This is a genomic window from Streptomyces sp. NPDC001536 (genome assembly GCF_042894505.1).
Lineage (GTDB): Bacteria > Actinomycetota > Actinomycetes > Streptomycetales > Streptomycetaceae > Streptomyces.
Window position 1 is genome coordinate 1 of the sequence record NZ_JBIAVQ010000016.1, and the last position, 56353, is coordinate 56353.

51 protein-coding genes and 1 pseudogene (1 of these 52 cut by a window edge) are annotated in these 56353 nt (G+C 70.1%); 15 read left to right on the forward strand and 37 right to left on the reverse strand.

The annotated features are described in order from the left end of the window. The 3 genes and pseudogenes from ACFY0U_RS35255 to ACFY0U_RS35265 form a co-directional block, all read right to left on the reverse strand. A pseudogene (locus tag ACFY0U_RS35255) lies at positions 1-167 on the reverse strand (serine hydroxymethyltransferase); the annotation flags it as partial. Between the two features lie 56 nt (positions 168-223). Then, positions 224-1402 (reverse strand): NAD(P)/FAD-dependent oxidoreductase, encoded by a 1179-nt coding sequence (locus ACFY0U_RS35260; RefSeq protein ID WP_388642715.1) that lies wholly within the window; start codon positions 1400-1402, stop codon positions 224-226. A gap of 83 nt (positions 1403-1485) precedes the next feature. Continuing rightward, complete coding sequence (locus tag ACFY0U_RS35265; protein WP_388642717.1) at positions 1486-2607, reverse strand: aromatic ring-hydroxylating dioxygenase subunit alpha; 1122 nt, start codon at positions 2605-2607, stop codon at positions 1486-1488. 238 nt (positions 2608-2845) lie between these two features. Between ACFY0U_RS35265 and purU (ACFY0U_RS35270) the strand changes: the two genes are divergently transcribed. Continuing rightward, positions 2846-3718, forward strand: coding sequence for a formyltetrahydrofolate deformylase (gene purU, locus ACFY0U_RS35270; RefSeq protein ID WP_388642718.1), 873 nt, complete (start codon positions 2846-2848; stop codon positions 3716-3718). A 120-nt stretch (positions 3719-3838) separates the two neighbouring features. Next, positions 3839-4636, forward strand: a complete 798-nt coding sequence (locus ACFY0U_RS35275) for an IclR family transcriptional regulator (RefSeq protein WP_388642720.1) — start codon at positions 3839-3841, stop codon at positions 4634-4636. 45 nt (positions 4637-4681) lie between these two features. Here ACFY0U_RS35275 and ACFY0U_RS35280 read toward each other — a convergent pair whose 3' ends face one another. From ACFY0U_RS35280 to ACFY0U_RS35320, 9 genes are all read right to left on the reverse strand, one after another. Next, positions 4682-5284: a sarcosine oxidase subunit gamma gene (locus tag ACFY0U_RS35280; protein WP_388642721.1), complete on the reverse strand. Its 603-nt coding sequence runs from the start codon at positions 5282-5284 to the stop codon at positions 4682-4684. Beyond that, a complete protein-coding gene (locus tag ACFY0U_RS35285; protein ID WP_388642722.1) occupies positions 5277-8555 on the reverse strand; it encodes a sarcosine oxidase subunit delta family protein in 3279 nt (1092 codons plus the stop codon). Before ACFY0U_RS35285 ends, ACFY0U_RS35280 begins: the two co-directional genes overlap by 8 nt. Positions 8556-8581: 26 nt before the next feature. Then, a complete protein-coding gene (locus tag ACFY0U_RS35290) occupies positions 8582-9814 on the reverse strand; it encodes a sarcosine oxidase subunit beta family protein (protein WP_388642724.1) in 1233 nt (410 codons plus the stop codon). 31 nt (positions 9815-9845) lie between these two features. After that, positions 9846-10706: a bifunctional methylenetetrahydrofolate dehydrogenase/methenyltetrahydrofolate cyclohydrolase gene (locus ACFY0U_RS35295; protein ID WP_388642726.1), complete on the reverse strand. Its 861-nt coding sequence runs from the start codon at positions 10704-10706 to the stop codon at positions 9846-9848. 21 nt (positions 10707-10727) lie between these two features. After that, complete coding sequence (locus ACFY0U_RS35300; RefSeq protein ID WP_388642727.1) at positions 10728-13166, reverse strand: FAD-dependent oxidoreductase; 2439 nt, start codon at positions 13164-13166, stop codon at positions 10728-10730. A gap of 224 nt (positions 13167-13390) precedes the next feature. Then, positions 13391-14350 carry a glycine betaine ABC transporter substrate-binding protein gene (locus tag ACFY0U_RS35305; RefSeq protein ID WP_388642728.1) on the reverse strand — a complete coding sequence of 320 codons (960 nt, stop codon included), beginning with the start codon at positions 14348-14350 and terminating at the stop codon, positions 13391-13393. 13 nt (positions 14351-14363) lie between these two features. Then, on the reverse strand, positions 14364-16364 hold the full coding sequence (locus tag ACFY0U_RS35310) for an ABC transporter permease (RefSeq protein ID WP_388642729.1): 2001 nt from the start codon (positions 16362-16364) through the stop codon (positions 14364-14366). Beyond that, positions 16361-17443, reverse strand: a complete 1083-nt coding sequence (locus ACFY0U_RS35315; RefSeq protein ID WP_388642730.1) for a glycine betaine/L-proline ABC transporter ATP-binding protein — start codon at positions 17441-17443, stop codon at positions 16361-16363. Before ACFY0U_RS35315 ends, ACFY0U_RS35310 begins: the two co-directional genes overlap by 4 nt. Positions 17444-17463: 20 nt before the next feature. Then, a complete protein-coding gene (locus ACFY0U_RS35320; RefSeq protein WP_388642732.1) occupies positions 17464-18933 on the reverse strand; it encodes an aldehyde dehydrogenase family protein in 1470 nt (489 codons plus the stop codon). A 218-nt stretch (positions 18934-19151) separates the two neighbouring features. Here ACFY0U_RS35320 and purU (ACFY0U_RS35325) point away from each other — a divergent pair, with 218 nt between their 5' ends. Continuing rightward, a complete protein-coding gene (gene purU / locus ACFY0U_RS35325; protein WP_388642733.1) occupies positions 19152-20024 on the forward strand; it encodes a formyltetrahydrofolate deformylase in 873 nt (290 codons plus the stop codon). Between the two features lie 61 nt (positions 20025-20085). Here the strand turns inward: purU (ACFY0U_RS35325) and ACFY0U_RS35330 are convergent, their stop codons facing one another. Both ACFY0U_RS35330 and betA read right to left on the reverse strand, forming a co-directional pair. Continuing rightward, entirely contained in the window at positions 20086-20922 is an 837-nt protein-coding gene (locus ACFY0U_RS35330; RefSeq protein WP_388642735.1) for a 5,10-methylenetetrahydrofolate reductase, read from the reverse strand. A 3-nt stretch (positions 20923-20925) separates the two neighbouring features. Further along, positions 20926-22605 carry a choline dehydrogenase gene (gene betA, locus ACFY0U_RS35335; RefSeq protein ID WP_388642737.1) on the reverse strand — a complete coding sequence of 560 codons (1680 nt, stop codon included), beginning with the start codon at positions 22603-22605 and terminating at the stop codon, positions 20926-20928. A 200-nt stretch (positions 22606-22805) separates the two neighbouring features. On the opposite strand from betA, the gene ACFY0U_RS35340 reads away from it, so the two are divergent. Continuing rightward, positions 22806-23552 (forward strand): IclR family transcriptional regulator, encoded by a 747-nt coding sequence (locus tag ACFY0U_RS35340; protein WP_388642739.1) that lies wholly within the window; start codon positions 22806-22808, stop codon positions 23550-23552. Position 23553: 1 nt separating this feature from the next. Here the strand turns inward: ACFY0U_RS35340 and ACFY0U_RS35345 are convergent, their stop codons facing one another. From ACFY0U_RS35345 to ACFY0U_RS35370, 6 genes are all read right to left on the reverse strand, one after another. Next, the gene (locus ACFY0U_RS35345; protein WP_388642741.1) at positions 23554-24684 is read right to left on the reverse strand and encodes an aromatic ring-hydroxylating dioxygenase subunit alpha; all 1131 of its coding nucleotides are present in this window, start codon (positions 24682-24684) and stop codon (positions 23554-23556) included. A 130-nt stretch (positions 24685-24814) separates the two neighbouring features. Further along, on the reverse strand, positions 24815-25978 hold the full coding sequence (locus ACFY0U_RS35350; RefSeq protein WP_388642742.1) for an NAD(P)/FAD-dependent oxidoreductase: 1164 nt from the start codon (positions 25976-25978) through the stop codon (positions 24815-24817). Further along, positions 25975-26337, reverse strand: a complete 363-nt coding sequence (locus tag ACFY0U_RS35355; protein WP_388642745.1) for a bifunctional 3-phenylpropionate/cinnamic acid dioxygenase ferredoxin subunit — start codon at positions 26335-26337, stop codon at positions 25975-25977. Before ACFY0U_RS35355 ends, ACFY0U_RS35350 begins: the two co-directional genes overlap by 4 nt. A 195-nt stretch (positions 26338-26532) precedes the next feature. After that, on the reverse strand, positions 26533-27162 hold the full coding sequence (locus ACFY0U_RS35360) for an MBL fold metallo-hydrolase (protein ID WP_388642746.1): 630 nt from the start codon (positions 27160-27162) through the stop codon (positions 26533-26535). Further along, the gene (locus tag ACFY0U_RS35365; protein ID WP_388642749.1) at positions 27162-28247 is read right to left on the reverse strand and encodes an S-(hydroxymethyl)mycothiol dehydrogenase; all 1086 of its coding nucleotides are present in this window, start codon (positions 28245-28247) and stop codon (positions 27162-27164) included. The genes ACFY0U_RS35360 and ACFY0U_RS35365 overlap by 1 nt, the downstream gene beginning before the upstream one ends. Positions 28248-28553: 306 nt before the next feature. Continuing rightward, a complete protein-coding gene (locus ACFY0U_RS35370) occupies positions 28554-28913 on the reverse strand; it encodes a CAP domain-containing protein (RefSeq protein ID WP_388642752.1) in 360 nt (119 codons plus the stop codon). A gap of 7 nt (positions 28914-28920) precedes the next feature. Here ACFY0U_RS35370 and ACFY0U_RS35375 point away from each other — a divergent pair, with 7 nt between their 5' ends. Then, a complete protein-coding gene (locus tag ACFY0U_RS35375; protein ID WP_388642755.1) occupies positions 28921-29340 on the forward strand; it encodes a hypothetical protein in 420 nt (139 codons plus the stop codon). A 444-nt stretch (positions 29341-29784) separates the two neighbouring features. Here ACFY0U_RS35375 and ACFY0U_RS35380 read toward each other — a convergent pair whose 3' ends face one another. Next, positions 29785-30222, reverse strand: a complete 438-nt coding sequence (locus ACFY0U_RS35380; protein ID WP_388642757.1) for a VOC family protein — start codon at positions 30220-30222, stop codon at positions 29785-29787. Between the two features lie 192 nt (positions 30223-30414). Here ACFY0U_RS35380 and ACFY0U_RS35385 point away from each other — a divergent pair, with 192 nt between their 5' ends. Next, positions 30415-30837 carry a hypothetical protein gene (locus ACFY0U_RS35385; RefSeq protein WP_388642759.1) on the forward strand — a complete coding sequence of 141 codons (423 nt, stop codon included), beginning with the start codon at positions 30415-30417 and terminating at the stop codon, positions 30835-30837. 55 nt (positions 30838-30892) lie between these two features. Here ACFY0U_RS35385 and ACFY0U_RS35390 read toward each other — a convergent pair whose 3' ends face one another. Further along, complete coding sequence (locus ACFY0U_RS35390) at positions 30893-31882, reverse strand: helix-turn-helix transcriptional regulator (RefSeq protein ID WP_388642761.1); 990 nt, start codon at positions 31880-31882, stop codon at positions 30893-30895. Positions 31883-31975: 93 nt separating this feature from the next. Here ACFY0U_RS35390 and ACFY0U_RS35395 point away from each other — a divergent pair, with 93 nt between their 5' ends. Beyond that, positions 31976-32398, forward strand: coding sequence for a VOC family protein (locus ACFY0U_RS35395; protein WP_388642763.1), 423 nt, complete (start codon positions 31976-31978; stop codon positions 32396-32398). 52 nt (positions 32399-32450) lie between these two features. Here the strand turns inward: ACFY0U_RS35395 and ACFY0U_RS35400 are convergent, their stop codons facing one another. The 8 genes from ACFY0U_RS35400 to ACFY0U_RS35435 all read right to left on the reverse strand — a co-directional run bounded on the left by ACFY0U_RS35400 (position 32451) and on the right by ACFY0U_RS35435 (position 41743). Continuing rightward, on the reverse strand, positions 32451-33314 hold the full coding sequence (locus ACFY0U_RS35400; RefSeq protein WP_388642765.1) for an endonuclease/exonuclease/phosphatase family protein: 864 nt from the start codon (positions 33312-33314) through the stop codon (positions 32451-32453). Positions 33315-33376: 62 nt separating this feature from the next. Then, on the reverse strand, positions 33377-33868 hold the full coding sequence (locus tag ACFY0U_RS35405; RefSeq protein WP_388642766.1) for a hypothetical protein: 492 nt from the start codon (positions 33866-33868) through the stop codon (positions 33377-33379). Positions 33869-33904: 36 nt separating this feature from the next. Next, positions 33905-34066, reverse strand: a complete 162-nt coding sequence (locus ACFY0U_RS35410) for a hypothetical protein (RefSeq protein ID WP_388642767.1) — start codon at positions 34064-34066, stop codon at positions 33905-33907. A gap of 149 nt (positions 34067-34215) precedes the next feature. Next, complete coding sequence (locus tag ACFY0U_RS35415) at positions 34216-35142, reverse strand: hypothetical protein (protein ID WP_388642768.1); 927 nt, start codon at positions 35140-35142, stop codon at positions 34216-34218. Between the two features lie 229 nt (positions 35143-35371). After that, complete coding sequence (locus ACFY0U_RS35420; protein ID WP_388642771.1) at positions 35372-36598, reverse strand: glycoside hydrolase family 88 protein; 1227 nt, start codon at positions 36596-36598, stop codon at positions 35372-35374. Positions 36599-36627: 29 nt separating this feature from the next. Next, positions 36628-38520, reverse strand: coding sequence for a glycoside hydrolase family 97 catalytic domain-containing protein (locus ACFY0U_RS35425; protein WP_388642774.1), 1893 nt, complete (start codon positions 38518-38520; stop codon positions 36628-36630). Positions 38521-38573: 53 nt separating this feature from the next. Continuing rightward, entirely contained in the window at positions 38574-40880 is a 2307-nt protein-coding gene (locus tag ACFY0U_RS35430; RefSeq protein ID WP_388642775.1) for a Tat pathway signal sequence domain protein, read from the reverse strand. 248 nt (positions 40881-41128) lie between these two features. Continuing rightward, complete coding sequence (locus ACFY0U_RS35435; RefSeq protein WP_388642777.1) at positions 41129-41743, reverse strand: dihydrofolate reductase family protein; 615 nt, start codon at positions 41741-41743, stop codon at positions 41129-41131. Between the two features lie 146 nt (positions 41744-41889). Here ACFY0U_RS35435 and ACFY0U_RS35440 point away from each other — a divergent pair, with 146 nt between their 5' ends. The 3 genes from ACFY0U_RS35440 to ACFY0U_RS35450 all read left to right on the forward strand — a co-directional run bounded on the left by ACFY0U_RS35440 (position 41890) and on the right by ACFY0U_RS35450 (position 43984). Next, positions 41890-42390, forward strand: a complete 501-nt coding sequence (locus ACFY0U_RS35440) for a GIY-YIG nuclease family protein (protein ID WP_388642779.1) — start codon at positions 41890-41892, stop codon at positions 42388-42390. A 72-nt stretch (positions 42391-42462) separates the two neighbouring features. Continuing rightward, a complete protein-coding gene (locus ACFY0U_RS35445; protein ID WP_388642782.1) occupies positions 42463-43065 on the forward strand; it encodes an isochorismatase family protein in 603 nt (200 codons plus the stop codon). 10 nt (positions 43066-43075) lie between these two features. Continuing rightward, on the forward strand, positions 43076-43984 hold the full coding sequence (locus ACFY0U_RS35450; protein ID WP_388642785.1) for a GlxA family transcriptional regulator: 909 nt from the start codon (positions 43076-43078) through the stop codon (positions 43982-43984). A gap of 29 nt (positions 43985-44013) precedes the next feature. Here ACFY0U_RS35450 and ACFY0U_RS35455 read toward each other — a convergent pair whose 3' ends face one another. Continuing rightward, positions 44014-45219 (reverse strand): erythromycin esterase family protein, encoded by a 1206-nt coding sequence (locus tag ACFY0U_RS35455; RefSeq protein ID WP_388642787.1) that lies wholly within the window; start codon positions 45217-45219, stop codon positions 44014-44016. A 58-nt stretch (positions 45220-45277) separates the two neighbouring features. Between ACFY0U_RS35455 and ACFY0U_RS35460 the strand changes: the two genes are divergently transcribed. Continuing rightward, a complete protein-coding gene (locus tag ACFY0U_RS35460) occupies positions 45278-46003 on the forward strand; it encodes a TioE family transcriptional regulator (protein WP_388642790.1) in 726 nt (241 codons plus the stop codon). Between the two features lie 121 nt (positions 46004-46124). On the opposite strand, the gene ACFY0U_RS35465 is transcribed toward ACFY0U_RS35460, so the two are convergent. Beyond that, a complete protein-coding gene (locus ACFY0U_RS35465; RefSeq protein WP_388642792.1) occupies positions 46125-46592 on the reverse strand; it encodes a winged helix-turn-helix transcriptional regulator in 468 nt (155 codons plus the stop codon). A gap of 91 nt (positions 46593-46683) precedes the next feature. Between ACFY0U_RS35465 and ACFY0U_RS35470 the strand changes: the two genes are divergently transcribed. Both ACFY0U_RS35470 and ACFY0U_RS35475 read left to right on the forward strand, forming a co-directional pair. Next, positions 46684-47184, forward strand: coding sequence for a PaaI family thioesterase (locus tag ACFY0U_RS35470; protein WP_388642794.1), 501 nt, complete (start codon positions 46684-46686; stop codon positions 47182-47184). A gap of 191 nt (positions 47185-47375) precedes the next feature. Then, positions 47376-48020 carry a class I SAM-dependent methyltransferase gene (locus tag ACFY0U_RS35475; protein WP_388642796.1) on the forward strand — a complete coding sequence of 215 codons (645 nt, stop codon included), beginning with the start codon at positions 47376-47378 and terminating at the stop codon, positions 48018-48020. Here ACFY0U_RS35475 and ACFY0U_RS35480 read toward each other — a convergent pair. Further along, the gene (locus ACFY0U_RS35480; protein ID WP_388642799.1) at positions 48017-48859 is read right to left on the reverse strand and encodes an alpha/beta fold hydrolase; all 843 of its coding nucleotides are present in this window, start codon (positions 48857-48859) and stop codon (positions 48017-48019) included. The two genes, ACFY0U_RS35475 and ACFY0U_RS35480, sit on opposite strands and share 4 nt — an antisense overlap. 115 nt (positions 48860-48974) lie before the next feature. Between ACFY0U_RS35480 and ACFY0U_RS35485 the strand changes: the two genes are divergently transcribed. Continuing rightward, a complete protein-coding gene (locus ACFY0U_RS35485; protein ID WP_388642801.1) occupies positions 48975-49742 on the forward strand; it encodes an aminoglycoside adenylyltransferase family protein in 768 nt (255 codons plus the stop codon). Between the two features lie 100 nt (positions 49743-49842). Here the strand turns inward: ACFY0U_RS35485 and ACFY0U_RS35490 are convergent, their stop codons facing one another. The 4 genes from ACFY0U_RS35490 to ACFY0U_RS35505 all read right to left on the reverse strand — a co-directional run bounded on the left by ACFY0U_RS35490 (position 49843) and on the right by ACFY0U_RS35505 (position 55165). Further along, the gene (locus tag ACFY0U_RS35490; RefSeq protein ID WP_388642803.1) at positions 49843-52005 is read right to left on the reverse strand and encodes a hypothetical protein; all 2163 of its coding nucleotides are present in this window, start codon (positions 52003-52005) and stop codon (positions 49843-49845) included. 96 nt (positions 52006-52101) lie between these two features. Further along, on the reverse strand, positions 52102-52803 hold the full coding sequence (locus ACFY0U_RS35495) for a hypothetical protein (RefSeq protein ID WP_388642805.1): 702 nt from the start codon (positions 52801-52803) through the stop codon (positions 52102-52104). A 29-nt stretch (positions 52804-52832) separates the two neighbouring features. Continuing rightward, positions 52833-54194 (reverse strand): hypothetical protein, encoded by a 1362-nt coding sequence (locus ACFY0U_RS35500; protein WP_388642808.1) that lies wholly within the window; start codon positions 54192-54194, stop codon positions 52833-52835. Positions 54195-54388: 194 nt separating this feature from the next. Next, a complete protein-coding gene (locus ACFY0U_RS35505; protein ID WP_388642811.1) occupies positions 54389-55165 on the reverse strand; it encodes a carbonic anhydrase in 777 nt (258 codons plus the stop codon). Between the two features lie 386 nt (positions 55166-55551). Between ACFY0U_RS35505 and ACFY0U_RS35510 the strand changes: the two genes are divergently transcribed. Continuing rightward, a protein-coding gene (locus ACFY0U_RS35510; protein WP_388642814.1) for a nitrate- and nitrite sensing domain-containing protein crosses the window boundary here: on the forward strand, positions 55552-56353 show its 5' portion. 1397 nt of this gene lie beyond the right edge of the window; 802 of the gene's 2199 nt are visible here — the first part of the coding sequence; it begins with the start codon at positions 55552-55554; its stop codon lies beyond the right edge, outside the window.

The following is a 56353-nucleotide window of genomic DNA, read 5'->3' on the forward strand; positions in this document are numbered from 1 at the left end:
GCGTACTTGTTGGTCAGGACCGAGCCCTGGGCCTCCATGACCGCGAGCGGCGCGAAGTTCTCGGAGGCGATCATCTCCAGGGTGGACTGCTGACGCTTCAGCTCGGCGTCGACCGCCACGGCGATCTCCGGGTCCACCTCGTGCAGGGGCTGGTTGAAGAGGGTCATCGACGGTCTCCATGGGTGTGGGCGCGTGGGTGGCACCTGCGGTGTCGGGGAAGTCGTCAGAGCGCGACCGCGGCGGCGGGGACGAGGGTGCGGCGGAGCCGGTTGAAGAACTTGGGTTGATTGAGGGAGAGCACCGCGACGGGGGTGCCCTCGCGTCGGTAGACGGCGGTGAAGGAGCGGCTGTCGATGTCGCCTTCGACAATGTCGGGCTGGGCGCCGGGGGCGACGTGTCCGGCGAGCTGGATGCGCACCTGGTACTGATCGGACCAGAAGTACGGCGCGGTGAGCGGCGCCGGGGCCGACTCTCCGCGCAGCAGGGTGCGCGCGGCGGTCCGCGCCTGTTCGGTGGCGTTGCTCCAGTGCTCGATCCGGGCGTGCCGCCCGGTGAACGGGCTGGGGCAGCGGGCGACATCGCCTACGGCGACCACGCCGGGGACACTGGTCGCACAGCCGGAGTCGCACACCACGCCGTCGTCCACCTGGACGCCGGAGCCGGCGAGCCAGTCGGTGGCGGGCCTGACGCCCACGCCGACCACCACGACGTCGGCGGGCAGAACTCGTCCGTCGGCCAGTCGTACGCCGGTCACCCGGTCCTCGCCGACGAGTCCCGCCACTCCCGTTCCGCGCAGCAGGCGGACCCCGTGGTCGGTGTGGAGCGAGGAGCACACCAGCCCCATCTCGCGCCCCAGTTGGCGTTCCAGCGGTACGTCGAGTGCCTCGACCACGGTGACGTCGAGCCCGAGTCCGCGGGCGGTGGAGGCCACCTCGGCGCCGATGAAGCCGGCGCCGATGACGACGAGCCGGGGCCGGCCCTCCAGCAACTCGGCGCGCAGGGCCTGGGCGTCGTCCAGGGTGCGCAGGGTGTGGACGCCGGCCATCCCCTCCGTACCGGGGAGCATCCGGGCGCCGGCGCCGGTCGCGACGACTACCCCGCCGGTGCGTACGTGCCCTCCGCCGGCCAGGGTGACGGTCCTGGCCACCGGGTCCAGCCGTACCGCGCGCTCGCCGAGCAGCCACTGCACGTCCAGTGCCTCGTACTCGTCCGCGTCACCGAGCGCGAGCGCGTCGACGTCGAGGCCTCCCTTGAGGAAGTCCTTCGACAGCGGCGGGCGGTCGTAGGGCGCGTGGCGCTCCTCCCCCACGACGACGATCTCGCCGTCGTACCCTTCCGCGCGCAGCGCACGGACCGTGCTCAGACCTGCCAGCGAGGCTCCGACGACGGTGATGCTCCTCATGCGGGCTCCAGACGGGGAGTTGTCTCATATAACACAACGGAACGCGTTATATGCAACATGGTTTCGGTGTGGCACGGGGGTTGTCAAGGGAGGAGGCGTTCCTGCACCCACGTGTGGAACTCGCCGATGTGGTGCTCGCTGGGGACCAGGACGCCGCCCTTGGCGTAGACCCGTGAGCTCATCCCGGGCTGGGTGCGTTCGCAGGCGTCGAAGTCCTGCTGGTTCACGCGGTGGAACAACTCCACCGAGCGCGCCACGTCCTTGCCGCTCTCGACGACGTGCGGGAGGTAGAGCCAGTCGCACTCGACGATCGTGCGGTCGTGCGCCATCGGGTACATCCGGTGGAAGATCACGTGGTCGGGGACGAGGTTGATGAACACCTGCGGCTTGACGGTGATCGCGTAGTAGCGGCGGTCCTGGTCGTCGGCGACGCCGGGTATGCGGTCCAGCCCCTCGGAGCCGTCGACGGTGAAGCCCTGGACGTCCTCGCCGAACTCGGCGCCGTGGCCGACGTAGTACTGCGCCGCATAGCCGTCCGCGAACTCCGGGAGCACCTCGGTGAGTTCGGGGTGGATGGTCGCGCAGTGGTAGCACTCCATGAAGTTCTCGATGACGAGCTTCCAGTTGGCCTTCACGTCGTAGGTGATACGGCGGCCCAGTCGGAGGTTGTCGATGTCGTAGCGCTCGATCGACTCCACGTCGCCCAGCCGCTCGACGACCGCGCCCATGATGTCCTCCTCGAAGGACGGCGGGGTGTCGGCCAGGCACACCCAGACATACCCGAGCCATTCCCGGACGTGGACGCCGACCAGGCCGTACTCGGTCCGGTCGATGTCCGGCATCGAGGTCAGGTTCGGTGCGGCGATCAGCTTGCCGTCGAGCCCGTAGGTCCAGGCGTGGTAGGGGCATTGGAAGGCCCGCTTGACCTCGCCGGACTCCTCCGTGCACAGCTTGGCGCCGCGGTGCCGGCAGATGTTCAGGAACGCCTTGACCGAGCCGTCGCGGGAGCGGGTGATCAGCACGCTCTCCCGTCCGACCTGGTAGGTGCGGAAGCTCCCGGGCCTGGCCAGCTCCGAGGCTCGGGCCGCACAGAACCACATGGCCTCGAAGATCCGCTCCTGTTCCAGCGCGAAGATCTCGGGGTCGGTGTAGTGCTCCCCCGACAGGGTGGCGATCAGGCTCGGGGGCAGGCTGGCGGTGGTCATCGAAGGTCACCTCGGGACGTGTCGGTCGCGCACCATCCAGGTTGCATATAACGCAACTGCGCTCACTATGAGAAACGAACTCCCAAACTGTCCCTTCGCCGCCATCCACTGTCAAGAGGGCGGCGGAACGGGCCTTCTCGCGGCACGCCACCCCTTGACCGGCAAGGCGCACGCGTTGGAGCATGTTGCGCATAGCTCTTCTTGTTGCGTAATGCGCAGCCATACGACGGAGGATGGCATGTCCCCTCGACCGCAGCCCGGCCGCGAGTTCGTCCTCACGCTGTCCTGTCCCGACCAGGCCGGACTCGTCCACGCCGTGACCGCGTTCCTCGTGCGTCACTCCGGCAACATCCTGGAGAGCCAGCAGTTCGACGACCGGCTACAGAACCGCTTCTTCATGCGGGTGCACTTCGATGTCGCGGATCCCGCGGTCTCGCTGGAGGGGCTGCGCACGGGGTTCGGTCCGGTCGGCCAGGCGTACGGGATCAGCTGGCGGCTGCAGGACGCCTCCACCCCGACGCGAACCCTGATCATGGTGTCGAAGTTCGGCCACTGCCTCAACGACCTGCTCTTCCGCAGGTCCACGGGCGCGCTCAACATCGAGATCCCGGCGATCGTCTCCAACCATCGCGAGTTCGAGCCGCTGGCGCAGACCTACGGCATCCCCTTCCACCACATTCCGGTGACGAAGGAGACCAAAGCGGAGGCCGAGGCGCGGCTCCTGGGCCTCGTCGACGAACTGGACGTCGACCTCGTGGTCCTCGCCCGCTATATGCAGATCCTCTCCGACGACCTGTGCAAGCAGCTCGACGGCCGGGCCATCAACATCCACCACTCGTTCCTGCCGAGCTTCAAGGGGGCACGCCCCTACGTCCAGGCGCACCAGCGCGGTGTGAAGCTCGTCGGGGCGACGGCGCACTACGTCACGCCAGACCTCGACGAGGGCCCCATCATCGAGCAGGACGTCGTCCGCGTGGACCACTCGCGCACCCCCGACGAGCTGGTCGCGATCGGCCGCGATGTCGAGGCCCAGGCGCTCTCCCGCGCGGTGAAGTGGCACAGCGAGAACCGTGTGCTGATCAACGGCCACTGCACGGTCGTCCTGCGCTGACGACGGCGCACGACCTCGGGTCCGCGGAGCTCAACGACCCCGCTGACCGGCGGACATCGCGTGCACGGTCGTCATCGACGACCCGGTCCGGCAGAGGGAACCCATGATTATAGTTGCGCCATGAGCAACCACACGTCAGACGGCGAGACGGCGGGGCCCTCGGTGAACGGGGTGCAGTCCGTCGACCGTGCCGTCAGCGTCCTGGAGATCCTCGCCCAGCGCGGCGAGGCGGGCGTCAGCGAGGTCGCCGCGGAGATCGACGTCCACAAGTCGACCGCCTTCCGCCTGCTCGGGGCGCTGGAGGCGCGCGGTCTGGTCGAGCAGACGGCCGAGCGCGGCAAGTACCGCCTCGGTTTCGGCATCGTGCGGCTGGCCGGCGCCGTCACCGGCCGTCTCGACATCACCCAGCAGGGCCGACAGGTGTGCGAGCGGCTCAGCGAGGAGGTCGGCGAGACCGTCAACATCGCGGTCCTGCAAGAGCATTACGCGGTCAACCTCTACCAGGTGCGCGGCCCGGGAGCCGTCGGCACCCACAACTGGGTCGGGCAGCTCACCCCGGTGCACGCCACGTCGAGCGGCAAGATCCTGCTCGCCCATCTGCCGGCGAAGGAGCGCGCCGACGTGCTCGCGGCGTCCGGGCTCCAGAAGCTGACGCCACGCACCCTGACCACCGAGACGGCGCTGGAGAAGGACCTGACGCAGGCCCGGGAGCGCGGCTACGCGGTGACCCTGGAGGAACTCGAGATCGGACTGCACGCCGTCGCGGCCCCGATCCGGGCCCGTGACGGCGAGGTCGTCGCCGCCCTCAGCGCCTCCGGCCCCGCGTACCGCTTCACCGAGGAGCGCATCCACGAGCTGGTCCCCGCGCTCCTCCAGGGCGCGCGGGAGATCAGCCACCGGATGGGTTACCTGGGCTGAACGCCGCCCGGTGAGCCATGAGGCTCGCGGGTGTCCCGCGTTCGCTCAGACGTACTCCGTCGCCGCGTCCAGCAGCCAGTCGGTCAGGTAGCCGGCGAAGGACGACCGCACCAGGACCCAGAATCCGGCCCGGGAGTCGGCCCGGGCGACCACGATGACCTGGGTACGGCCCAGGGTGGTCTGGGCGCAGCGTCCCGAGCCGAAGCTGCGCGGATGCAGGTCCAGTGCGCAGCCGTGCGCCAGCAGGTCGTGGGCGCGGGGGCCCGCCACGAGCAGGGTGGTCCGCTGCGCGGAGACGTCGGTGACGGCGACGGGTTCGTCTCCCGCGGCCGTGCGGATGCGGCTCTCCAGATCCCGTTCGGTTCCGGGCGGGCCCACCAGCAGCCATTCGTCCGGACCGAGCCACAGCACGGTCAACTCGCCCGCCCGGACGACGGTGTTGGGCTGGAGGGGCAGTTGCAGGTCCAGCGCGAGCCCGACGGCCTCCGCCACCGTTCCCTTGGCATCGAGGCGCACATTGAGCTGGGCCAGGAAGGGGAGTTCGGCCAGCCGGACGGCGCCGCCCGAGGTGCGGGTGGCGGCGGCCAGGCGGCCCGCGACCTGTGACAGGGGACTGCGGGGCGGGGCGGTCAGTGCGGTGTCAGCCATCGCGGCGGGCTCCCTCGGGGTCGTAGAGGACGGGGCTTGCGACGGTCACCGGGACCAGCCGGTCACCGACGGGGGCGTAGAGCCGCTCTCCGATGCGCTCGCGGCCGCCCTTGACCAGGGCGAGCGCGAAGGTCCGGCCCAGTGCCGCGCTGCGGTAGCTGGAGGTGACGTGGCCGAGCATCGGGACGGGCGGCGCCGGGAGGACGCTGTCGGCGACCAGGTGGGTGCCTTCGGGGAGGAAGGTGGCCGGATCCTCGGGGAGGAGGCCGACCAGGTGCTTGCGGTCGGCGCGGACGGTGTCGGCACGGGCGAAGGAGCGCTTGCCGATGAAGTCGGGCTTCTTCTTCGACACGGCCCAACTCATACCGAGGTCCTGCGGGGTGACCGTGCCGTCGGTGTCCTGGCCGATGATGGGATAGCCCTTCTCGGCGCGCAGGACGTGCATGGTCTCGGTGCCGTACGGGGTGATGCCGTACGGGGCACCGGCCTCGTACAGGGCCTCCCACAGAGCGAGGGCCTGCCACGGCGACACGTTGATCTCGTAGGCGAGTTCACCGGAGAAGCTGATCCGGCAGACCCTCGCCTCGACGCCGGCCACGGTCGTCTCGCGCCACGCCATGAACGGGAAGTCGTCGTTGGCGACGGCGAGTTCGGGTGCGAGCGAGCCGAGGACGTCTCGGGAGCGGGGACCGACCAGGGCGACCGTGGCCCACTGTTCGGTCACGGACGTGCAGTGGACCTTCAGTTCGGGCCACTCGGTCTGGAGCCACTCCTCCATCCAGTCCAGTACGGCGGCCGCGTTGCCCGTCGTGGTCGTGACCAGGTAGCGGTCCTGGGCGAGGCGGATGACGGTGCCGTCGTCGAAGACCATGCCGTCCGGGCGGCACATGACGCCGTAGCGGATCATGCCGACCTTCAGGGTGCTCATCATGTTGGTGTAGAGCAGGTCGAGGAAGACACCGGCGTCCGGGCCCTGGACGTCGATCTTGCCGAGGGTGGAGGCGTCCATGAAGCCGACGCTCTCGCGGGTGGCGGCGCACTCGCGGAGCACGGCGGCCTCCATGTCCTCGCCGTCCTGCGGGTAGTACCAAGGGCGCTTCCACTGGCCGACGTTCTCGAACAGGGCGCCGTGGCCGACGTGCCACTCGTGGATCGCGGTCGTGCGGACCGGGTCGCTCAGGACGCCCCGGTTACGGCCGGCGAGTGCGGCGAAGGAGACCGGGATGTACGGCGGGCGGAACGTGGTGGTGCCGAGCGTCGAGATGTCCACGCCGAGGAGTTCGGAGACCACGCCGCCGGCCAGGACGCCGGACGTCTTGCCCTGGTCGTTGGCGGTGCCGGCGGTGGTGTAGCGCTTGGTGTGCTCGACCGAGCGCATTCCGGCGCCGGCGGCTCGGGCCAAGTCGTCGACGGTCACGTCGCGTTGGAGGTCCACGAAGCGGTGCGGGCCGGTGGTGCCGGGGACGACGTACACGTGCATCGGGGGCGTCGGTCGCGGTTGTGCGGCCACCGACGGAAGGCGCGGTGCCTGTGAGGTGTAGCCCTCGGCCTCGATCGCGCGGGCACCGGCCGCGGCGCCGTGGGCCAGGACGTCGGCCGTGTCCAGGGTGCCGTTCGCGCTGCCCACGACCTCGACGGTCTGTCGGCAGGCGTCGGGCACGAAGGAGCCGAGCGTCTCGTCGTAGCGGAGTTTTCCGCCTGCCTGGCTGTACAGGTGCGCGACCGGGTTCCAGCCGCCGGAGACCAGCAGCAGGTCGGCGGCGAACTCCCGCTGTCCCGCGGAGTCTCCGTACGGGGCGACCGTGACCGCGGTGAGGCGCGGTTCGCCCTCCGTGCCGGTGACCGCGTGGCCGGGGAGGACCTCGATGCCGGCCTGGCGGGCGCGTTGTGCCCACTCCCCCGGGTCGGGGCGGGTGTCGACGATGGCTGCGATGTCCACGCCGGCGGCCTTCAGGTCCAACGCGGCCGCGTAGGCGCTGTCGTTGGTGGTGAGGACGACCGCGTGGCGGCCGGGGAGGGCGCCGTGGCGGTTGACGTGGGTGCGGGCGGAGGACGCCAGCATCACGCCGGGGCGGTCGTTGTCCGGGAAGGCCAGGGAGCGTTCGTGGGCGCCGGTGGCGAGGACGACTCGGCTCGCGCGGATGCGCCAGACGCGTTCGCGGGAGACGTTGTCGGGGGCCGCGGCGCCGAGGTGGTTGGTGCGGCGTTCCACGGCGAGGAGGTGGTTGTCGTCGTAGTAGCCGAAGACGGTGGTGCGGTGGAGGACTCTGACCTCGGGTTCGGTGTCGAGGAGTTCGGCGATCTCCGACACCCAGTCGAGGTGTTCGCCGGTGCCGAGGAGGCTGCCGCCGGGTTCCGGGCGGTCGTCGGCGAGGATGACGCGGGCGCCGCTCTTCGCTGCCGCGGCGGCTGCCGCGAGGCCGGCCGGGCCGGCGCCGACGATCAGTAGGTCGCAGTGGGCGTGTACGGCGTCGTAGCGGGCGGGGTCCGGGTCGGTGGCCAGGCGGCCCTGGCCGGGGAGGCTGGTCGCTGCCAGGCCGTCGTAGAGCTCGACGGTGGTGGCGGGGAGCATCGGCTCGGGGAACGGGGCCTCGATCTGGATGACCGCGTTGGGTTCTTCCACGCCTGCCGAGAAGATGCCTCGGGGACGGCCGAGCTTGATGCTGGTGCCGGCCTGGATGACGCCGTTGGCGAGGAGGGCGGAGGCGAGGGTGTCGCCCTGGTAGCCCGTGTATTCGGTGCCGTCGAAGGTGAAGGTGAGGGGGGTTTCGCGGTTGATCCGGCCGCGGGTGGGGTGGCGGAAGGGATTGGTCTCGCCCCCGCCGCCCTTACCCGTTCCCATCCCCAGGGGCTCCGCCCCTTCGACCCCGCCAGGGGCTCCGCCCCTGGACCCCGTCGGCCCTGAAGGGGCCTCGTCCTCAAACGCCGGACGGGCTGGGCCAGCTGGACCGGGCTGAAGAGTCGCCGGACGGGCTGAATGCACTGGGCGGGGCTCGACAGGCGCCGGTCGTTCCTCCCCCGTCCTGTACACCGTCAGGATCTCGTTCGTCGATGTGTCCCGTACCGCGTTGAACCACTTGCGGCAGCCCGCCGCGTGGCTCCAGCGCTCGGCGAAGGGGCCCTTGGTGTTGTCGCGGAAGAAGAGGTAGCGGGCCCATTCCTCGTCGGTGAGGGTCGACGGGGTCTCGGGGTAGGGGACGTGGGCCTGGCCGCCGTAGTGGAATTCGGCCTCGTCGCGGGGCCCGCACCAGGGGCAGGGGATGAGCAGCATGGATCGGCTCCCAGTATCCAGTGGTCCTAGTGGGCCACCGCGGCCGCGCCGTGCTCGTCGACGAGCGCGCCGGTGGTGAAACGGTCGAGCGAGAAGGGGGCGTTCAGGGGGTGCGGGGTGTCGTGGGCGATCGTGTGGGCGTAGACCCAGCCGACGCCTGGCGTCGCCTTGAAACCGCCTGTTCCCCAGCCGCAGTTGAGGTAGAGGTTCTCCACCGGGGACAAGCCGATGATCGGTGAGGCGTCGGGGCTGACGTCCACGATGCCGCCCCAGGTGCGAAGCACATGGGCGCGGGCGAAGACCGGGAAGAGCTCCAGGGCCGCCGCCATCTGCTCCTCGATGATGTGGAACGCGCCTCGCTGCGTGTACGAGTTGTACGCGTCGATGCCCGCGCCCATCACCAGCTCGCCCTTGTGGGCCTGGCTGACGTAGACGTGGACCGCGTTGGACATCACCACCGTGGGGTGGACCGGCTCCAGCAGTTCCGACACCAGCGCCTGCAACGGGTGGCTCTGGACCGGGAGTTCGATGCCCGCCATGGCCGCGAGGACCGAGGTGTGGCCCGCCGAGCACAGCGCCACCTTGCCCGCCGCTATCGGGCCCAGGTTCGTCTGGACGCCGACGACTCGGCCGCCGACCACGTCCAGACCCGTGACCTCGCAGTTCTGGATGATGTCGATCCCTGCCGCGTCCGCCGAGCGGGCCAGGCCCCAGGCCACGTGGTCGTGCTTGGCGATGCCCGCCCGGGGCTGGTACGTCGCGCCCAGCACCGGATAGCGCACGTCCGGCGAGATGTTGACGATCGGGCAGACCTCGCGCACACCCTCCGCGTCCAGCCATTCCGCGTCCACGCCGTTCAGACGGTTCGCCTCCACCCGGCGCACGCTGTCGCGGACGTCCTGGAGGCTGTGGGCGAGGTTCAGCACACCGCGCTGGGAGAAGAGGATCGGGTAGTCCAGCTCTTCCGCCAACCCCTCCCAGAGCTTCAACGCGTGCTCGTAGATGCCGGCGCTCTCGTCCCACAGGTAGTTGGAGCGGATGATCGTGGTGTTGCGGGCCATGTTGCCGCCCGCGAGCCAGCCCTTCTCCAGCACGGCGACATTGGTGATGCCGTGGTTCTTCGCCAGGTAGTGCGCGGTGGCGAGGCCGTGGCCGCCACCGCCGACGACGATCACGTCGTAGGAGCGCTTGGGCTCGGGGTTGCGCCAGAGGAAGTCCGGGTGCTCCGGGAGTTCGGCGCCGGGGGTGCGGGGGCTCATCGGACGGCTCCGTCGGCGGGAAGGGACAGGTTCATACGGTGCTCGCGTTCCTCTCGGCGGCCTCGACGACGTTGGCCAGCAGCATCGCCCTCGTCATGGGGCCCACCCCGCCGGGCATCGGGGCGATCCATCCGGCGATCTCCGTCGCGTCCGGGTGGATGTCGCCGACCAGGCCGTCGTCGGTGCGGGTGATGCCGACGTCCAGGACCGCGGCGCCGGGGCGCAGCATGTCCTTCGTGATCAGTCCGGGTGAGCCGGCCGCCGCGATGACGATGTCCGCCTCGCGTACGTGCCAGGCCAGGCCCTTGGTTCCGGTGTGGCACAGGGTCACGGTGGCGTTCTCGGAGCGGCGGGTGAGGAGGAGGCCGATCGGACGGCCCACCGTGATGCCCCGGCCGACCACGCACACCCGGGCTCCGGCCAGCGGGACGTCGTAGCGGCGGAGCAACTCGACGATGCCTCGCGGGGTGCAGGGCAGCGGGGCCTCCACGCCCAGGACGAGCCGGCCGAGGTTGACGGGGTGCAGGCCGTCGGCGTCCTTGGCGGGGTCCATCCGTTCCAGTACGGCGTTGGCGTCCAGGTGCTTCGGGAGCGGGAGTTGGACGATGTAGCCGGTGCAGGCCGGGTCGGCGTTGAGTTCGTCGATGACGTCCTCGACCTGCTGCTGGGACGCGTCGGCGGGCAGGTCGCGGCGGATCGAGGCGATGCCCACCTGTGCGCAGTCGCGGTGCTTGCCGCCGACGTAGGCGTGGCTGCCGGGGTCGTCGCCGACGAGGACGGTGCCGAGGCCCGGCGGGTGCCCGCCGCCGGCCGTCAACTTGGCGACGCGGTCGGCGAGTTCACGGCGGATGGCGGCGGCGGTCGCCTTGCCGTCGAGGAGTTGTGCGGTCACCAGCGGTGCTCCTTCTTCAGGCTAGCCACGGAGACGAGACATCGTCGGGTCGAACAGGGGCTCCTCGGCGACGACGGCCTCGACGCGCTGGTCGAAGTAGCCGATGTGCACGGTGGTGCCCGGGGTGGTGAGTTCGGCCGGGAGCCAGGCGTAGGCGATGCCCTTGCCGATCGTGTAGCCGTAGGAGGCGCTGGTGACGTAGCCGACCGCGCGGTCGCCGTCGTACACCGGCTCCTTGCCCAGGACGACCGACCGCGGGTCGTCGATGGTGAGGCAGGTGAGCTTGCGCCGTACCTCTTCCTTACGGCGCTCCAGGGCCTCCTTGCCGGTGAAGTCGCCCTTGTCGAGCTTGACGGCGAAGCCGACGCCCGCCTCGTAGGCGTCGTGCTCGTAGGTCATGTCGGTGCCGAAGGAGCGGTAACCCTTCTCCAGGCGGAGGCTGTTGAAGGCGGCGCGGCCCGCGATGATCCCGCCGAGGGGCTTGGCTGCCTGCCAGAGGGTGTCCCAGAGTTTCTGGCCCTGGTCGGCGGTGGTGTAGAGCTCCCAGCCGAGTTCACCGACGTAGGACAGCCGCATCGCGGTGACCGGGACGCTGCCTATGTAGGCGTGCTTGGCGCGGAAGTACTTCAGGCCGTCGTTGGAGAAGTCCTCGTCCGTCAGGGGCTGGAGGACCTTGCGGGCCAGCGGGCCCCACAGGCCGATGCAGCAGGTGCCGGGGGTGATGTCGCGGACCTGGACGGTTCCGTCGGCAGGGAGGCGGCGGGTGAACCAGTCGAGGTCGAGGTTGCCGTTGGCGCCGATCTGGAAGAGGTCGCGGGCCAGGCGCGCGACGGTGATGTCGCTGCGGATGCCGCCGTCGTGGTCCAGCACCAGGGTGTAGGTGACCGAGCCGACCGACTTGGCGACCTTGCCGGTGACCAGCCCCTCCAGGAAGTCCGCGGCCCCGGGTCCGGTGACCTCCAGGCGCTTGAGTGCCGTCATGTCGTACATCGCGACGGTCTCGCGGGTGACCTGGGCCTCGGCGCCGACGATCGGGGACCAGTACCGCGCGGCCCAGTCGTTGGGCGTGGGGATGGAACGGCCTTCCACCAGGCCCGCGTTGGCCTCGTACCACTGGGGGCGCTCCCAGCCGTTCGCCTCCAGGAAGAAGGCGCCGTGCTCCTCCTGGCGGGAATAGAAGGGGCTCTTGCGGATCGGGCGCGGGTCACCCGAGGGCTGGAGGGGGTGGAGGATGTCGTAGACCTCTTCGAAGTTCCGGCAGTCGCGGGCCAGGACGTACTCCGGGGAGAGCTGGTGCGGCTCGAAGCGGTTGACGTCGCACTCGTGCAGGTCGAAGGACGAGCAGAAGCCGTCGACCAGCCACTCGGCCATCGCGCGGCCGACGCCCGCCGAGTGGGTGACCCAGACCGCCTCGGCGACCCAGAAGCCCTTGACGTCCCTCGACTCGCCGAGCAGCGGGAAGTTGTCGGTGGTGAAGGAGAAGAGGCCGTTGATGCCCTCCTCGACCTTGGCGTCCTTGGTGGCGGGGAGGAGGGACTGGGTCTCGGTCCAGGCCGGCTCGAAGTCCTCCTCGGTGAACTTCAGGACGGACGGCATCTCGTCGGCCTCGTCGACGGAGAGGATCTCGTCGGCCGTGATGGGCATCGGGCGGTGGCCGTAGTAGCCGATGCCGATGCCGTCGAAGCGGTCGCGGTAGTAGAGGTCGGCGTCCTGGTGGCGCAGGATCGGGCGGACCGCTTCCTCGGTCTGGCCCGCGAGCGCCGGTACCGGTCCGGTCCAGGCGAGCTGGTGGGCGAGCGGGGTGAGCGGGAGGTTCATCCCGGCCATGCGGGCGATCTTCGGGCCCCAGATGCCCGCACAGCAGACCACGATGTCGGCTTCCAGATCGCCCTGGTCGGTGCGGACACCGGTGACCTGGCCGTCGCTCTGGAGGACGTCCAGGACCTCGTGGCGGGCCAGGAACGTCACACCGCGCTCGGTGGCCCGGCGGATCTGTGCCTCGACGGCGAGGACGGCCTTGGCGAGGCCGTCGGTCGGGACCAGCAGACCGCCGAGGACCTTGTCGCGGTTGACCAACGGGTGCTGCTCGACGCATTCGTCGGCGCTCAGGAGCCTGCTCTCGACGCCCCAGGCGGTGATCCAGCCGTGCCGGCGCCGCAGTTCCACCAGGCGCTCGGGGGTGGTCGCCACCTCCAGACCGCCGACCTGGAGGAAGCAGGGCTTGCCGTCCACGTCCAGGGAGCAGAACTTCTCGACGGTGTAGCGGGCCAGCTCGGTCATGGTCTTGGAGGAGTTCGTCTGGAAGACCAGCCCCGGGGCGTGCGAGGAGGAACCCCCGGTGGCGGGCAGCGGGCCCTGGTCGACCACGGTCACCTCGGTCCAGCCGCGCGCGGAGATCTCGTCCGCGAGTGCCGCCCCCACGACGCCCGCTCCGATGATGACCACTCGGGGTCCCGCCATCGCCGCACCTCCGCTTGTTGACCAGTCGAGCCGATCGAGTTGCTGTCCACGCAACGTGATTCAGGTTGCGCAACTCAATGTGCCTTCCGTGCAGGTGGGTGTCAAGGGGGCCGGGACCTCGGAAAACAGGCCGTGACACGGCAATGCCCGGTGGACGGTGCGCGCGGGGTGCGCACCGTCCACCGGGCATGTTCGACCGGTCTGTGACTCCTGGCCCGCCGGGGCTACTTGAGCCAGGCGTCCACCTTGTCGCGGTTGGCCTCGACCCACTTCTTGGCGGCGGCCTCCGGGGTCATCTTGTCGACCGCGATGTACTTCGCCACGAGGTTCTGGTCGTCGTTGGTCCAGTTGAAGTTCTTCACCAGGTCATAGGCGGGGCTGCCGGACTTGGCGAACTTCGCGCTGACGATCTTGTCGAGGTCGTACACGGGGTAGTCGCAGGCGACCTTCTCCGGGTCGGCGTCGCAGCCGTCCTTGTACGCGGGCAGCGCGACCTTCTTCAGCGGCACCTCAGACAGGAACCACTGCGGCTCGTAGAAGTAGCCGATCACCCATTCCTTGTTCTTCTCCGCCTTGCGGAAGGCCTGGATGAGCGCGGTCTCACTACCCGCGTACACCACCTTGAAGTCCAGCTTCAGGTTCTTCACCAGAGCCTCGTCGTTGGTGACGAACGACGGGTCGCCGTCGAGGAGCTGGCCCTTGCCGCCCGACTCGGACGTCTTGAACTTCGCGGCGTACTTGTTGAGGTTCTTGTAGTCGAGGATGTCGGGGTGCGCCTTGGCCAGCCACGGCGGCACGTACCAGCCGATGACGCCCTTGTTGCCGGTCGAACCGGCCTCCACGGCGGTCTTCTGGTCGGTGATGTACTTCTTCTTCAGGTCGGGATGGCCCCAGTTCTCCACGACGGCGTCGACCTCGCCCGTCCCGAAGCCCTGCCAGGCGATCTCCTCCTTCAGGTCCTTGGAGTTGACCTTGCAGCCGAGGTCGGTCTCCGCGACGTAGGCGAGCACGGCCGCGTCCGCCTCGTAGCCGACCCACGGGTTGACCGCGAGGTTGAAGGTGCCGCACTTGCCGGACTCGCCGGCCGCCGCGGAGTCGTCGCCGACCTTCGCGCCGCCGCAGGCCGTGAGGGTGAGGCCGAGTACGGCCACGCCGGCTGCGCCGGCCCTCCAGTGTCTTGCCATGGTGAGGTGCTCCTTATGCGGTGGTGCGGCGAGCCGCTGCCTGAGTGATCCGGTCGAACATGACGCCGAGAAGGACGATGGCGAGCCCTGCGGCGAGCCCCTTCCCGTACAGCTGCCCCTGCGAGAATCCGGCCACGACGTCGTAGCCGAGGGCGCCCGCACCCACCAGTCCGCCGACCACGACCATCGACAGCACGTAGATCAGGCCCTGGTTGGTCGCGAGGGTCAGGGCGCTGCGTGCCATCGGCAGCTGGACCTTGGTGATGATCTGCCAGGTGTTGCACCCGGCGGAGGTGGCCGCCTCCACGGTGGTGGCGGGAACGTTCCGCACCCCGTCCGCGATGATCTTCATGGCGACGGGGGCCGCGTAGACGACGGCAGCGACGATCGCGGTGAAGCGGGTCGCGCCGAACAGCGCGAGGAACGGCACGAGATAGACGAACGGCGGCATGACCTGCGCCGCGTCCAGCGTGGGCCGCAGCAGCCGGTCCACGAGAGCGCTGCGTCCCATCCAGACGCCGAAGCAGATGCCGAGCAGCATCACCAGCACCGTGGCGACGGCGGTCGACGCCAGGGTCGTCATGCTGTCCGACCACACGCCGGTGGCGACGAGCAGGCCCACGCACACCGCCGTGGTGATGCCTGCGCGCGGGCCGCCGAGGACGACGCCGATCCCGATCAGGGCGGCCCCGACGAGCCACCACGGGGAGTCGGTGAGCAGCGACTGGAACGGGTTGAGCAGTCCGTTGGTGATGGCGTCACGGAACGCGTTGGTCAGACCCGACAGGTTGTCCTGCGCCCAGGTGGTCACGTTGTCGGCCCCGTTGCGGATGGCGGTGCCCGTGCCGCCCTCGCCGGGGAACTCCGCCGCCCACAGGTAGGTGTGCGAGAGGTAGATCAGGACCGCCGTGACCACCGCGCCCACGCCCAGCAGCGGGCGCCGCCAGGCCAGGAAGCGGTTCTTCGAGCGCCGCGCCTCCTCCTCGCGGGTGCTGGCCGCGGTGGTGACGCGGTCCAGCACGATCGCCAGGACGACGATGGCCAGGCCGGCGTTGAAGGCGGTGCCGACGTCCAGCGACTGGAGTGCCTGAAGGACGGTCTTGCCGAGGCCGGGGGCGTCGATCAGGGCGGCGATGGTCACCATGGCCAGGGCGGCCATGATGGTCTGGTTCACGCCCATCACCACGGTCCGCTTGGACATCGGCAGCAGCACCTTCGTCAGGGACTGCCGTCGGGTGGCGCCGAGCGAGTCGGCCGCCTCGACCGTGGTGTGCGGCACGGAGCGGATGGCGTGCGCGGTGATGCGGATCGCGGGTGGTGCCGCGTAGATCAGCGTGGCGATGGTGGCGGAGGCCGGGCCGATGAGGAAGAACAGGGTCAGCGGGGCCAGGTAGACGAAGGTCGGCATCGTCTGCATGAAGTCCAGGAAGGGCGTCAGGATCCGGTTGAACCGGTCGGACAGCCCCGCCCACACGCCCAGCGGGATCGCGAACAGCAGCGCCACACAGACCGCGGAGACGGTCAGCGCCAGGGTGTCCATGCTCTCCTGCCACAGGCCCTGCAGCCCCAGGAAGGTGAAGCCGGCCACCGCGAGCAGCGCGACCCGCCAGTTGCCGACGGCCCAGGAGCCGAAGCCCACGATGCCGACCACGCCGAGCCAGCCGATCTGCGGGACGGGCCGGTCGCCGGACGGCTGGGAGATCAGCTCCTGTACGAAGGTCACCACGGAGTCGATGACCAGGCGGATCTCGTTGAAGAAGTACAGGAAGAGCGGGTTGGAGTTGCGGTTCGCGCCGATCGAGTCGTTGACGTCGTTGAACCACCGGTGCAGATCGGTCAGGTCGGCCGCCGCCAGGGTGAGGGTCTGCTTGCCGCGCAGGACGGCGAAGAGCAGCAGCCAGACGACGAGGATCGCGGCGATCACCATGGACCGGCTGATCTTGCGGACCTGTTTGACCGGAGCAGGCGCCTGCGCCGTCCCCGTCTTCTCCGGTTTCTCCATGACGACGGTCATTGCGCGCCGCCTTCCTGCCCGGCGACCACCGCGAGGATCTCCTCGTCGCCGACGATGCCGAGCAGCTTGCCGTTCTCGACGACCTTGACCGGCTTGTCGGCCGCGAGCACCGCCCGGGTGGCCTCCTTGACCACGACGTCCGGGCCCAGTTCGGGACCGTCCAGTTCGTCGCCGTCCGCCGGCGGGCGCATGATCCAGCGCAGGGTGAGCACGTCGCCGCGGGGCACGTCCTTGACGAACTCGCGGACGTAGTCGTCGGCGGGGGCGCCGACGAGTTCGTCGCCGGTGCCGCACTGGACCATCTTGCCGTCGCGCATGATGAGGATGCGGTCGCCCAGCTTGAGGGCCTCGGAGAGGTCGTGGGTGATGAACACCATGGTCTTGCCGACCTCGTGGTGCAGCCGGATGACCTCGTTCTGCATGTCACGGCGGATCAGCGGGTCGAGCGCGGAGAACGGCTCGTCGAAGAAGAGCACATCGGGGTCGCCCGCCAACGCCCGTGCCAGGCCCACGCGTTGCTGCATGCCGCCGGAGAGCTGGTCGGGGTAGGAGTTCTCGTAGCCCGACAGTCCGACGAGTTCGACGACCTCCAGGGCCCGCCTGGTCCGCTCGGCCCGGCTCATGCCCCGGATCTCCAGGCCGAATGACACGTTGTCGACGACGCGACGGTGAGGCAGCAGACCGAAGTGCTGGAAGACCATGGAGAACTTGCGGCGCCGCAGATCACGCAGCCGCTTGTCGTCGGCTTTGCGGATGTCCTCGCCCTCGAAGACGACCTCACCGGCGGTGGGTTCGATCAGCCGGGTGAGACATCGCACCAGCGTGGACTTGCCGGAGCCCGACAGCCCCATGACGACGAACACCTCACCGGGCGAGACGTCGAAGTGGACGTCTCGCACGGCGGCGGTGCACCCGGTGCGGTCCATGAGTTCACGGCGGGTCAGGCCGCACAGCTCCTCGGAGTCCGGGACCTGGTCCGCCTTCGGCCCGAACACCTTCCACAGCCGGCGCACGGATATGACCGGGGTCGAGTCCTGGGGCGTGCCGCGCCGCTGTGGCACCTCGGTCTGTGTGGTCACGTTCGACCTTCTTTCGGCGTTCAGCCGCTGAACCAGCGCTGCGGCCGGGGTTGGATGTTCTGCCAGATGTGCTTGGGCTCTCGGTACTCGTTCAGGCCGGTCGGTCCCAGCTCCCGGCCCACGCCCGAGTGTCCGAAGCCACCCCATTCCGCTTGCGGCACATAGGGGTGGTAGTCGTTGATCCACACCGTGCCGTGGCGCAGCCGCCGGGCGACCCGCTGGGCCTTGCCCGCGTCCTGCGTCCACACGGCTCCGGCGAGTCCGTACTCGGTGTCGTTGGCGATGCGTACGGCGTCGTCCTCGTCGGTGAACCGCTCCACGGTGAGCACGGGCCCGAAGGACTCCTCGTGCACCACCCGCATGTCCTGGCGGCACTCGTCGAGCACGGTCGGCGGGTAGTAGTGGCCGCCCGCGAGGGCCGGATCGTCGGGGCGCGCACCGCCGCAGCGCAGTACGGCGCCCTCGGCGAGGCCCGCGGCGACATACGCCTCGACCTTCTCCAGGTGCTGTGCGGAGATCAGCGCGCCGGTCTCCGCGTCGGGGTCGAAGGGTCCGCCGAGGCGGATCAGCCGGGCGCGGCGGACGACCTCGTCGACGAAGGCGTCGTGCAGGGAGTCCTCGACGATCAGCCGGGCGCCGGCCGAGCAGACCTGCCCGGAGTGCAGGAAGACGGCCGTGAGGGCCATGTCCACGGCCGTCTCGAAGTCGGCGTCGGCGAAGACCACGTTGGGGTTCTTGCCGCCGAGTTCCAGGGCCACCTTCTTCACGCCCGCCGCGGCGGTCGCCATGATGCGCTTGCCGGTCTCCAGGCCTCCGGTGAAGGAGACCATGTCGACGTCCGGGTGCTCGGAGAGGGGTGCGCCCACCTCGGGGCCGGCGCCCAGGACGAGGTTGGCGGCGCCCGCCGGGAGTCCGGCCTCCTCAAGCGCCTTCATCAGCAGGATGGAGGTGGAGGGGGTGAGCTCGCTGGGCTTGAGGACGATCGTGTTGCCGGCGAGCAGGGCCGGGGCGACCTTCCAACTGGCTTGCAGCAGCGGGTAGTTCCAGGGGGTGATCAGTCCGCACACGCCGACGGGCTCGTACACGACGCGGCTGACGGCGTCGTCTCGGCCGGTGTCGATCGTGCGGCCGGCGTCGGTGCCGCCGAGTCCGCCGTAGTAGCGGAAGCAGGAGACGACGTCGGCGATGTCGTACTCGCTCTCCACCAGCCGCTTGCCGGTGTCCAGCGACTCGGCGCGGGCGAACTCCTTGGCGTCGCGCTCGAGGATGTCGGCGGTGCGCAGCAGCAGGGCGCCGCGCTCGCGTTCGGGGGTGTGCGGCCAGGGGCCTTCGTCGAAGGCGTGGCGGGCGGCGGCGATCGCCGCTTCGGTGTCGGGACGGGTCCCTTCCGAGACGGTCGCCGCGAGGGAGCCGTCAGCGGGACATCGGATCTCCCGGTGCCCGCCGGACACCGGATCCCGCCATTCGCCGGCCACATACAGGTCTGCCACGCGCCGAGCCTTTCAGCTGAAATTCGTTGCGCATCATGCACCCAATTGCTTGTGGTGGAACACAGTGGCGAATGTCCGGACAGACGTCAAGGGGTTCGCCGATGACGTTTTCACCTTGAGACCACTTGTCCGACCACCCTTGACCACGGGCCACGCCGAGCCGACCATGTTGCGTATCGCTCACCTTGTTGTGCAATACGCACCAACGGAGGCCGCACATGTCCCCTCGCCCCCAACCAGGCCGTGAGTACGTCCTCACCCTCTCGTGTCCGGACAGCGCCGGACTGGTCCATGCCGTGAGCGGCTTTCTCGTCAGGAACTCCGGAAACATCCTGGAAAGCCAGCAGTTCGACGATCGACTTCAGGGCCGGTTCTTCATGAGGGTCCACTTCGACGTTTCCGATCCGAACGCCGGTCTGGAACATCTGCGTTACCGGTTCGGTCCGGTCGCCCAGGCCTACGGGATCACCTGGACCCTGAGCGACGCGTCGACGCCGACCCGGACGCTGATCATGGTGTCCAAGTTCGGGCACTGCCTGAACGACCTGCTGTTCCGCAAGCGCACCGGCGCCCTCAACATCGAGATCCCCGCGATCGTCTCCAACCACCGGGACTTCGAGGGGCTCGCGCAGACCTACGGCATCCCCTTCCACCACATCCCGGTGACCCGGGACACCAAGGACCAGGCCGAGGCGCGCCTGCTGGAGCTGGTGCGCGACCTGGACATCGACCTGGTCGTGCTGGCCCGGTACATGCAGATCCTCTCCGACGACCTGTGCAAGCAGCTCGAAGGTCGCGCCATCAACATCCACCACTCCTTCCTCCCCAGTTTCAAGGGGGCCAGACCCTACGAGCAGGCCTACGAGCGCGGGGTGAAGCTGGTCGGCGCGACGGCGCACTATGTGACCCCGGATCTCGACGAGGGCCAGATCATCGAGCAGGACGTGATCCGGGTCGACCACTCCCTCGATCCCGGCGACCTGGTCACGGTCGGACGCGACGTGGAGGCACAGGTCCTCGCGCACGCGGTGAAGTGGCACAGCGAGAGCCGGGTGATGGTGGACGACAACCGCACGGTGGTCTTCCGCTGAGCAGCGGCGACAGGGGGGGCGGGGCCGGATTCCGGCCCCGCCCCCTTCGTATACGAATCGCTCAGCCGCCCAGCCGCTCCAGCAGCGCACGACGCCACCGCTCCGTCTCGGCGATCTGGTTGAACGTGAACAGGTGCAGCCCCGCCACCCCCGCCGAAGGCGCGGTGAGGTCCTTCTCGGCACGGGTCAGCAGCCGTTCGGGCGCGTACCCTCCGGGCGTCGCGAACCGCACGAACCACGAGGCGTGCTTCGTCAGGAAGCGCGTCGACTCCCCCACCCCGATCTTCGTCGCCATGGCCAGCAGCTTGGCCCGCTGCACGGGCCCGGCGACGCCCACGTGCACGGGCAGGGTGACGTCCCGGCGTCGCAGCCGGGCGATCCACTCCCCCAGGACCCGCGGATCGAAGCAGAGGTTGCTCACGATGTACGTGGCGTGCTCGCGCTTGTCCCACATCGACTGGATGGTGATGTCGTCGTGGATGAGGGGATGGCTCTCGGGATAGCCGGTGACGCCGACCCGCGGGAACGGGCCGCCCAGCTCGCTCAGTGCGCGCAGCACCGGCAGCGCGCCCTCGTAGGCGCCGGCGGGCGGATCGGCGTCCCCCGCCGGGACGAAGACGTCGCCCACCCCGGACTCGCGCAGCCGGTCGGTGACCTCTTTGAGGTGCACCTCGTCGCGCAGCAGCCGCGCGGGCACGTGCGGGACCACGCGGTAGCCGTGCGCCGCGAGCCGCTCGGTCAGGTCGAGCGTCGGTTCCAGGCCCTTGACGGGCGACGCCGTCACGGTGACGACGACGTCGCGCGGGACATGGGCGAGGACCTTGTCCTCGGTCGACTTCGCGGGCAGCACCTCGTAGCGGACGCTGTCCAGCAGTGTCCGTAGCCCTGTGGCGGCCAAGGTCTACCCCGCCTGCTTCTGGGCGTCGCGGTGGCGGTAGAACGCGGCCTTCGAGGGCGCGAGCGGCTCCTTGCCGAGGATCAGGTCGGCGGCCTTCTCGGCGACCATCATCACCGGGGCGTAGATGTTGCCGTTGGTGACGTACGGCATCACGGAGGCGTCGACGACCCTGAGGCCCTCCACGCCGTGCACGCGCATGCTGGTGGGGTCGACGACGGCCATCTCGTCGGTGGCGGGGCCCATCTTGCAGGTGCAGGACGGGTGCAGGGCGGTCTCGCCGTCCTTGGCGACCCAGTCGAGGATCTCCTCGTCGGTCTCCACCGACGGTCCGGGTGAGACCTCCCCGTCGTTGAAGGGGGCGAGCGCGGGCTGGTTGAGCAGCTTGCGGGCCACGCGGATCGCCTCGACCCACTCACGGCGGTCCTGCTCGGTGGAGAGGTAGTTGAAGCGCAGGGCCGGGTGCTCGCGCGGGTCCTTGCTCTTGATCTTCACCGAACCGATGGCGTCGGAGTACATGGGCCCGACGTGCACCTGATAGCCGTGGCCGCCGGCCGGCACGGAGCCGTCGTAGCGGACCGCGATCGGCAGGAAGTGGAACATCAGGTTGGGGTAGTCCACGTCCTCGTTGCTGCGCGCGAAGCCGCCGGCCTCGAAGTGGTTGGTGGCGGCCGGGCCCTTGCGGAAGAGCCACTGGAGCCCGATGAAGGGGGCGCGCCACTTCGCCAGGTAGGGCTGCATGGAGACGGGCTGCTTGCAGGCGTACTGGATGTACACCTCCAGGTGGTCCTGCATGTTCTCGCCGACGCCCGGGAGGTCGTGCACGACGTCGATCCCGAGGGCGCTCAGTTCCTCGGCGTTGCCGACACCGGAGAGCTGGAGCAGCTGCGGGGAGTTGATGGCGCCGCCGCACAGGATGACTTCCTTGGCGCGGACCTGCTGGAGGGCGCCCTTCTTGCCGCGCTGGTACTCGACTCCGACGGCCTTCTTGCCCTCGAAGAGGACGCGGGTGACGAGGGCGCGGGTCTTGACCGTGAGGTTGGGGCGCTTGCGTACGGGCTTGAGGTACGCCTTGGAGGCCGAGAGCCGGCGACCGCGGTGGACGTTGCGGTCGAACTTGGCGAAGCCTTCCTGCCGGTAGCCGTTGACGTCGTCCGTGGGGGCGTAGCCGGCTTCTTCGGTGGCCTTCTGGAAGGCGGTGAACAGGGGGTTGGTGGCGGGGCCGCGTTCGAGGACGAGGGGGCCGTCGTGGCCGCGGAACTCGTCGTCCGGGTCGGCGGCGAGACAGTTCTCCATGCGCTTGAAGTACGGCAGACAGTGCGCGTAGTCCCAGGTCTCCATGCCGGGGTCGGCCGCCCAGCGTTCGTAGTCCATGGGGTTGCCGCGCTGGAAGATCATGCCGTTGATGCTGCTGGAGCCGCCGAGCACCTTGCCGCGGGCGTGGTAGATCCGGCGGCCGCCCATGTGGGGCTCGGGCTCGGACTCGTACTTCCAGTCGTAGAACCGGCTGCCGATGGGGTAGGTCAGCGCCGCGGGCATCTGGATGAAGACGTCCCACGGGTAGTCGGACCGACCGGCCTCCAGGACCAGTACCCGGTTCGCCGGGTCCGCGGAGAGCCTGTTCGCCAGTGCGCTGCCGGCCGATCCGCCGCCGACGATGACGAAGTCGTATTGCAGGGGAGCCATGGTGCCTCGTCTCGCTCGCGCCGTAGATATGCGAGGCATGCTAGCGCCGTAGCGTTATACGCACCAGGTTGCGAACGACGCAACTTCGAGGGTTGTGTTTCGACGCCGTTACTTGCAGTCGCGTTGTTTACTACGCGTATAGTTTCACTGTGAGCAACTACAGCACTGACACAGAAACCTCGAATTCACAAGCCGGCGGCGTGCAGTCCGTGGACCGCGCGATCAGCGTCCTGGAGATCCTCGCTCAGCGTGGCGAGGCGGGCGTCAGTGAGGTGGCGGGCGAGATCGACGTCCACAAGTCCACCGCGTTCCGCCTGCTCGGCGCCCTGGAGGCGCGCGGTCTGGTGGAGCAGGCGGGCGAGCGTGGCAAGTACCGTCTCGGCTTCGGCATCGTGCGCCTCGCCGGTGCGGTCACCGGCCGTATCGACATCACCCAGCAGGGCCGCCCGGTCTGCGAGCGCCTCGCGGAGGAGATCGGCGAGACCGTCAACATCGCGGTCATGCAGGAGCACTACGCGATCAACCTGTACCAGGTGCGCGGTCCGGGGGCCGTCACCGCGCACAACTGGGTCGGCCAGCTGACCCCGCTGCACGCCACGTCCAGCGGCAAGATCCTGCTGGCCCATCTGCCGTCCAAGGAGCGCGCGACGCTGCTGGCCGAGACCGGCATGAAGAAGGTCACCGCGCGGACCATCACCGCGAAGACGAAGCTCGAGAAGAACCTGGCCGACGCCCGGGAGCGCGGCTACGCCTTCACCCTCGAGGAGCTGGAGCTCGGCCTGCACGCCATGGCCGCCCCGGTCCGCAACCGCGACGGCGAGGTCATCGCCGCGCTCAGCGCCTCCGGCCCCGCGTACCGCTTCACCGAGGACCGGCTGCACGAGCTCTCCCCGGTGCTCCTCAAGGGCGCCCAGGAGATCAGCCACCGGATGGGTTACCTGGGCTGAGTCACCCCAGGGGGGTGCCCAGCCGCTCGTTCACCCAGTCGTGGAAGGCACCGATGTGGTGCTCACTGGGGACCAGTACGCCTCCCTTGGCGTACATCCGGGAACTCATCCCGGGCTGGGTGCGCTCGCACGCGTCGAAGTCCTGCCGGTTGACCCGGTCGAAGAGCTCCACGGACCGGCTCACGTCCTTGCCGCTCTCGACGACGTGCGGGAGGTAGAGCCAGTCGCACTCGACGATCGTGCGGTCGACGGACACCGGGTACATCCGGTGGAAGATCACGTGGTCGGGGACGAGGTTGATGAACACCTGCGGCTTGACGGTGATCGCGTAGTAGCGGCGGTCCTGGTCCTCCGCCACCCCCGGAATACGGTCGAGCCCCTCGGAGCCGTCGACGGTGAAGCCCTGGACCTCCTCGCCGAACTCCGCGCCGTGGCCCACGTAGTACTGCGCCGCGTAGCCGTCCGCGAACTCCGGGAGCACCTCGGTGAGTTCGGGGTGGATGGTCGCGCAGTGATAGCACTCCATGAAGTTCTCGATGATGAGCTTCCAGTTCGACTTCACGTCGTAGACGATGCGCCTGCCGACCGAGAGATGGTCGATGTCGTAGCGCTCGATCGACTCCACGTCGCCCAGCCGCTCGACGACCGCGCCCATGACGTCCTCCTCGAACGACGGCGGGTTCTCCGCGAGGCACACCCACACATAGCCCAGCCATTCACGCACGGCCACGCTCACCAGGCCGTACTCGGTGCGGCCGACGTCGGGCATCTTGGTGAGGTTGGGCGCCGCGACGAGCTTGCCGTCGAGCCCGTAGGTCCAGGCGTGGTACGGACACTGGAAGGCCCGCTTGACCTCGCCGGTCTCCTCCGTGCAGAGCTTGGCGCCACGGTGCCGGCAGACGTTGAAGTAGGCGCGGATCGAGTGGTCACGCGCCCGGGTGACGAGGATGCTCTCGCGCCCCACGTCGACGGTGCGGAAGGCGCCGGGCTTGGCCAGTTCGGAGGCGCGCGCGACGCAGAACCACATGGTCTCGAATATGCGCTCCTGCTCCTGCGCGAAGATCTGCGGATCCGTGTAGGAGGAGCCGGGGAGGGTGGCGATCAGGCTGTCCGGCAGACCGGTCGAGGTCACTGGGCACTCCTCGGGAAACGTCATGGAGGGGGCATTCACGCGCCGGGAAGAGCGACTCCGGACGGTGTTGTGTATGGAGCAACGCTGCGTGCCATATGCAACCGCAGCATGGGATGCCTCAGGGGCGGTGTCAAGAGCCCGCGGCGGCGAGCTGCTTGCGCCAGCGCGTGAACAGCCGCGGCTGGTTCATGCCGAGCACGGCGACCGGGTCTCCGGCGCGCCGGTACACGGCCAGCACGTCACGGTCGTCCGTGCTGCCCGCCTCGACGGTCACGCTGTCGGCGCCCGCCGCGTGCCCGACGAACTGGATCTTCACGCCGTACTGGTCGGACCAGAAGTACGGCGGCCGGGGCACGCCCGGTTCCACCGCGCCGCCCGCCAGCAGCGTGGCGATCGCGGCGTCGGGACGTTCCCGGGCGCCGGTCCAGTGCTCGACCCGGCGGTGGAAGCCGGCGCGCGGGTCGTACCAGTTGGCGCAGTCACCGACCGCGACCACCCCGGCCAGGCTGGTGCGGCCGTCGGCGCCGCACTTGACGCCGTTGTCCAGCTCGACACCGGATCCCGCCAGCCATTCGACGCACGGGCTCGCTCCCACGCCGACGACGACGATGTCGGCCGGGACGCTGCGGCCGTCCTCGAGCAGGACGGCGTCCACCCGGCTCTCCCCGCTCAGCCCCTTGACCCCCACGCCGCACAGCAGCCGTACGCCATGGTCGGTGTGGAGGGCGGAGACGACGGCGCCCATGGTCGCGCCGAGCGGCGCGGCGAGCGGGGTCGGGGCCACCTCGACGACCGTCACGTCCAGGCCGAGGGCGTACGCCGTGGAGGCGACCTCGGCGCCGATGAAGCCGCCGCCGATCACCACCAGCCGTCCGCCGCGGGCCAGTTCGTCCCGCAGGGCGCGGGCGTCGTCCAGGGTGCGCAGCGTGTGCACTCCCGCCAGGCCCTGGGAGCCGGGGAGGGTGCGGGCCGCGGCGCCGGTCGCGATGACGATGCCGTCGGCACGCACCTCGCGTCCGTCGGCGAGCCGGACCGCCCGGTCGGTGCGGTCGAGCCCGGTGGCGCGGGTGCCGAGCAGCCATTCCGCCCCCAGGTCCTCGTCACCGGCCTCCAGGGAGAGTTCGGTCTCTCCGAGGGTGCCGGCCAGGAACTCCTTGGAGAGCGGGGGCCGGTCGTAGGGCCGGTGGAGCTCGTCCCCGATGACGACGAGCCGCCCGTCGTAGCCCTGTCTGCGCAGTGAGCGCGCCGCCGACAGGCCGGCCAGCGAGGCGCCGACCACGGCGACGGTCCTCACGCGGGACCCCCGGCGAGCCGCGCCGAGATGCAGGGCGGCAGGTTGGGCGCGTCCGTTGACAGCCGGACGTAGATCATGCCGTCCTCGACGACGACCTCGTGCGTCCGGACCGGCAGCTTGGCCGGCGGGGCGTCGACCGCGCCGGTCCTCAGGTCGAACTTCGAGGCGTGCAGCGGGCATTCCACCTCGCAGCCCTCCAGCCAGCCGTCGGCGAGCGAGGCGTCCTGGTGGGTGCAGGTGTCGTCGATGGCGAAGAGCTCGCCGTCGTCGGTGTGGAACACCGAGACCGGCGGATCTGTGTCGAGCCGGTGGGCCTCACCTCGCGGGAGATCCGCGAGACGGCACGCGGGAATCATCATGACACCTCGGTGCGTATAGCGAAACGGATTGCGATTGACGCAACGCCAGTCTGCGGGCCGCTCCGAACCGTTGTCAAGGCATCAAAAGACCTGGTTCGAACGGGCCTGCGGACCGGCCTCCGGGCAGCCCGCAGCGCCCGAACCGCCCGCGGAAACAAGCGGTACGGGCGCTGCGCGAAGGCCTCTGCGGGGCGGTCAGAAACCGCGGTCGATCCACTCCTGAAGGTGCGGAGCCTCGGCGCCGACGGTGGTCGTGTCCCCGTGTCCGGTGTGGACGACGGTCTCGCCGGGGAGCGTGAGCAGCCGGTCCCGGATCGAGTCGACGATGGTCGGAAAATGGCTGTACGACCGTCCCGTCGCCCCCGGTCCGCCGGCGAACAGGGTGTCGCCGCTGAACAGCGCCGTCAGGGCGGGCGCGTGGAGGCAGACCGCCCCCGGGGCGTGCCCCGGGGTGTGCAGCACGGTCAGTTCGACACCCGCCACCGCGAGCACCCAGCCGTCGGCGAGTTCCCCGTCGGGCGAGCGGTCGGGGTGGGTCTGCTTCCACAGCGGCAGGTCGTCCGGGTGGAGCAGGATGGGAGCGCCGGTGCGCGCCGCGAGGGCGGGCGCCGCGTCGATGTGGTCGTTGTGGGCATGGGTGCATACGATCGCCCGCAGGGTGCGCCCGCCGACGGCCGCGGCGATGGCCTCGGCGTCGTGCGCGGCGTCGATGACGATCACCTCTTCGTCGTCCCCGACGATCCACACGTTGTTGTCGACGTCCCAGGTGCCGCCGTCCAGCGAGAACGTCCCCGAGGTGACGAGGTGTTCGATGCGGGCGGCCATCAGAACACCACCACCGAGCGCAGGACGTCGCCGCCGTGCATGCGCTCGAAGGCCTTCTCGACCTCGTCGAGGGCGATGGTCTCGGTGACGAAGGCGTCCAGGTTCAGGCGGCCCTGAAGATAGAGGTCGACGAGCATCGGGAAGTCGCGGGAGGGCAGGCAGTCGCCGTACCAGGAGGACTTCAGCGAACCGCCGCGGCCGAAGACGTCGAGGAGGGGGAGTTCGAGCTTCATCTCCGGGGTCGGCACCCCGACGAGGACGACCGTGCCGGCGAGGTCGCGGGCGTAGAAGGCCTGCTTGTACGTCTCCGGGCGGCCGACCGCCTCGATGACGACGTCGGCACCGAAGCCGCCGGTCAGCTCGCGGATCGCCTCGACCGCGTCGGCGTTCCGTGAGTTGACGGTGTGGGTCGCGCCCAGCTTCTTGGCGGTCGCGAGCTTGTCGTCGTCGATGTCGACGGCGATGATCCGCGCCGCGCCCGCGAGGTCGGACCCCACGACCGCCGCGTCCCCGACGCCACCGCAGCCGATGACCGCGACCGTGTCACCGCGTCCGACGTTGCCGGTGTTGATGGCGGCGCCGAGGCCGGCCATCACCCCGCACCCCAGCAGCCCCACGGCGGCCGCCGACGCGGAGGGGTCGACCTTCGTGCACTGCCCCGCCGCGACCAGCGTCTTCTCCGCGAACGCGCCGATGCCCAGCGCCGGTGACAGTTCGGTGCCGTCGAGCAAGGTCATCTTCTGCTTCGCGTTGTGGGTGTCGAAGCAGTACCACGGCCGACCGCGCAGACACGCCCGGCACTGCCCGCACACCGCACGCCAGTTGAGGATGACGAAGTCGCCGGGAGCGACATCGGTGACACCCTCCCCGACCGCCTCCACCACGCCCGCCGCCTCATGGCCCAGCAGGAAGGGGAAGTCGTCGTTGATGCCGCCCTCGCGATAGTGCAGATCGGTGTGGCAGACCCCGCAGGCCTCGACCTTCACCAGCGCCTCACCCGGCCCCGGGTCGGGCACGATGATCGTCTCCAGGCTGACGGGGGCACCCTTGCCCCGCGCGACGACAGCACGCACCTGGTGCGTCATGGCCACTCCTCGGCTGGTCGAGACCTGAAACAGACGTTGCTCATTACGGCACGCATCTCATGTGTCGCAACACAGCATCATGCAGCGCCGGGCGGGGGTCAAGGCACCCGACGGGGGTTCTGACGGCTGTGCCCAGTGCGCAGGTCCAGCCGATCCCACCGCGGTACGGTCACGCGGGGCGGCTTCCGGCGACGCGAGGACGGGCGGCGCACTGGACTCGGGGGCGACGGGGCTCCGACGCTCACCCTCCGGCCAGAAGTGCTGGACTCCGGGCCGGAGGGGCGTGCTCGCCGATGCCGCTTGCGGCTACGCGGCCGAGCCGAAGTCCTGGGTCCAGTAGTGGCCCGGCTGGGCCAGGCCGACGCCGATCTCCTTGAAGCCGCAGTTGAGGATGTTGGCCCGGTGGCCGGAGCTGTTCATCCAGCCGTCCATGACACTCTCGGGAGTGTTGTATCCGTAGGCGACGTTCTCGCCCGCCGACCTGAACTGGTACCCGACGCGGGAGAGCCGGTCGCTCATGGACGAACCGTCGGAACCGGTGTGGGACATGTTCTGGTGATCGGCCATGTCCTGGCTGTGGTCCTGAGCGGCCTTGGTGAGCTTGGCGTTCTCGGTCAGCGGCGCGCAACCGTCCTTTTCGCGCTCGGCGTTGACGAGGACCAGCACGCGATCGGTGGGTCCGGGATCGGCGCTCCCGGCGGAGGCGCTGGGGGTGCTGCTGGAGCCTGTCGCCTTCGGAGAGGCGGAAGGCGAGGGGGACTCGGCGGGCGTGCCACCGGTAGGCGTGGCGGACGGGCTGCTGGATGCCGAAGGCGACGCGCTCGGGGCGGCGCTGGAGGCGGAGGCGCTCGGGGCGGCGGACGGAGCGGACGTGGCAGAGGTGCCCGAGGCGGTCGCGGACGCGACCGGTGACGCCGTGGGCGTCGGATCGGCGACCGGATCCGACGTGCCCCATCCCCACCAGGGGAACGAGACGACACGCCAGCCTCCCAGCCCGCCACCACTCGCCTGGGCGACCGAAGGGACACCCACAGCGCCCACGACCACGACGGCGACTGCCGCACCGGCTATTTTCCGGCGCTTCGATTTCTGACGGTGCTTGCTCATACGTGGCCTCATTCGGTGATCCGGGATTCTGCAGCGAAAAGCGGCGCCCCGTTACGAGTCCGGATGCGCGGTGCGGCTCGCCTCGGCCCTGGCGAGCCCGGCAATTATGAGGATCGCCCGCCACACCCGGCAATCAACACCCGGACCACGGACGGGTGTTGACGCAGTGAGCCCCGGGAAGGCGAGGGACCGCCGTTCACACGCCTCCAGCTACGCCGGTACCCACCCGCGACCAGCCAGGACGCGCCCCTCCGCAATCGCGATCACCGGCCCCAAGCAGCAGTCGAATTGGCCACTCGCGGCGACAAGCTCCCGATTGGGCTTCAAAAGAGCACAGTTATTACCTTCGGTAATCAGTCAATCGATGCCATCGAGCGCAATTCCGGCGTGACACACATCACTTCAATGGGAAGTGTGTGGCTCCCAGGCGTCAGTGCTTCTTCAGCTCCTCGGCGAACATCACAAGGATGCCGCTGGGACCGCGGACGTACGTGAGCTTGTAGATGTCCTCATAGGTCGCCACACCGCGAAGCGGAAGGCAGCCGTGCTTTGAGGCTGTCTCAAGCGCTTCGTCGATGTCGTCGACCGAGAAGGCGACGCGATGCATGCCGATCTCGTTGGGCAGCGTGGGCTGCGTCTCGATCGCCTCGGGGTGGATGTACTCGAAGAGCTCGAGGCGGCCCTGACCGTCCGGCGTCTGGAGCATCGCGATGTTGGCGTGATTGCCGTCAAGGCCGACGGCGGTGTCGGTCCACTCGCCACTGACCGTGTCACGGCCGAGGACCGTGAGGCCGAGGTCGGTGAAAAAGGCGATCGCTGCTTCGAGGTCGCGTACGGCGATGCCGACGTTCTCAAGTTTGATGGCCATGCGTTCCATGCTATCGAGCCGGTCCGATCCGTGCGCTTCCGACGGACTAGGCGCGGTCCCTGACATCTGTCAGGGACCGTCGGGGCCGGCGGCCCTCTACGTTGCTGTGCGCACGCGCTCCCGTCGGTCGTCACGACCTGCGGCCACCCGTGCTCGTATCCGCCGCTCGACACCCACAGGAGCAACCGACCCATGCGTCTTCCGCGATGCCTTCCCGGCGTGGTCGGCACCATGACCCTGGTGCTGGCCTCCGTCTTCGCCTCCGGTTCGGCCCAGGCGGCGTCCTCCGCCACGTCCGCCGTCGCCCCGACGGTCTCCCCGGCCGCCCCCTCACAGCTGGTGCCCTCCGGCAGCCACATCACGTGCGACACGGGCTACTTCTGTGCCGGCGTCTGGGACCCCACGGCCGGCCAGTGGCGGGTCTTCTTCCTCTACGACTGCCACCGCTACTACCTGTCGAACTGGCAGGGCACGGGCGAGGTCATGAACAGCCAGACCGACAACGCCCAGGCGACGATCTACGGCCAGAACGGCGACGTGATCCAGACCTTCCCGGTCAGCACGGACGCACCCGACGTGGACTGGGACCCGGTCTGGTCGATCCGCAACTGCTGACCGCCGGCAGGACACATCACTACAAGGAGGGCACTGGCAACGTGAGACACGGTCCTCACGGCGACCGATCGGTGCCGTGCCCTGCCGCGCGGGCGTAGCGCGCGGCGAGGTCCGCGCATGCCGTTGCCAGTTGGGGTGGGCCGATGACCTCGATCTCGGTGTCGAAGCGGCCGATGGCCGCGGCGAGTCCGGTCCATGACCAGGAGCCGAGGGTGAGTCGGCAGTGATGGGGGCCGAGTTCCTCGACGATTCCGTCCTGGGCGAAGGGTGCGACGTCGGCGGCGGGGAGGTGGAGGATGACTTCGCCTTGGCAGGGCCAGTCGGTGGTGGTGCCGTCGTTGCCGCGGAACCGGCCGGTGACGAAGGCGGAGACGCCGGCGCCGGGGAGCTCGCGTGGGGTGAAGCGGGGGCCGGTGGGGGTGCGGGGGTGGATGCGGTCGACGCGGAACGTACGCCAGTCCTCCCGGTCCAGGTCCCAGGCCACGAGGTACCAGCGGTTGAGTCGGCTGACCAGGTGGTGGGGTTCCACTCGGCGGGGGCGGTCGGCTGAGGTACTGGAGCCCGGGGTGTGGTCGAAGCGCAGTTCCTCGCGGGCGTGGATGGCGCGGCTCAGCGCGATCAGGACCTCCGTGTCGACCTGCCGGACGTCGCCGGTCGCGGGGCGAGGGACTGCCGTGATGCGCAGCAGGTCGATGCGATGGCGCAGGCGGGACGGCATGACCTGACGGAGCGTGGCCAGGGCGCGGGCGGCGTGCTCGGCGATCGTGCTGTCGCCGGCCGCGGTCTGGAGCGCGACGGCCAGGGCGACGGCCTGGCCGTCGTCGAACAGCATGGGCGGCAGGTGGGCGCCGGCGTCCAGCCGGTAACCGCCGGCCGGTCCTTTGACGGTCGTGATGCGGTAGCCGAGTTCACGCAGTCGTTCGATGTCACGGCGCACGGTGCGCGAGGTGATGTCGAGACGCCCGGCGAGATCCTCGCCGGACCAGTCGCGATGCGTCTGCAGCAGCGAGAGGAGCGCGAGCAGTCGGGAGGATGTCTTGTGCATGGGAGTCATCCTGCCCGCGGTACAGGACACATCCTGTCCGCTACCTCCGCCAGGGTGACCTGTGTCTTCGTCACTTGAGGCAAGGAGCAGACCATGTCCGTCACGACCACCACGCACCTGAACTTCCGCGGCACCGCGCGAGAGGCGCTGGACTTCTACCAGACCGTCTTCGGCGGGCGCACCGTCGCGGTGACCTACAAGGACGCGGGCGCCGTCCAGAACGAGAGCGAGGCCGACTGGGTGATGTGGGGCGAGGTGGCCGGCGCCAACGGCTTCCACGTCATGGCCTACGACGTCCCCTCGCAGCTGCCCTGGAACCAGGGCGAGAACCCGTTCTTCGTCTCCGTACGCGGTGACGACGGCGACGAGATCAGCGCCCTGTGGGGCAGGCTCGCCGAGGGCTCGACCGTCGTGCGCCCGCTGGAGCCGGCGCCGTGGGCGCCGCTGTACGGCATGCTCACCGACCGCTTCGGCGTCACCTGGGTCCTGGACGTCACCGCCCCGTACAACGGCTGAGCCCGATCGGCCCCGTCCGGTCCGCCGCAGCCACCTGGGCGGACCGGACGCCTCACGTCAGGTTCAGGTCGGAGTGCAGCACGTAGTGGTCGGAGTACGCGCTGGGTTCCACACTGTGCCTGAGCGGGGTGATGCCTCGCAGAAAGACGTAGTCGAACTTGCTCTGCCACTCGGTGGTCGGCTTGCAGACGCCGACGAAGGAGGGGCGGCACTGCGGGTCGGTGTCCATGGCCAGCGCCCAGATCGGGGACAGCTCGGGAGCGTCCGGCACGGCGTTGAAGTCGCCGAGGACGATGGCACGGTCATGGCGGGCGATTTCCTTGGCGAGCACGCCGGCCTGCTTCACCCGGATCTCCTCCTGCCGTCGTTCGGCGAGGTGCGTGTTGAAGACCCGGACGGACTGGCCGCCCACCTTGGTGGTGACGGCCATGTAGCCGCGGTCCTCGGATCCGCCGTCGGGGTACTCCACGTTGACGCGATCGGTCATCGGCGCCGCCGACAGGAGCGCCTGACCGTAGCCTCCCGGATTCCAGGGCGCTCCCCCGCAGCGGCCCCAGTTCTGGAGGACCGATCCGTACTCGACGTGGTAGACCAGCCCGAACAGGCTCTCCAGGTAATCGCGGATCTTCTTCACGTCAGGCGCGCACGCCTCCTGCATCGCGATGACCTGCGGCGCGTACTCGGCGATCTCCGCCGCCCGGTCGACGTTGCTCTCCTCGCACGGGTTGCACAGGTTCCAGGTCATGACGCGGTTCGGAACGACCTCCTTGACCGCACCGACGGGCTCCGACCTGCCGGCGAGAGCACCGCCCAGCGCACCGGAGCCGACGAGCGCCATGCACGCCACGATCACCGCGCCCCCGAACAACCCCGCGCGCCTACCGAACACCAAGGCCTCCCCAGTATCGATGCACACGGCATCCGATGTTTTGTCCTACGTATGTACGAGGTTATGGGACTCGGTTGGCGTCCACACATTCACGGCTGCGGGAAGGGCGGCAGCTCGGCCATCACCCGCAGCAGTCTCCGGGCGGGGGCCGCCTCCTCCGGACGTACGGACGAGGCGAGGCCTTCCAGGACCGGGCGGCCCGCGAAGACGGCCGCCCGGGCCGCGGCTTCCCAGCCGGGTTGGTCCCGGTAGCTCGTGCGGTGCTTGCCGTCCCTCGCCGCCGCGGCGGCGGAGTGCCACTGCTCGGTCCGGCAGACGCTTTCCAGCAGGTCCAGCAACTCGGCCTTGCACGGCACGTGCGGGGCGCCGGCCAGTTCGAGGAGGAACGGGACCGCCGGGGCCGTCGCCTCACCCACGACGAACCCCAACGCGCAGATGACATCGCCGAGTTCGTCGACGGCGAGACGCGCGGTGTCCTCGTCCGCGTACGCGATCCGGGACAGCAGAGCGGGAACGGCCCCTGCCGACTCCTGCTGCGCACCGCGGAGTTCGCCCCAACGGATCCGTGGGACGCCCTTCAAGAGGCCAGGTCGGCGCATCGAGCTGTGAGACATCGGTCAGCCCGGGGCCGGGGCGCCGTCGGCCGTGTCGGTGGTGCGCAGCAGGCGCAAGAAGGCCTTCACGCCCGCGATGATCTCCTGGTTGTCGGTCAGACCGCCTCCTCCTCCGGTACACGCGTCCCGGCCTCGGCACGGCAGCCGGGTCTGTAGGTCCACCACGTCGTCGCGCGGGTACCTGACATCCTTCAGGAGTGTGCTCAGCCGTCGCCGCAGCTGGCCTCTTCGGCTGACCGCCGCCCCCGGCCCGCCTCGCCTTCCGGCCGGGCGGGCCCCACCCCGTGCGGCGGTCCGACGGACCGGAGGTGCCTTCACACGGTTCGTTTGGCCCCGTAGTAGCCGTGGCGCAGCCGGAACCTCATGGCGTCGGTGCCGTCTGCCTGGATGTGCTCGATCAGTATCGACCTCAGCGGTTTGGGCAGTCCCTTCCCGTGCGTTCCGGTCCACTTGGTCGAGCCGAAGAGTTCGGCCGCCCCGTCGAGCAGACAAGGGCTCGATGGCAACGTGGCCGCCGCGGCGAGGATGAGGGCGGGTTCCTCGCCCAGGAGTTGCTCTTGCACGGCCATGTCGTACCACATGAGACCGCTGGTGGATTCCCTGGAGGACGTTCCGGCCCAGGCCAGCAGGACTCGGATCCGCTCGATCCCGTCGGGGTAGCGCTGCCGGGTGAGCGTGGCGAGCCGGGCCTTGGCTTCTTGAAGTCGGTGCGACCAGGCCAGGTGATCGCGCCCCGGCGGGTGTGCCACGTCCGCGGCGGCGTCGGACAGCCCGGCGGGCGCGGCCTGGACCCAGCGCGTTCGGCGCCGGTCGGCCTCGGCCTCTTGTGCCGCCAGTTCCGCCTGGACCTCCCGCGAGCGGGTCAGCCCCCGCTCCGCGAGCCATTCGGTGAGTGCCGGTCCGTCCCGCAGGTCGGCGTCGCAGTCGCCGAGCCCGCGGAGACCGGACTGGTGGTGCAGCACCCAACGGGCCATCTGGTCGCCGTTCACGTCGTACACCGTGATCGTCGGCCAGCCCATGCACCGGCAGTGGTCGCCTGTGCCGCCGTCCACGACGGCCAACAGCCGGGCCAGGTCGGTGATCTCGGCACCGCTGACCACGATCCGTGCGAGGTCGGCGGAGTCGGCCTTGTCAGGCGGTCCCTCGACGATCACGACGTGCCCGGCACGGTTCAGCACATCCGTCAGCCGGGCTGTCGTCGGGGCGCCCTCGCCTATGCCGGTTGTTCCCTCATCGATCACGCCCGTGAGGATATCGGCAGCGCTCCGACCGACCGAGCCTCAGCAGCCCCCTGAACGGACATCACGGACCGTTGCTCACCGGAGCCAGAGCCGCCAATCCTCCGGCGAGCAGCATCAGTACGAACAGCCACGCGCGCAGACGCTTGTTCAGTTTCTGCATCACTCCAACCCCCTTCTGTCAGCCGCCGGAGAAGGTCTCCCCCGTACTCAAACCAACGTAGCGCCGTGCTCAGAGCGTGGACAGGTCGATCGCCCGGTCGACGTCCCGCGGTCGAAGCACGCGCAGGATGCCTTCCAGGAGGTAGTAGTCGGCGTAGGGAAGGGAGATCTCGATCCCGTCCTCGGCGGGCCGGTTGCGGGTGCAGCGGGCCACGGTCGCCTCGGCTCGGGTCGACTTGGTCGTCAGGCAGGTCTGCGACAGGGCGGTGAGCAGGCGGAGCGCCGCGTCGCGGTAGGACGGTGTGCCGGTGGCCGCGGAGAGGTCGAGGAGGCCGCAGGCCATGATCGCGCCGGCCGAGGCGTCCTTGATGTCGTGGGGTTGTTGGGGTGCCCGGTAGTCCCATACCGGGATGTGGTCCGGGGTGAGCGCGGCCAGGGCGAAGTCGGCGAGACCGCGGGCGGTGGACAGGAAGTCGGGGTTTCCGGTGCGCCGGTACATCGTGGTGAATCCGTACAGGCCCCAGGCCTGTCCGCGTGACCAGCAGGACGTGGGGCTGTAGCCCTGCACGGTGTTCGGGCCGATCGGGGTGCCGGTGTCGGGGTCGAAGTCGTAGACGTGCGGGGTCGATCCGTCCTCGCGCGGGAAGAACCGTCGCGTGGTCTTCGCGTGTTCCACGGCGATGTCCAGGTACTTCCGCTCACCGGTCTGCCGGCTCGCGAACGCCAGCAGGTCCAGGTTCATCATCGTGTCGATGATGACCCGGCCCGCGTTCTTCGGGTCGCTCAGCGCTCCCCATGCCCGGATGAAGCGGCCGCGCGGGTTGTACCGCCGGATCAGTGAATCCGCTGCCCGTAGGGCGCCGTTGCGCCAGGTGTCGTCGCCGGTCAGCCGCCAGGCGGTGACCCAGGACGGGTAGAAGAGGAAACCGAGGTCGTGGGTGCCGGTGTCGTACTGGCGAGGAGCCAGCTTCTGGGCGGATGCCAGTGCCCAGGTGCGGAAGTCGTCGTCCTGGCTGTGGAGCCATGCCATCCACAGGGTTCCGGGCCAGAAGCCGCCCACCCAGTCGCCGTTCTGGGAGTAGGTCCATTTCTCGAATCTGGTTCCGACCGGGAATCCGGTCACGTTCGGCGCGACGGCGCGGAGTTTGTCGACCGCGTAGTCGGCCGCCGAGCGCAGGGTGTGCAGGGCAGGTGCCGGTAACCGGCCGTCGGCCGCGTTCGCGGGTGGTGTCGAGGCGGTCAGCGACGCTGCGGCTCCGGCCGCTGTCGTCAGCACGGTACGTCGGGAAACGCTCATGTCCGTCTCTCCAGCCGGGAGTTGGGGTGCTAGCGGTGACAGGTGGAGATTCCCGGACTCCACCGGCAGGCGATGCCGGCGAAGCCGCCGTTGTCGGTGACGTCGATGGTGAGCGTGTCGCCGCCGCGCAGGACCCGGCGGTCCTTGACGAGTCCGTCGGCGCCGTCGCGGACCGTCTCGACCAGCCATCGTCCGGCGCCGATCGCGAGCGGCACCTCGGCGGTGCGGGCGGTACCGGCGTACACCCCGCCCAGGAACCAGCGGTCGCCGTCGCGGCGGGCGAGAACGGCCTCCTGACCGGGGCGGCCGGCGAGCAGCCGGGTGTCGTCCCAGGCGGCGGGGAGTTGGTCGTAGAAGTCGCGGGCGAGGGGGCGTTCGTCGTACGACTGGGGCGTGCCGGCGTACATCTGGAGGCCCGACTCGTAGACGACGGCGAGTCCGGTCTCGGCCGCGTCGGAGTTGGGGCGCAGACCGACGCGCTGGAAGGCGCCGGGGGTGAAGTCCATGGAGCCGATGACATTGCGGGTGAAGGGCAGGGTGGTGAGGTGTGCGGCGGTGTTGGTGCGCTTCTCCTCGCCCGCGACGCCTTCCAGGGTCATGACCTGGGGCCAGGTGCGCTGCATGCCCTTGGGGATCGTGGAGCCGTGGAAGTCGACCATGAGGTGGTGGGCGGCGGTCTCCGTGAGGATGGCGTCGTACCACTGGAGCATGGACTGGGCCTCGGAGTTCATGAAGTCGATCTTGACTCCCTTGACGCCCCAGCGCTCCAGCGTGGGCAGCCACTGGGCGCGTTCTTCGGCGGTGTCGAGGTCGCGTTGGTGGATCCAGACGATGATGCCGACGCCCTTGGCCCGCGCGTAGTCGACGAGTTCGGGCATCCAGCTGGTGGTCTGCCAGTTCGGGTCGGTGGTGTCCCACTCGTCGGACTTGAAGTACCAGCCCGCGTCGACGGCCTCGTAGGGCCAGCCGCGTTCGGCCGCGTAGTCGACGTAGGCCTTCTGCGCGGTGAGGCTCTGGCCGGCGGTGCGGCCGCCGGCGAGCCAGGTCCACAGGACGGTGCCGGGTCGGATCCAACTGGTGTCGCTGACCTTGGAGGCAGGTGCCAGGTCGTCGGTGAACGTGGAGCGGGTGACGGTGGGGAGGTCGCCGGTGACCATGGCCCGCCAGGGGGTGGTGAGGGGGCCGGTGGTCTGTACGCGGTCGTCGGCGAGCTTGATCCGGTAGGTTCCGGTGCCTTGGTCGTGGGCGAGGCGGGCGCCCGAGTAGGTGCCGGTGAGGTCGGATTCGGCGAGCAGGGTGTAGCCGCCGTCCGTGGCGAACAGGGCCTGGGGCGAGTAGTCGTTGGTGGGGGCCGTCGCCGCGGTGTACTGGGCGAACTGGCCTTCGTTGTCGACCCGGTAGGTGCTGAGCCACGCCGTCGCGTCCTGCGGAAGACGGAACGCGGAGGTCTCGTCGAGGACGTCGCCGACCCCGGCGGGCAGGACGTAGCGATAGGCGACGCCGTCGGCGGAGGCGCGGACGACGAGGTCGAGCCGGGCGCCCGCCGGCGTGGCGAACGACAGGCGCGTCTCGTGCATGAGGGCCCGGCGGTCCAGCCGTTTGCCGGACTTGGTCCGGTACCGCTCGTCCACGAGGCGGTCCTCGCGGTGCAGGAAGCGCAAGTCCTGGGAGAGGTCGGCCTGTTCGGTGACGATGCCGACGGGCGAGGGCTCGATGACGGTACGTCGGTCGCGGGTCACGGCGAGGCTGACCGTGCCGGTCGAGTCGTCCAGGGCTATCCGCGCATGGGGGGCGTGCGGTGCGGGACCGGACACGGTCCAGGTGTGCTCGCGTTGTTCGGCCCGCGCGGGAACCGTCGTGAGAAGGGTGGCCACCAGCCCGGCGCACAGCGCGGCAGCCGCGGTCCTGATCGGAACCGCCATGGGATTCCTCCCTGTTGACGAGGTGAGGTGAGGTGAGGTGAGCGCTGGGTCGGCTACGGGAGTCCCCAGGCCGGGCCCGGTTCGCTGATGGCGACGGGGGCGATGACCAGGTCGGGCCGGCGCCCGGAGTGGATGAGCACCTCGCGGCCCTTGGGCAGGTCGATGGCGAGGGTGCCGTCGCCCAGGTCCTCGGTGCGGGCCGGGGTGCCGTCGTCGAGGAGCACGGTGAGCGTTCCGCCGATGCCGTGGCGGACCTTGAGCGGCTCGCCCGCCAGGCTCTTGATCCGGACGAACCGAGTGGTGCCGTCCTTGCGAACGGCGCTGACCAGAAAGGCCCCTTGGGTGCGGAAGTCGTGCAGGGTGAGGTCTTTCCAGGCGGACGGGACGGCCGGGAAGACGCGGATGACACCGCCCCAGCTCTGGCAGAACATGTCGTGCAGGGACTGCGAGGCGGACAGCGGCGTCTCGATCACCGGACCGGCCTCGGTGTAGTGCGTGTTGGGCCGGCAGGGGAAGCGGGTGCCGGTGTCGAAGAACTTCCGCAGGTAGGCGATCGCGGTGTCGCCGTCGCCGGTCATCGCGTAGATCGACGCGGCGCCGGTGTAGCTGTAGCCGCGGTGGGCTCCGGCCAGGGCGTGCCAGTGGACCACGGACCGGGTGATGAGGTCCCGGTGTTCGGGCTGGTCCCAGTTGACGAGGTACAGCGGGTACACCATCAGCAGGTGTGAGTAGTGGCGGTGGGACTGGGCGTACGGGGTGTCGGCGCCGATCATGAAGCCGTTGTCGTCGACCGGGTACGGCGTGAGCCGGGTCAGCACCTCCTGCCAGCGGGGGACCAACTCGTCGTCCATGTCGAGCAGTTCGGCGGCGTCGATGAGGGTCTGGCAGCCCCAGCGGATGAGGGCCAGGTCGTAGTTGGTGTCCTGGGGCGGCACCACCGGGTACTCGGGCGAGAGGGTGCTCGCCAGGTGGAGCTTGCCGTCGCTGCCCGGGGTGAGGAAGTGCAGGTAGTAGCTGACGGCCCGGCGCAGTACCGGGTAGATCGTGTCGCGCAGCAGGGACTTGTCCATGGTGTGCCGGTACGACAGCCAGACGTTGTGCAGCGCCCAGGTGAGATCGCCGGTCTCGGCGCCGGTGCCGGGCATGCCCACACCGCGGTTGGCGAACATGTCGGAGCTGCGGCCGACGCCGGAGCTGTCGGAGCGGTAGGCGGCGGGCACGTTGGCGATGAGCTGTTCCTGTCTCTGGCGCAGGGTGGTGGCGAGGGCGTCGAGTTCCAGGTGGTTGGAGCCGTGGATGAGCCAGTACTCCAGCTGGACGTTGAGGTTCCACCAGACCGCGGGCCAGGGTGTCGGCTCCAGCCATGGGCCGGAGGTGGCCATGACGGGGCCGCCCGCGCGGCTGGCGCAGGCGACTTTGTAGAGCTGGATCCAGTGGAAGCTCTGCAGCCGCTGGTCGGGGAACGAGACGAAGCTCTTGCGGTAGAAGGCGTGCCACCAGCGCAGGTGCCGTCGTCTGAGGACGTCGTACGAGGGGGCGCGTCGGAGGTTGCGCAGGGAGTCGGCCTCGGCGGCGGTGTCGGAGGGGAAGCTGTGGCCGACGCTGAGCAGGAGGTCGTCTCCGGTGCGGCGGTATGAGGTCGCGGTCTGGCCGCCGCCGGTGAGGGGCTGGAGGGTCTGTTCGGTGCCGTCGGTGGTGGTGCGGGTGGTCCAGGGCGGGTTGGGGGTGTAGCCGGCGGGCGGGGCCTCCTGGATCTTCCGGGGGCTGATGGCCTCCTCGGGGTGGAACGTCCAGGTGGTCTCTTCGTCGCCGTCGGCCGTCACGCGGACGGCCAGGACCTCGTCGTGGACGATGGCGGAGAGGGTGAGGGTGCCCGCGGTGGTGGTGACCGTGCCGGTGAGTTCGGCGTTCCACAGGCTCAGGCGCCAGTCGACGGCGGTGACGGTGCCGGCCGGTTCGAGGGTGAGGTGGCCGACCGGGAGGCGGGCGGTGCCCCAGCCGCTGCCGAACTCGGGGCGGTGGTCCTGGACTCGGCCGTGCTGGACGGTGAAGCGGATGTGCTGGGTGCCCGGCTCCTGGTAGACCATGGTGCCGAGCAGTCCGTCGCCGAGGAACGGGCCCTCGTACCAGAAGGTGGGCAGTTTGCTCCAGAGCAGGTCCTGACCGCGGAGGAAGCCTTCCCAGGCGCGGTCGGTGGTCATGGTGTCGCGGAGTCTCCAGGGGCGGCCTTGACGTCCGCCCGCTAAGCCGTCATCGCCCAACTGCTCGGACGGTTCGGGCTGTTCGGCGTGGGCCGTCCCGGCCAGGGCCGCGGCTGCCGCGCCGCCCAGTGCGGTGCCGAGTACGGCTCTGCGGGGCATGGGTGAGGTGTTCCCCGACTGCGAGGTCATCGTCGTCCTCCGGGTCTGAAGGGATCATCGATACATCGGGTGTATCGGGGAACGTAGGCATGCGTCATGCAACTGTCAAGAACCTTTACAGTGACAGAATTCGGCCATCACTGAAGCAGACAGAGGGAGATGAGCCGTGAGATACGCCTGAGCTGCCCCGATACACCCCTCACTCATCCGATGTATCGGGGCCTACGTCCGAACTCCACCGTGCCGGATCACTTCACGAAGCGGTACTTCAGATGGGTGGCGAGCGGGGTGTCGACGACCCGGACCACTTCGAGGGCCCGCCGACCCGACTCCAGCCCGCCGAAGAGCCGCAGCCCGTCTCCCAGGAGCGCCGGCACGACGTGCAGCTGGAGTTCGTCGACGAGTCCGGCATCGAGGTACTGCCGTACCGTGCTCGCGCCACCCGCGATGTCCACGTTCCTGTCCCCCGCGGCGGCCTTCGCCTGCTCAAGCGCGCTGTGGATGCCCTCGCTGACGAAGGTGAAGGTGGTGCCGCCCTCCTTGACCAGAGTCGGCCGGGGCCGATGCGTCAGCACGAACACCGGAGTCCTGAACGGCGGGTTGTCGCCCCAGAACTCCTCGCCGGTGTCGTACATCATCCGCCCCATGACCACGGCTCCCGTGGCATCGAACCACTCACGCATCAGCTCGGAGTCCCGGTTCTCCTCCCCACCGCTCATCCCCTGACGCTCGCGCCAGCTCGCCAGATTGTGGATCCACTCGAAGAGCGGCTCGGCGCCGTCGCCTCCCGGGTTGTCGAGAGTGACATCGGTGCCGGCGATGTAGCCGTCGAGGGACATGGCCAGATCAGCGGTGACGGTCACGATGGGGTGCTCCTCGGGTCCTGGGGTGGTGCCTTCACTCTCACGTCGATCGGGGACCGGCGCATTCGACATCCGGGCTCGCTCGTCGCGCTGTCAGACCCTCGTGCCACCGTGGAGGCAGGACGAGGGGAAGGAAGGGCCCCGCATTGGCCGATGTCGACGCACAGTTCCTGCGCGGCCTGTTCGACGAGGAAGGCAGCCTGCACACCGCGGGGCGCACCGCGCTGTATCGGCTGTACGGGGCGGAAGGCCTGCTCTACGTCGGGATCACGATCTGCCCGCTCACCCGGATCCGCACCCACCTGCGCGAACAGCCCTGGGGATCACTCGTCATCGCCATCCGGATCGACTATCCCGAGGATCCGGAGGCAGCCGAGCGCCGGGCCGTGCGCGCCGAGCACCCTCGGTACAACGTCGTCTTCAACGCGCCCGCCCCTCCCCCACCCCCCGACCCCGCCTCTCGTCTCAGAACCCGCCTCGCGGTGGAACGGCGGCGGCTCGCGGAACTCGAGGCCGCCGTGCCCGAGTCCGCCACCCATCTGCGTCTGCTCACGCGCGCCATCACCGCGAAGAGAACGAGGATCGCGAAACTCACCGAGGCCATCGACGACGCGCGTGTTCCACCCTCGCGCAGAGGGCGGCGGTGATGACCGGATCGGTCCGCTGCCGGACCCGATGCGGCCTGTCGTGGGCCCACCCGCGCGGATCAGGATGGGCACATGACCCGAGCACTGATCGTCATCGACGTCCAGGAGTCCTTCCGCGCCCGGCCGCTGTGGGAGACCATCTCCGACCCGAAGATCGCCGACAAGGTGAACCGTCTGGTCCGGCTCGCCCGGCGGAGCGGGGACCAGGTGGTGTGGGTGCTGCACTCCGAGCCCGGCACCGGTGACGTCTTCGACCCGACCCTGGGCCAGGTGCGACTGCTGGAGGAGGTCGAGCCGCCGACGGAGGACGAGCCTCTGATCCACAAGACCTCGCACAACGCGTTCACCACCACCAACCTGCAACAAATCCTCACCGAGCGCGGCATCCGCGAGCTCACCGTCTGCGGCATCCGCACCGAGCAGTGCGTGGAGACAACCGCCCGCGTCGCGAGCGACCTCGGCTACCAGGTCACCTTCGTCGTCGACGCGACCGCCACCAACCCCATCCCGCACCGCGACGCCCCCGAGGACCAGAGCGTCGCCGCACTGCTCGCCGACCCCCGCACCCTGTCCGCCGAGGAGGTCATCCGCCGTACCGAATACGCCCTCGCCGGACGCTTCGCCACCATCGCCACGGTCGACGCGCTGGAAGCCGCGGCCGACGTTCCGGCATGATGACCGGATCGTGAGCCACGTCGTCTTCTTCCTGGTACCCGGGGTCCATCTGCTGGACCTGGCCGGCCCCGCGCAGGTCTTCTCCACGGCCGCCGATTTCGGGCACCCCTACACCCTCACCTACGTCGCCGAGCAGCCCCGGGTCCCGACCGCTCAGGGGCTGCCCGTGGTGGCCGACGTCGGCTGGCCCGAGCTGGGACCGCAGGACCTGATCGTGGTGCCCGGCTGGCGTTCCGCCACCCTCGCCGCGTCGCCCGCGATCGGCGCCGCCACCCTCCAGATCCTGCGGGACCATCACGCCGGGGGCGGGACGGTGGCCAGCGTCTGCGCGGGCGCGGAGGCGCTCGGGCAGGCCGGACTGCTCAAGGGCCGGCGCTGCACCACCCATCACGACGTGCAGGACGAGCTCGCCGTACGCCACCCCGGCGCGCTCGTCGTCCGCGACGTCCTGTTCACCTCCGACGACCGTGTGATCACCTCGGCCGGCATCGCCAGCGGCATCGACCTGGCCCTGCACCTGGTCGCCGGCCGGCACGGCCCCGCCGTCGCCGCCCAGGTGGCCCGGGACATGGTCGTCTACGCCCGCCGCAACGGCCATGAGCCGCAGTCCAGCGCGATGTTCCGGCACCGCTCCCATCTCGACGACACCGTGCACCACGCCCAGGACCTCATCGACACCCGCTTCGACCAGTCACTGCCCCTGCCCGCCCTGGCCACGGCGGTCGGCGTCAGCGAACGCACCCTCACCCGCCTCTTCACCCGCGCCACCGGCCTCACCCCGCTGCGCTACCAACAGACCCTCCGCCTCGAACGCGCCCAGCACCTCATCAGCCACGGCGCCACCGTCGACGCGGCCGCCCGCTCGGTCGGCTTCACGGACCCGCGCATGCTACGGCGCCTGCGCGCGCGTACCGAGTGACATCGAGGCCCGGCGGCCGGACGGAGGAGCTAGGTCCGGGGGGCGTCCTTGAGGAACACGATCCCGTCGGTCACGGCCAGGTGCGCCGGATCGAGCGAGGCGTAGCCGAAGTACGGGGAGACGCGGTGTGCGGGCCATGCGTCGGCGAGGGCGGTGGCCAGCCGGGCGGCGTCGACGACGCAGCGGTCCTGCGGGAGCGCGTACAGGAGTCCCTCGACGGTGTCCGGCGGCGGGGTGTCCACGCCCTGGTGCCGGATCGTGCCGAGGGCCGTGGCCAGGACGGCGTACTCCGCGCCCAGGCGGGCGCTCACGATCGCGCCGGCGCTCCACCACTCCAGCAGCGGGTGGTCCCACATCCTCATCGAGCTCTTCTCCCGCTGGAGATGGGAGTTGTGGGCGAAGACCAGCACCGGTGTGCGCTCGGCGAGGGCGAGCAGGTTGTCCGCCATCATCGAGTCCCGCAGACCCAGCAGCCGGGTCATGCGGCTCGGTGAGGTGTCGGCCATCCAGAAGTGGTAGCGCAGCAGTCCGACGGCGGCACGCCCGTACAGGCGCGCCCGATCCCAGCCGTCTCGCGAGGTCGCCTCGATCAGGTGCGGGGTGTGCGCATCGAGCAGGGCCGCCAAGTCGTCGGCGAGCAGCCGCAGTTGAGCGGCCTCGGGAGACTGGCCCACGGACCGGGCCGGGTCCGTCATCGCGGCGGGGTCGGTCCACCGGTCGTCGGCGCCGAGCAGGCGGTCGAGTGTTTCCGCGGTGCAGGGGAGCTGATCCGCGTCGACGTGGGCCGACAGGTAACGGTGGAGTGCGCTGAGGGCCTGCCGGGGGCTTTCGGCGCCGGTGATCTCCAGTGGGCCGTCGAAGCCGGCGAAGCGCAGCCGCTCGGGCGCGGGCCGGCCCTCGTTGTGGGCGCGCATCCAGCGCACGAGTTCGCGGTTGGCCGCGGAGGCGCCGAGACCGTGGCTGAATCCGCTCTCCATGGCCTCGTCGAGGGTGCCCTTGCCCGTGGTGACGTACTCGTCCACGACCAGGCCCCTCAGGCAGTCGCTCTCGATCGTGATCGTCCGGTAGCCCTCCTCCGCGACGAGTTGCCGGAAGAGATCGTTGCGAAGGTCGAGCAGCACGTCCTCGCCATGGGTGGGCTCCCCCAGGGCGAGCACCCGCGGCCGGGACGGGAGCAGCCCCATGACGGCGGCGGCCTCGACGGCATGGACGGTGTCCTTGAAGTCAGTAGCCATGCCTTCAACGCTATCGTTGAACCTTCGGTTGAAACTTTCTCGCGATATCAGCAGGTTCATGGAACGAAACCTTCAAAACAGCGAACGGCTCAGGCCGGTCGACCTGGCCCGCGGGCACGGTCTGTCCACGCAGGCGGTCAGGAACTACGAGGAGGCGGGCATCCTTCCGCCCGCCGGTCGCACTCCGCACGGCTACCGCGCCTACACCCCGCTGCACGCGCGGGCTCTGCGGGCGTTCCTGGCGCTGGTGCCCGGCCACGGCCACCAAACGGCGACGTCGGTCATGCGGGCCGTGAACCAGGACGCGACCGAGGAGGCGCTGCGCCTCATCGACGAGAGCCATGCCCAACTCCTCGACGACCGACGCACCCTCCAGGCCGTGGAACGCGCCCTGCGCGACCTGGAGTCCACGCCCGAGCCCGCCGAAGCTGCCCGGTCCGCCGGTGGGTTCATCGGGTCGCTGGCGGGCCAACTCGGCATCCGGCCCGCGACTCTGCGCAAGTGGGAGCGCGCCGGGCTGGTGCGCCCGCGCCGCGATCCGCGGACCGGGTATCGCGTCTACGACGAGGCCGACGTACGGGATGCCCGGCTGGTCCACCAACTCCGGCGCGGCGGCTATCTGCTGGAGCAGATCGCCCCGCTGATCGCCCAGGTACGGGCGGCCGGCGGGCCGGAGCCGCTGGAGGCCACCCTGCGCGACTGGCACGCCAGGCTGTCGGCCCGCGGACGGGCGATGCTGAGCGGGGCCGCGGAGTTGGAGGCGTATCTGCGCGAGCGTGGATGAGCAGTCGGCCGCCGGACGAGGAGTCTCCCCACCGCACCGGCGAACCGAAGCCCTGGCCGCCCACGCGCCGCCCGGATTTTCTGAACCGCCCGCCGGATCCCCTCCGGTGCGGCTCACGACGTCATGCCCGGCGGCGGGCTCCGGGACCCGGTCGGGCGGTGACCTCCTTGGGGGTGAGGGCGACATGCTCCTCGCCGCACGCGACGACGGCGCGGACCGGCGCCCCGCACTCGTGGTGCCGCATGTCCATGACCGGGCCGTCGGGGTCCGCCTCGTACAGGTCGCCCCACTGGCGCAGGGCGACGAGCACGGGCCACAGGTCCCAGCCCTTGCGGGTCAGCCGGTATTCGTTGCGGGAGCGGCTGCCCGGCTCCTGGTAGGCGACGGTCGTCAGGACGCCGGCCGCGGTCAGCTTCCGCAGCCGGTCGCTCAGGACCGCCTCCGACAAGCCGATGTGCCGCCGGAAGTCGTCGAACCGGCGCACACCGCAAGCGACGTCCCGCACGATCAGCAGCGTCCACTTCTCCCCGACCAGATCGAGCGTTCGCTGGACGGGACAGTTCTCCGTACTGACCTCAAGCCACTCCATGCCCCCATGCTAGGCGCTGGCTTCACCTTTGACAGTCAGGAAGGGCCGGGCTAGCTTCAATCAACGAAGTCAGCTGGGAGGACGCCGGACCATGGGACGCATACGCACGTACGAGTGGGACGACCCCGCGATCACCGCCGCCGCCGTGGGGCGCGCCTCGGGCCTGGAGTTCCTGCGCGAGGTACAGGAAGGCCGCCTGCCCGCGCCTCCCATCGCCGCGACCCTCGACTTCACCCTCGACCAGGTGGACGAGGGCAGGGTCCAGTTCTCGATCACACCGGGCGAGGAGCACTACAACCCGATCGGCAGTGTGCACGGCGGCGTCTACGCGACCCTGCTCGACTCGGCGGCAGGGTGCGCCGTGCAGTCCACGCTCCCGCCCGGCATGGGGTACACCTCCCTCGACCTCACCGTGAAGTTCCTGAAGCGCATCACCGCCGACACGGGTCGGGTCCGCGCCATCGGCACGGTCGTCAGCCGGGGCCGGCAGACCGCGCTCGCCGAGGCCAGACTGATCGACGCCGAGGAGCGCCTGCTGGCTCACGCCACGAGCAGCTGCATGCTCTTCCCGGTGCCCACCGCCACGACCTGAGCGCGATGGTGATGGGGAGCGCGGCGTCCTGTAGTCGACGAAGGTGCGGGCCAGCCCCGCTGCCGATGGTGCTGCCGTAGTCGACGCACAGCGGCGGCCGCACCTCGGCAAAGCAGTCCGTCGGCATGCACCCGGCAGTACGCCGCGCGACAGGCCCCCGGGACGGCACCCCGCTCGCTAGGCTCAGGGGCGTGGCTCTCGACGAGGACGCTCTCCTGGCGGTGCAAGTCGCCTACTACCGGGCCCGCGCGCCCGAGTACGACCGGGTCTACGCCGAGCGGGCGGATCTGCGCGAGCTGGTGGCCGTGGTCGACGGGCTCCCGATCGCCGGGGATGTGCTGGAGCTGGCCTGCGGGACGGGGCAGTGGACCGGGGCGCTTGCCGCGCGGGCTCGCTCGGTGACGGCCGTGGACGCCTCGCCGGAGGTGCTGGCCCTCGCGCGAGCGCGGACGGCTGCTCCGCGTGTCCGGTTCGAACGGGCGGATCTGTTTCGGTGGCGACCCCGACGCCGGTTCGACACCGTCTTCTTCGCCTTCTGGCTCTCCCATGTGCCGCCCTCGCGGCTGGGCGATTTCTGGGACACCGTCGCCGCCGCCCTCGCGCCGGGCGGCACAGCGGTCTTCGTCGACGAAGGCCCGGCGGCGGCCGCCCGCGAGGAAGTGGCCTCGCAGGTACGCCGACTTGAGGACGGCAGCGCGTACCGCATCGTGAAGGTTTTCCATGACGCTGCCGAACTCATCGCTGAACTGGGCGCGTTGGGGTGGTCGGCCGAGATCGAGGGGCGAGGGGAGTTCATCGTCGGCCTCGCGCGGCCGCGGGCCGGGTTCGCCGACTAGCTCGCTCCGTCGGGTTGCCGGAGGAACGTCGTGAGCGCCGCGGTGAGTTCGGCGGGTGCGTCCTCCTGGACCAGGTGGCCCGCACCGGCGATCGGTTCCAGGTGGGCGCCCGGAATGCGGGTGGCTAGCTCGCGTCCCTTCTCCGGGGGGATCCAGGTGTCGTCCTGGCCCCAGCAGATCAGCGTGGGGACGGTGATGTCCGCGTACCGGTCCTGGATCTCGTCCGTGTGGCGCTGGGTCGCCTGGGCCATCTGCCGGTAGAAGGCCGCCTGGCCGGGGTCGCCGAGCCAGGGCTCGACCAGTCGGGCGAGGACGGCCGGATGCAGTCCTGGGCTGCTGGCCGAGCTGACGTATTCGCGTACCAGGGCCTGGTGGAGTGCGGGCGGCAACTGGTCGAAGACCGCCGAGTGTTCGCCGACGAGCCGGAAGAACGGCGAGCCCCACGGGGCCAGTGCGACCGGATCGACCAGGGCGAGCGCACGGTAGCGGGCTCCGTGCAGCAGATGCGCGCGCAGACTGACGGCACCGCCGAAGTCATGGGCGACCACGAGGGGTTCGCCGAGGCCCCAGTGCGCGAGGAGTTCGGTGAAGACCCGGCCCTGGGCTGCCAGGGAGACGTCCTGGCCGGTGAACTTCGCCGACGCGCCGTAACCGGGCATGTCCCACACGAACACCTGATGGTCGCGGGCCAGCGCGCGGGCCACCGAGCGCCAGACGTACGACGAGAAGGGCGTGCCGTGCAGCAGCACCACCGGGTCCCGGCCCGGCGGGCCGAGGCTGCCCCAGCGCACCTCCCCCGACGTACTGCGGAACGTCTCGGCCAGATCCCAGTCACTCACGGGCACCACTCCTCTCCCACGGCACGGTCAAGGGCGAAACCGTCGGTTGTATTCCGCCGCCCTATCCGACGGATAATGCCGTGCGATCCGCCGGACGGCGGGAGACGCTGACGCGGTGACCCAGGTTCAGGAGATCGTGGAGCTCGTCGGCGGTGTGCTGGGCCGCGATGTCCTCGGCGCCTACCTCCACGGCTCCTCCGTGCTCGGCGGGCTCAGGCCGGCCAGCGATGTGGACGTGCTGGTCGTCTCCCGGCGGTCGATGGACGCGCCGGATCGGCGGGCACTCCTCGACGGACTGCTGCGGATCTCCGGCTCCCGCCACCAGGCCCGCCCGGTCGAGCTCACCGTGGTCGTCCAGTCCGAGGTCCGGCCGTGGCGGTACCCGCCGACCGGTGACTTCCTCTACGGCGAGTGGCTGCGCGCGGAGTACGAGACCGGGGAGGTTCCGCAGCCGGAACCCATGCCCGATCTGGCCTTGCTGATCACCATGGCGCTGACCGGCGACCGCCCTCTCGTCGGCCCGAGCCCGGCGCGGGTCCTCGACCCGGTCCCGCGGTCCGATCTGGTCCGGGCGAGCGTGGCGGGTGTCCCCGGCCTGCTCGACGACCTGGACGGCGACACCCGCAACGTCCTGCTGACCTTCGCCCGCATCTGGACCACACTCGCCACCGGCCGGATCATGTCGAAGGACACAGCAGCCGACTGGGCCCTCGCCCGGCTCCCGCCCGAGCACCGCACCGCCCTCGAACACGCCAAGCGGCTCTACCTCAACTGCTCCTACTCCGACGAGAGGTGGAGTGACGCGCTGCGGTCCCAGGCCCGGCCGCAGGTGGACCGCATGCTCGCCGAGATCGACCGGCTGTCGGGCGGGGCGGCACAGTGACCGGCCACGGTGAACGGCGGCCGTCCGGCGTAGGCCCTTGTCCGGAGCAGACCAGCGGCGTCCGCCCCGGTCCGCCCCTCGTCGCCCTGAAGTGGCCGGCTCAGTCACGGCGGGCGTTCAGCGCGGCCACGGCGGCGCGGGTGTCGCCGATCGTCGTGTAGTCGATGGCGATGAAGTTCACGGGCCTGCCCCGCTCCCGTTCGCAGCGGTCGACGCGGTCCAGCACGTACTCGCGGGCGTTGACCTTGCCCGCGTCCAGCCGGCTGCCGCCGTTGGCGGTGATGAAGTGGTTGAGGAGGAACAGGCGTTTGCCGGTGCCGCCCCGATGCGGGACGCAGCTCATCTCGTCGGGGCTGCGGAACGCGAACGGTGTCTCCATGCCGTACCGGTAGAAGTTGCGGTACCAGGCCTCCGGGCCGTCCGCCTGCTCGGCGAAGACGACGAGCCGACGGCCGCTGTCGATCATGTCGCCCAGCGTCGGCCAGGGTTCCGCGGGATCCGGGTCCGGTGTGTACACCAGGTCGGACAGTCCGGCTTGCGCGAACGCCTTCGCGGTGTCCTCGCCGGTGATCGCGTCCTGGACGATCAGCGTCACGACGTCGGTCGGATGGTCGCGCATCCAGTCCCCGAGCTCACGCAGCTCCGGCACCAGCTCGATCGCCCCCGCACGGCACACGGCATGGCACAGCCACAGGCCCTCGCGGGGCGGGTTGACCCTGTTGACGGCCCCGGCGATCAGCGCCCGCTGATCGGCGCTGAACTCGGACTCGGCGAGCCGTGCGGTGATCTCCTCGGGCTTCTCCCAGCGGTAGGTGTCGAGTTGCAGGGCGCGCACCCCGTCGTCCAGCTGTGTGGTGATGGCCGGGTCCTGGAGCGGGCCGATGAACCGGTCCACGGTGGTCGACATGGCGTTGTGCGAGGTCAGGTACGCGACCTCGTCGTAGGGCCGGTCGCACAGCCGCACGCTGCCCTGGCACCGGCGGGGCACCGAGGGGCTCGCGATCAGCGGCACCAGCACGACGCCGGCCAGGGCCACGGCGCACGTCCCGACCGCCACCGGGCGCACGTACGGGGACGCGGTCCGCAGGGAGGGCCGTACCTGGAGGGCCCAGCCGAATCCGGCGAGCAGTGCTCCGGCGATCAGCGGGACCAAGGCGCTGTAGAGGGCCGCGGCCACCATGTCGTCGAAGGCCCTGCGCTGGAGGTCGTCGACCAGGCCGGCCAGGCTCGGCGGCCAGCTCCCCGGCGGGCTGATCACCCGGCCGCCGCTCACCACTCGTACGAGCACGACGACGAGCGCGGTGAGGAGACCGCCGGCGGCCAGGGCCCAGCCCAGCAGCATCGGCCTGCGGCCGGGCGCGGCGGACGCGGTCAGCCACAGCACCACCAGGGCGGCGACCAGCAGGGCGGCGGCGACGGCCTCCACGACCCCGAGCCCGACCGCCGTATAGCCACGTACCTCGTGGAGGGCCGACAGGTCGTTGCCGGACGCCTCCAGCACCTTCTCCAGGTTCCAGCCGCTGCCACCGGCGAGCGTCCGCAGCCGGGCGCTCGCGTCGGTGGTGCGCTCCGACACCGCGACGGGTGCCACGGCGGCCAGTGCGGTGGCGATGTCCCCGTCGGCGAGGGCCACCTCGATGTCGTCGCGCAGCGCTGCCCGGTCCTGTTCGGGAAGGGCGTTCAGGAGGCCCTGCGCCGCCTTGGACGCCTGTTCCTCGGAGAGCGGCAGCGCGGGCAGGGTGCCGGGGACGCGCCCGGCCACCACGTCCCTCAGGGCGGCGGACAGCCCGGTCGAGAAGGCGTCGAAGTCCGGCTCGGTGCGGTTCTGCACGGAGGCGACCAGGTCCCCGAAGTAGATCTGCGCGAGGTCGTTGATGTTGGTCAGCACCGGGCGCAGATCGACGGTCAGGACCAGGCTGCTCCGGTCGCCGTTGAGGTAGCCGACCACGGCGTCGATCTGCTCGTTGGTGAGTTCCCGGACCGTCTCCGGAGGCAGGACCAGCTTGACGTTGGAGGTGAGCACGGCTTCCGGGACCGGCAGTCCGGCGAGGAGGTTCCGCGTGACGGCCGCCGCCCTCGGGTCGACCAGGACCTGGTCGTAGAGCCGGTCGTACGCCGATTCCTCGTCCAGGACGGACTCGTAGAACGCCGCCGAGACGACCGTGTCACGTGCCGTGGCCGCCACTGTGACGACCAGCGTGCAGAGCACTGCCGCGGCGAAGGCGAGGGCGCGCAGCCATCTGCGCGAGGTCACGGGATCCATGGGCCACCTGCTCCTCATGGTGATCGTGCCGCGCGCGGGCCGCAATCGGTACGGATGTGTTCCCGGCCCGTCGCGCTCGCTCGGAAGCGTCGCGCGTCAGCCGGTCCCTGGTGAGGCGTCGGCGGGGTCCTGAAGGTGCTGGAAGAACTCGTCCAGGAGGGCGACGAGGCCATCGACGGCACGCATGTGCTGGTCCTGCGACCACGGCGATTCCGGCCGGCCCTCGGGGAAGACGATCAGGACGACCTGCGCCATCCATACGAGGTTGTCGCCCACCCCGTACGCGGTCGCGAGCCACTCCCGAAAACCGTTCAGCAGCACACCGCCGCCGGCATGGTCGTAGCCGGCGAGGTACGCCGTCACCCCGTCGTAGGTGACGCGGCCGACGTACATCCCCGTCCGGTCCCTGAAGTTCTCCCAGAACCTCTGGTGCGACTCGGCCGGCAGGCGTCGGGACCGGCTCCAGGCGCCCGGGATCCGGGAGAGGTCGGTGCCGATGCCCCAGGTGGAGTAGGACACCGCCTCCGTGCCGACGCCCAGCGCCGTCAGGAGAACGCCGGTGCGTGCGGCCGGGTCGACCGGGCCGCACTTCCGCACCCAGACGTACGTTCCCGGCGGATCGCCCTCGTGATGGGTGACCACGAAGTCCGTTCCGTCGAGGGTGAAGAACGCGGCGCGCACGGCTCCGTGTGCGTCCCACGACTCCTCGATCGTCACGCCCAGGCGCCGAGCCGCCTCGTCGAGGTCCAGGGAGAGCAGGGCCATCGAGACCAGCGGCCCCGTCGTGGCTTGGAACATCGAGCACTGCACCACTGTGGCGTCCGGGGTCACAGGCCGGCCTCCGTGAGGATGCGGTCCATGACGGTGGGCCGCAGGACCGGGTTGGCCGCGGCGTCGTCGGCCACGTTCGGGTCGGGGTCCGACAGGAGTCGGTCCAGCAGGGCGTCCGTGATGTTGGGGTGGCGGGCGACTCCGCGGCGCAGGAAGGGTTCCTCGGCGGCGGCGAGTTCTTGGAGCGCCGGCACGGGGAGTTCGGGGTCCTGGAGGGCGAGGTAGCGCACGTTCGGGGTCGATTCGTCGACGAACGTGCGCAGTGCGTGGCGGGGGAAGTTGGGGTGCTCGACGAGCTGCGGTCGATGGTGGTGCACATCGCCGTGGGCGCGTACCAGTCGTTCCAGGACTTCCGGTGGTGCGTCCGCCCGGCGGGCGGCGGCGCGGCGGACCGAGACGTCCGGGTCGTCGTCCAGCCGACGCCATGCCTCCTCGGGCAGGTCGCGGCTGCGGGCGAGTACGCGCCGGAATATCGCGTGCGGGCAGTCGAGATAGCTCAAACGCTCGTCGAGGGGCGCGTCATGCATCCAGTCCGGTTCGGAGAAGTTCCAGCTCATCGCCACCTTTGCGTCGATGTCGCCGTCCGCGCGCCGGGCTTCCACGAGCGCGTACAGCCGGTCGCGCGTGGCGTCGTCGACATGGCGGCTCTGTGCCACCGCGACTCTCACCAACGGGTCGTCGAGGTCCAGGAGTCGGGTCACCATCTCGGCGGAGAGGTGCGGATTCCCGGCCACCGCCCGCTGGATGTCCTCGTCGCCGGTCTCCATGAGCTGGGTGAACTGGTCCCAGGTGAGCGGGATGTACCACGCCACGTTGCCTCGCGTGGCCGGGTCGGCGACACAACGGTCCCACCACTCGGGCGGCACGCCAGGCTGCTTGTGCTGGGTGGCCGCCGCTCGTACTCCCGGATCCGGGTCCGCGAGGAATGCCGTCTGTACCTCGGCCGGCCGGTCGTACCAGGATCCCGCGACCGCGGCGCGCAGCTTGGGGTCGGGTGCCGCGGCCAGCGAGGCCAGGGGCTGGCCGTAGACCTCCTCCAGGTCTCTGAGGACGACCGTCGTCCCGAACTCCACGAGATGGCGGACGAAGTCCGCGCGGGCGTCGCGGATCGCGGGATTCGGATGCGTGGCGATCCTGCGGCGCATGGCCGGGGAGATCTGCTCCGTGCGGAGCGTGGTCATGACGTCGCCGTCGTCATGCTTCAACAGCGCCTCGACCACCGCGTCCGTCATCGGCCCCCGTCGCATCGACATCCCGTGCCGGCCGGCCCTGTGAGCCGCGATCCGCACGAGAACGTCCTCGGGGGCTGCCGGGTTCCGGCCGAGCCCGGACAGGCGCGGATGGTGAAGGTTCGTCATGTCCTCAACATAATCGGCGCACCGGCCGATTCCTCGGCGCCCTCCCGGTGGATCTGGCGCAGCGCGACGAGGTGTCGACGGCAGCCCGGAACGACAGCGCGACGACGTCTCGGCCACAGCCCGGAACGACGGCGCGACGTCTCCCTCGCCGAGGACGTCGCGCCGTCGCGGCTCTCGCGCCGCCGTCTGTCCGGTCAGGCGGCGGGCGTGCCGTTCAGGACGTCCACCCTGCCGGTGTCGAGCGAGTAGTAGGCGCTGACGACGGCCAACTCGCCCTGCTCGGCGAGCGGCGACAGCGAGGTGTTGGACCGCAGCGCGGCGGCGGTCTGCCGGGCGTGGATACGGATCATGGCGTCCACCGGGTCGGCGGCCTTCTGCGCGACGGTCGCCTCGTAGGCGGTGCGCAGGGACTCGGAGATCGTCTGGAGGTTGCCGGGCAGCGTCGTACGGTCGTGCATCGCCTTGTACGCCGCCTTGATGGCACCGCAGCGCTGGTGTCCCAGGACGACGATCAGCGGGGTGCCCGCCGTGAGGGGCCCGTACTCGACGGAGCCGGTGACGACCGGTGCGACCACCTGACCGCCGGTGCGTATCACGAACAGGTCGCCTATGCCGGTGTCGAAGACGAGCTCCGGCGGCACCCGGGAGTCGATGCAGGACAGGACGACGGCGTACGGCTTCTGCTCCTCGGCGACGGCCTCGCGGCGGCGGGGGTCCTGGTCCGGGTGGAGCGGCGCGCCCTTCACCCAGCGCCGGTTGCCCTCCATCAGCCGGGTGAAGGCGCCCGAGGGCGAGTCCGGACGCGCGCTCGCGGACGGCGACGGTGACGGGGTGGACGCCGCCCCGGCGGCTCCGACCTGTGCGGCCGGCTCGGCACCACTGGACGACGAACAACCGGTCAACAGGACGGCGGTGGCGGCCAGCCCGCCGGTGACGATGGTCCTGCGCTGCGGATATCCGGTGACGCTCATGATGTGTGTTCCCCTCCGGCCTGCGGGCACGGTGCGTCCTTGCTGCGTGGACGTCGTACCGAGGCACATGAGACTGCTGTGACGTGCTGCCACTCTTGCCGGGGGTCGGCAAGGGCAGATGCAGCACTGATGCAGCGCAGAGGAAGCGTTCGTCCAAGATCCGAAGAGACCGGCGCCGTCATGGTCTGAACACGGAGCTCTTCAGATCCGTAACGTTGCGAAGGAGCCGTGATCGGGCGCGGTCGCGGGCCATCCGCCGTCGAGAGGTCGGTAGTCGAGTGAGGAAAGCAAGGCGAGCACCGTCCGACAAGGCGGCTGCGGGAGCCCCCGCGTCTCCGTCGACTCCAAGGCCCCGACGGCCCAAGGCGATCGGCCGTGGAACGGGGATGTCCTTCACCCGCAACTGGCGGGTGGCACGGCGGCTGCGGGCCATCCTCCTGATCCCGGTCCTGGTCACACTCGTGCTCGGCGGATTCCGGGTGACACGCGCCGTGGACACCTGGCGGAACGCCGACGACGCGGTCCGTGTCGCGGAGTTGGTGCAGGCGGCGAACAAGTACGCCAGCGACGCGATCAACGAGCGTGATCTGTCGGTCGTCCCGCTGCTGCGGGGCGACACCGACTCGGCTGTCGTCACCGAGGCACGCGAGATCACCGATCAGGACAGGGCCGCCTTCGACAGGAGGGTGGAGCGGATGCCCCAGACCGAGCGTCTGCTCAGAAGGGTCGAGGTCGTCCAGCGCGGCGGCGAGCAACTCGCCGGGATCCGCGAGGCCGCGTTCACGTCCGCGCTGCCGGGGGTGCAGACCGAGGAGAAGTACCACCTGATCCAGCACCCGCTGATGGAACTCTCCAACGAACTCGGCTTCGGCAGCAGCAACCAGGCCAGCTTCGGCCGCGCCCTGTACGCCATCTCGCTCACCCAGGCGGCCGAGTCCCTGACCCGGGCCATCGGCACGCACATCCTGGCCGAGGACCGCGGCAGGCTCCAGGAGGGTGAACTCGCCACCCAGCTCGCCTCGTTCCGCTCCTACGCCTACCTCCAGCAGGTCGCGCTGGTGGAGTTCGACGGCGCCGCCACGAGCCGGGACACGGCACGGCTGAAGAAGGCGCTGGCGGCCGCGAGGACCAAGGGCGAGCAGCAGGTCACCCGGGCCGCCGCGCGGGCCGAGGCGGCCGGGGAGGAGT

What these genes read in the sequence shown, in the direction of transcription:
- ACFY0U_RS35260 (WP_388642715.1), bottom strand. Translation starts at nt 1,402, where the DNA reads ATGAGGAGCATCACCGTCGTCGGAGCCTCGCTGGCAGGTCTGAGCACG.
- ACFY0U_RS35300 (WP_388642727.1), bottom strand. Translation starts at nt 13,166, where the DNA reads ATGGCGGGACCCCGAGTGGTCATCATCGGAGCGGGCGTCGTGGGGGCG.
- ACFY0U_RS35420 (WP_388642771.1), bottom strand. Translation starts at nt 36,598, where the DNA reads ATGAGCGTTTCCCGACGTACCGTGCTGACGACAGCGGCCGGAGCCGCA.
- betA (WP_388642737.1), bottom strand. Translation starts at nt 22,605, where the DNA reads ATGGCTCCCCTGCAATACGACTTCGTCATCGTCGGCGGCGGATCGGCC.
- ACFY0U_RS35460 (WP_388642790.1), top strand. Translation starts at nt 45,278, where the DNA reads ATGGAACGAAACCTTCAAAACAGCGAACGGCTCAGGCCGGTCGACCTG.
- ACFY0U_RS35505 (WP_388642811.1), bottom strand. Translation starts at nt 55,165, where the DNA reads ATGAGCGTCACCGGATATCCGCAGCGCAGGACCATCGTCACCGGCGGG.
- ACFY0U_RS35395 (WP_388642763.1), top strand. Translation starts at nt 31,976, where the DNA reads ATGTCCGTCACGACCACCACGCACCTGAACTTCCGCGGCACCGCGCGA.
- ACFY0U_RS35280 (WP_388642721.1), bottom strand. Translation starts at nt 5,284, where the DNA reads ATGGCTGACACCGCACTGACCGCCCCGCCCCGCAGTCCCCTGTCACAG.
- ACFY0U_RS35430 (WP_388642775.1), bottom strand. Translation starts at nt 40,880, where the DNA reads ATGCCCCGCAGAGCCGTACTCGGCACCGCACTGGGCGGCGCGGCAGCC.
- ACFY0U_RS35465 (WP_388642792.1), bottom strand. Translation starts at nt 46,592, where the DNA reads ATGGAGTGGCTTGAGGTCAGTACGGAGAACTGTCCCGTCCAGCGAACG.
- ACFY0U_RS35390 (WP_388642761.1), bottom strand. Translation starts at nt 31,882, where the DNA reads ATGCACAAGACATCCTCCCGACTGCTCGCGCTCCTCTCGCTGCTGCAG.
- ACFY0U_RS35385 (WP_388642759.1), top strand. Translation starts at nt 30,415, where the DNA reads ATGCGTCTTCCGCGATGCCTTCCCGGCGTGGTCGGCACCATGACCCTG.
- ACFY0U_RS35445 (WP_388642782.1), top strand. Translation starts at nt 42,463, where the DNA reads ATGACCCGAGCACTGATCGTCATCGACGTCCAGGAGTCCTTCCGCGCC.
- ACFY0U_RS35265 (WP_388642717.1), bottom strand. Translation starts at nt 2,607, where the DNA reads ATGACCACCGCCAGCCTGCCCCCGAGCCTGATCGCCACCCTGTCGGGG.
- ACFY0U_RS35310 (WP_388642729.1), bottom strand. Translation starts at nt 16,364, where the DNA reads ATGACCGTCGTCATGGAGAAACCGGAGAAGACGGGGACGGCGCAGGCG.
- ACFY0U_RS35305 (WP_388642728.1), bottom strand. Translation starts at nt 14,350, where the DNA reads ATGGCAAGACACTGGAGGGCCGGCGCAGCCGGCGTGGCCGTACTCGGC.
- ACFY0U_RS35360 (WP_388642746.1), bottom strand. Translation starts at nt 27,162, where the DNA reads ATGGCCGCCCGCATCGAACACCTCGTCACCTCGGGGACGTTCTCGCTG.
- ACFY0U_RS35495 (WP_388642805.1), bottom strand. Translation starts at nt 52,803, where the DNA reads ATGTTCCAAGCCACGACGGGGCCGCTGGTCTCGATGGCCCTGCTCTCC.
- purU (WP_388642733.1), top strand. Translation starts at nt 19,152, where the DNA reads ATGTCCCCTCGCCCCCAACCAGGCCGTGAGTACGTCCTCACCCTCTCG.
- ACFY0U_RS35500 (WP_388642808.1), bottom strand. Translation starts at nt 54,194, where the DNA reads ATGACGAACCTTCACCATCCGCGCCTGTCCGGGCTCGGCCGGAACCCG.
- ACFY0U_RS35425 (WP_388642774.1), bottom strand. Translation starts at nt 38,520, where the DNA reads ATGGCGGTTCCGATCAGGACCGCGGCTGCCGCGCTGTGCGCCGGGCTG.
- ACFY0U_RS35355 (WP_388642745.1), bottom strand. Translation starts at nt 26,337, where the DNA reads ATGATGATTCCCGCGTGCCGTCTCGCGGATCTCCCGCGAGGTGAGGCC.
- ACFY0U_RS35290 (WP_388642724.1), bottom strand. Translation starts at nt 9,814, where the DNA reads ATGAGCCCCCGCACCCCCGGCGCCGAACTCCCGGAGCACCCGGACTTC.
- ACFY0U_RS35380 (WP_388642757.1), bottom strand. Translation starts at nt 30,222, where the DNA reads ATGGCCATCAAACTTGAGAACGTCGGCATCGCCGTACGCGACCTCGAA.
- ACFY0U_RS35490 (WP_388642803.1), bottom strand. Translation starts at nt 52,005, where the DNA reads ATGGATCCCGTGACCTCGCGCAGATGGCTGCGCGCCCTCGCCTTCGCC.
- ACFY0U_RS35470 (WP_388642794.1), top strand. Translation starts at nt 46,684, where the DNA reads ATGGGACGCATACGCACGTACGAGTGGGACGACCCCGCGATCACCGCC.
- ACFY0U_RS35285 (WP_388642722.1), bottom strand. Translation starts at nt 8,555, where the DNA reads ATGCTGCTCATCCCCTGCCCCTGGTGCGGGCCCCGCGACGAGGCCGAA.
- purU (WP_388642718.1), top strand. Translation starts at nt 2,846, where the DNA reads ATGTCCCCTCGACCGCAGCCCGGCCGCGAGTTCGTCCTCACGCTGTCC.
- ACFY0U_RS35365 (WP_388642749.1), bottom strand. Translation starts at nt 28,247, where the DNA reads ATGACGCACCAGGTGCGTGCTGTCGTCGCGCGGGGCAAGGGTGCCCCC.
- ACFY0U_RS35455 (WP_388642787.1), bottom strand. Translation starts at nt 45,219, where the DNA reads ATGGCTACTGACTTCAAGGACACCGTCCATGCCGTCGAGGCCGCCGCC.
- ACFY0U_RS35275 (WP_388642720.1), top strand. Translation starts at nt 3,839, where the DNA reads ATGAGCAACCACACGTCAGACGGCGAGACGGCGGGGCCCTCGGTGAAC.